The 56434-nt window shown below is 60.8% G+C and carries 53 protein-coding genes (1 of these 53 cut by a window edge); 25 read left to right on the top strand and 28 right to left on the bottom strand.

Annotated features, from left to right (window positions below; genetic code table 11):
* From AC1DX3_RS22435 to AC1DX3_RS22385, 11 genes are all read right to left on the bottom strand, one after another.
* Positions 1 to 375, bottom strand: partial view of a DUF4405 domain-containing protein gene (locus AC1DX3_RS22435; protein WP_476991581.1) — the 5' portion only. 135 nt of this gene lie to the left of the window's left edge; only the first 375 of its 510 coding nucleotides appear in the window; it begins with the start codon at positions 373 to 375; its stop codon lies off the left edge, out of view.
* A gap of 172 nt (positions 376 to 547) precedes the next feature.
* Complete coding sequence (locus AC1DX3_RS22430; protein ID WP_476991580.1) at positions 548 to 1021, bottom strand: hypothetical protein; 474 nt, start codon at positions 1019 to 1021, stop codon at positions 548 to 550.
* Positions 1022 to 1032: 11 nt separating this feature from the next.
* On the bottom strand, positions 1033 to 2250 hold the full coding sequence (locus AC1DX3_RS22425; protein ID WP_476991579.1) for an SEL1-like repeat protein: 1218 nt from the start codon (positions 2248 to 2250) through the stop codon (positions 1033 to 1035).
* A 66-nt stretch (positions 2251 to 2316) separates the two neighbouring features.
* Positions 2317 to 4323, bottom strand: coding sequence for an OPT family oligopeptide transporter (locus AC1DX3_RS22420; RefSeq protein ID WP_476991578.1), 2007 nt, complete (start codon positions 4321 to 4323; stop codon positions 2317 to 2319).
* A 174-nt stretch (positions 4324 to 4497) separates the two neighbouring features.
* Positions 4498 to 4824 (bottom strand): hypothetical protein, encoded by a 327-nt coding sequence (locus AC1DX3_RS22415; RefSeq protein ID WP_476991577.1) that lies wholly within the window; start codon positions 4822 to 4824, stop codon positions 4498 to 4500.
* Between the two features lie 122 nt (positions 4825 to 4946).
* On the bottom strand, positions 4947 to 5327 hold the full coding sequence (locus AC1DX3_RS22410; protein WP_476991576.1) for a hypothetical protein: 381 nt from the start codon (positions 5325 to 5327) through the stop codon (positions 4947 to 4949).
* Positions 5327 to 5713 (bottom strand): hypothetical protein, encoded by a 387-nt coding sequence (locus tag AC1DX3_RS22405; protein WP_476991575.1) that lies wholly within the window; start codon positions 5711 to 5713, stop codon positions 5327 to 5329. Before AC1DX3_RS22405 ends, AC1DX3_RS22410 begins: the two co-directional genes overlap by 1 nt.
* Positions 5714 to 5796: 83 nt before the next feature.
* The gene (gene gatA / locus AC1DX3_RS22400; protein ID WP_476991574.1) at positions 5797 to 7281 is read right to left on the bottom strand and encodes an Asp-tRNA(Asn)/Glu-tRNA(Gln) amidotransferase subunit GatA; all 1485 of its coding nucleotides are present in this window, start codon (positions 7279 to 7281) and stop codon (positions 5797 to 5799) included.
* Positions 7281 to 7568, bottom strand: coding sequence for an Asp-tRNA(Asn)/Glu-tRNA(Gln) amidotransferase subunit GatC (gene gatC / locus AC1DX3_RS22395; RefSeq protein ID WP_476991573.1), 288 nt, complete (start codon positions 7566 to 7568; stop codon positions 7281 to 7283). Before gatC ends, gatA begins: the two co-directional genes overlap by 1 nt.
* A gap of 315 nt (positions 7569 to 7883) precedes the next feature.
* Complete coding sequence (locus AC1DX3_RS22390) at positions 7884 to 8246, bottom strand: UrcA family protein (protein ID WP_476991572.1); 363 nt, start codon at positions 8244 to 8246, stop codon at positions 7884 to 7886.
* Positions 8247 to 8447: 201 nt separating this feature from the next.
* Complete coding sequence (locus AC1DX3_RS22385) at positions 8448 to 8813, bottom strand: UrcA family protein (RefSeq protein ID WP_476991571.1); 366 nt, start codon at positions 8811 to 8813, stop codon at positions 8448 to 8450.
* Between the two features lie 221 nt (positions 8814 to 9034).
* On the opposite strand from AC1DX3_RS22385, the gene ruvX reads away from it, so the two are divergent.
* Together ruvX and AC1DX3_RS22375 are read left to right on the top strand one after the other, a co-directional pair.
* Positions 9035 to 9502: a Holliday junction resolvase RuvX gene (gene ruvX / locus AC1DX3_RS22380; RefSeq protein WP_476991570.1), complete on the top strand. Its 468-nt coding sequence runs from the start codon at positions 9035 to 9037 to the stop codon at positions 9500 to 9502.
* A complete protein-coding gene (locus AC1DX3_RS22375) occupies positions 9499 to 10437 on the top strand; it encodes an AEC family transporter (RefSeq protein ID WP_476991569.1) in 939 nt (312 codons plus the stop codon). Before ruvX ends, AC1DX3_RS22375 begins: the two co-directional genes overlap by 4 nt.
* On the opposite strand, the gene AC1DX3_RS22370 is transcribed toward AC1DX3_RS22375, so the two are convergent.
* Positions 10425 to 11249, bottom strand: coding sequence for an isocitrate lyase/PEP mutase family protein (locus AC1DX3_RS22370; protein WP_476991568.1), 825 nt, complete (start codon positions 11247 to 11249; stop codon positions 10425 to 10427). The two genes, AC1DX3_RS22375 and AC1DX3_RS22370, sit on opposite strands and share 13 nt — an antisense overlap.
* Positions 11250 to 11406: 157 nt before the next feature.
* On the opposite strand from AC1DX3_RS22370, the gene AC1DX3_RS22365 reads away from it, so the two are divergent.
* The 5 genes from AC1DX3_RS22365 (at position 11407) to topA (ending at position 18252) form a co-directional block, all read left to right on the top strand.
* Positions 11407 to 12366, top strand: a complete 960-nt coding sequence (locus AC1DX3_RS22365; RefSeq protein WP_476991567.1) for an aspartate carbamoyltransferase catalytic subunit — start codon at positions 11407 to 11409, stop codon at positions 12364 to 12366.
* Entirely contained in the window at positions 12363 to 13664 is a 1302-nt protein-coding gene (pyrC, locus tag AC1DX3_RS22360; RefSeq protein ID WP_476991566.1) for a dihydroorotase, read from the top strand. Before AC1DX3_RS22365 ends, pyrC begins: the two co-directional genes overlap by 4 nt.
* A gap of 6 nt (positions 13665 to 13670) precedes the next feature.
* Positions 13671 to 14327 carry a glycerol-3-phosphate 1-O-acyltransferase PlsY gene (gene plsY / locus AC1DX3_RS22355; RefSeq protein WP_476991565.1) on the top strand — a complete coding sequence of 219 codons (657 nt, stop codon included), beginning with the start codon at positions 13671 to 13673 and terminating at the stop codon, positions 14325 to 14327.
* 14 nt (positions 14328 to 14341) lie between these two features.
* On the top strand, positions 14342 to 15460 hold the full coding sequence (gene dprA, locus AC1DX3_RS22350; protein ID WP_476991564.1) for a DNA-processing protein DprA: 1119 nt from the start codon (positions 14342 to 14344) through the stop codon (positions 15458 to 15460).
* A gap of 164 nt (positions 15461 to 15624) precedes the next feature.
* Positions 15625 to 18252 (top strand): type I DNA topoisomerase, encoded by a 2628-nt coding sequence (gene topA, locus AC1DX3_RS22345; RefSeq protein ID WP_476991563.1) that lies wholly within the window; start codon positions 15625 to 15627, stop codon positions 18250 to 18252.
* Between the two features lie 298 nt (positions 18253 to 18550).
* On the opposite strand, the gene AC1DX3_RS22340 is transcribed toward topA, so the two are convergent.
* A complete protein-coding gene (locus AC1DX3_RS22340; RefSeq protein WP_476991562.1) occupies positions 18551 to 18772 on the bottom strand; it encodes a hypothetical protein in 222 nt (73 codons plus the stop codon).
* Between the two features lie 127 nt (positions 18773 to 18899).
* Between AC1DX3_RS22340 and rnr the strand changes: the two genes are divergently transcribed.
* A complete protein-coding gene (gene rnr, locus AC1DX3_RS22335; RefSeq protein ID WP_476991561.1) occupies positions 18900 to 21272 on the top strand; it encodes a ribonuclease R in 2373 nt (790 codons plus the stop codon).
* Between the two features lie 7 nt (positions 21273 to 21279).
* Here the strand turns inward: rnr and AC1DX3_RS22330 are convergent, their stop codons facing one another.
* From AC1DX3_RS22330 to AC1DX3_RS22310, 5 genes are all read right to left on the bottom strand, one after another.
* Complete coding sequence (locus AC1DX3_RS22330; RefSeq protein ID WP_476991560.1) at positions 21280 to 22269, bottom strand: hypothetical protein; 990 nt, start codon at positions 22267 to 22269, stop codon at positions 21280 to 21282.
* Positions 22270 to 22278: 9 nt separating this feature from the next.
* Positions 22279 to 23298 carry a hypothetical protein gene (locus tag AC1DX3_RS22325; RefSeq protein ID WP_476991559.1) on the bottom strand — a complete coding sequence of 340 codons (1020 nt, stop codon included), beginning with the start codon at positions 23296 to 23298 and terminating at the stop codon, positions 22279 to 22281.
* 145 nt (positions 23299 to 23443) lie between these two features.
* The gene (locus tag AC1DX3_RS22320) at positions 23444 to 23947 is read right to left on the bottom strand and encodes a surface-adhesin E family protein (protein ID WP_476991558.1); all 504 of its coding nucleotides are present in this window, start codon (positions 23945 to 23947) and stop codon (positions 23444 to 23446) included.
* Positions 23948 to 24008: 61 nt separating this feature from the next.
* Complete coding sequence (locus AC1DX3_RS22315) at positions 24009 to 24572, bottom strand: DUF1579 domain-containing protein (RefSeq protein ID WP_476991557.1); 564 nt, start codon at positions 24570 to 24572, stop codon at positions 24009 to 24011.
* Between the two features lie 30 nt (positions 24573 to 24602).
* A complete protein-coding gene (locus tag AC1DX3_RS22310; RefSeq protein WP_476991556.1) occupies positions 24603 to 25430 on the bottom strand; it encodes a helix-turn-helix domain-containing protein in 828 nt (275 codons plus the stop codon).
* A 148-nt stretch (positions 25431 to 25578) separates the two neighbouring features.
* Between AC1DX3_RS22310 and rpmG the strand changes: the two genes are divergently transcribed.
* Entirely contained in the window at positions 25579 to 25746 is a 168-nt protein-coding gene (rpmG, locus tag AC1DX3_RS22305; protein ID WP_018079812.1) for a 50S ribosomal protein L33, read from the top strand.
* 215 nt (positions 25747 to 25961) lie between these two features.
* Positions 25962 to 26411, top strand: a complete 450-nt coding sequence (locus AC1DX3_RS22300; RefSeq protein WP_476991555.1) for a hypothetical protein — start codon at positions 25962 to 25964, stop codon at positions 26409 to 26411.
* Here AC1DX3_RS22300 and AC1DX3_RS22295 read toward each other — a convergent pair.
* Both AC1DX3_RS22295 and AC1DX3_RS22290 read right to left on the bottom strand, forming a co-directional pair.
* On the bottom strand, positions 26408 to 27775 hold the full coding sequence (locus tag AC1DX3_RS22295) for a PleD family two-component system response regulator (protein ID WP_476991554.1): 1368 nt from the start codon (positions 27773 to 27775) through the stop codon (positions 26408 to 26410). The genes AC1DX3_RS22300 and AC1DX3_RS22295 overlap by 4 nt on opposite strands.
* 5 nt (positions 27776 to 27780) lie before the next feature.
* Entirely contained in the window at positions 27781 to 28149 is a 369-nt protein-coding gene (locus AC1DX3_RS22290) for a response regulator (RefSeq protein WP_476991553.1), read from the bottom strand.
* A 493-nt stretch (positions 28150 to 28642) separates the two neighbouring features.
* On the opposite strand from AC1DX3_RS22290, the gene AC1DX3_RS22285 reads away from it, so the two are divergent.
* The 4 genes from AC1DX3_RS22285 (at position 28643) to AC1DX3_RS22270 (ending at position 34052) form a co-directional block, all read left to right on the top strand.
* Positions 28643 to 29116 carry a RidA family protein gene (locus tag AC1DX3_RS22285; RefSeq protein WP_476991552.1) on the top strand — a complete coding sequence of 158 codons (474 nt, stop codon included), beginning with the start codon at positions 28643 to 28645 and terminating at the stop codon, positions 29114 to 29116.
* A gap of 24 nt (positions 29117 to 29140) precedes the next feature.
* Positions 29141 to 30844, top strand: a complete 1704-nt coding sequence (locus AC1DX3_RS22280; RefSeq protein ID WP_476991551.1) for an Hsp70 family protein — start codon at positions 29141 to 29143, stop codon at positions 30842 to 30844.
* Positions 30835 to 32568, top strand: a complete 1734-nt coding sequence (locus AC1DX3_RS22275) for a hypothetical protein (RefSeq protein ID WP_476991550.1) — start codon at positions 30835 to 30837, stop codon at positions 32566 to 32568. The genes AC1DX3_RS22280 and AC1DX3_RS22275 overlap by 10 nt, the downstream gene beginning before the upstream one ends.
* Positions 32569 to 32663: 95 nt before the next feature.
* Positions 32664 to 34052, top strand: coding sequence for a peptide MFS transporter (locus tag AC1DX3_RS22270; RefSeq protein ID WP_476991549.1), 1389 nt, complete (start codon positions 32664 to 32666; stop codon positions 34050 to 34052).
* A gap of 5 nt (positions 34053 to 34057) precedes the next feature.
* Here AC1DX3_RS22270 and AC1DX3_RS22265 read toward each other — a convergent pair whose 3' ends face one another.
* Complete coding sequence (locus tag AC1DX3_RS22265; RefSeq protein WP_476991548.1) at positions 34058 to 35599, bottom strand: tetratricopeptide repeat protein; 1542 nt, start codon at positions 35597 to 35599, stop codon at positions 34058 to 34060.
* A gap of 130 nt (positions 35600 to 35729) precedes the next feature.
* On the opposite strand from AC1DX3_RS22265, the gene AC1DX3_RS22260 reads away from it, so the two are divergent.
* From AC1DX3_RS22260 to AC1DX3_RS22245, 4 genes are all read left to right on the top strand, one after another.
* The gene (locus AC1DX3_RS22260; protein WP_476991547.1) at positions 35730 to 37322 is read left to right on the top strand and encodes a CHAT domain-containing protein; all 1593 of its coding nucleotides are present in this window, start codon (positions 35730 to 35732) and stop codon (positions 37320 to 37322) included.
* 66 nt (positions 37323 to 37388) lie between these two features.
* Entirely contained in the window at positions 37389 to 38798 is a 1410-nt protein-coding gene (locus AC1DX3_RS22255; RefSeq protein ID WP_476991546.1) for a M20/M25/M40 family metallo-hydrolase, read from the top strand.
* A gap of 45 nt (positions 38799 to 38843) precedes the next feature.
* Positions 38844 to 39983, top strand: coding sequence for a GNAT family N-acetyltransferase (locus tag AC1DX3_RS22250; RefSeq protein ID WP_476991545.1), 1140 nt, complete (start codon positions 38844 to 38846; stop codon positions 39981 to 39983).
* Between the two features lie 30 nt (positions 39984 to 40013).
* Entirely contained in the window at positions 40014 to 40364 is a 351-nt protein-coding gene (locus AC1DX3_RS22245; protein ID WP_476991544.1) for an Mpo1-like protein, read from the top strand.
* On the opposite strand, the gene AC1DX3_RS22240 is transcribed toward AC1DX3_RS22245, so the two are convergent.
* From AC1DX3_RS22240 to crcB, 4 genes are read right to left on the bottom strand one after another with little or no spacing between them, the layout of a single operon-like run.
* The gene (locus AC1DX3_RS22240) at positions 40348 to 41094 is read right to left on the bottom strand and encodes an ATP12 family chaperone protein (protein WP_476991543.1); all 747 of its coding nucleotides are present in this window, start codon (positions 41092 to 41094) and stop codon (positions 40348 to 40350) included. The two genes, AC1DX3_RS22245 and AC1DX3_RS22240, sit on opposite strands and share 17 nt — an antisense overlap.
* Positions 41095 to 41100: 6 nt before the next feature.
* The gene (locus AC1DX3_RS22235; RefSeq protein ID WP_476991542.1) at positions 41101 to 41781 is read right to left on the bottom strand and encodes an HAD-IA family hydrolase; all 681 of its coding nucleotides are present in this window, start codon (positions 41779 to 41781) and stop codon (positions 41101 to 41103) included.
* A gap of 2 nt (positions 41782 to 41783) precedes the next feature.
* Positions 41784 to 42788 carry an RluA family pseudouridine synthase gene (locus AC1DX3_RS22230; protein ID WP_476991541.1) on the bottom strand — a complete coding sequence of 335 codons (1005 nt, stop codon included), beginning with the start codon at positions 42786 to 42788 and terminating at the stop codon, positions 41784 to 41786.
* Positions 42785 to 43177 carry a fluoride efflux transporter CrcB gene (gene crcB, locus AC1DX3_RS22225; protein ID WP_476991540.1) on the bottom strand — a complete coding sequence of 131 codons (393 nt, stop codon included), beginning with the start codon at positions 43175 to 43177 and terminating at the stop codon, positions 42785 to 42787. The genes AC1DX3_RS22230 and crcB overlap by 4 nt, the downstream gene beginning before the upstream one ends.
* An 87-nt stretch (positions 43178 to 43264) precedes the next feature.
* On the opposite strand from crcB, the gene AC1DX3_RS22220 reads away from it, so the two are divergent.
* Together AC1DX3_RS22220 and AC1DX3_RS22215 are read left to right on the top strand one after the other, a co-directional pair.
* Positions 43265 to 43696: an HIT family protein gene (locus tag AC1DX3_RS22220; RefSeq protein ID WP_476991539.1), complete on the top strand. Its 432-nt coding sequence runs from the start codon at positions 43265 to 43267 to the stop codon at positions 43694 to 43696.
* Positions 43693 to 44319, top strand: coding sequence for a histidine phosphatase family protein (locus AC1DX3_RS22215; protein WP_476991538.1), 627 nt, complete (start codon positions 43693 to 43695; stop codon positions 44317 to 44319). The genes AC1DX3_RS22220 and AC1DX3_RS22215 overlap by 4 nt, the downstream gene beginning before the upstream one ends.
* Here AC1DX3_RS22215 and AC1DX3_RS22210 read toward each other — a convergent pair.
* Positions 44316 to 45317 carry an LLM class flavin-dependent oxidoreductase gene (locus tag AC1DX3_RS22210; protein WP_476991537.1) on the bottom strand — a complete coding sequence of 334 codons (1002 nt, stop codon included), beginning with the start codon at positions 45315 to 45317 and terminating at the stop codon, positions 44316 to 44318. The two genes, AC1DX3_RS22215 and AC1DX3_RS22210, sit on opposite strands and share 4 nt — an antisense overlap.
* Positions 45318 to 45807: 490 nt before the next feature.
* On the opposite strand from AC1DX3_RS22210, the gene AC1DX3_RS22205 reads away from it, so the two are divergent.
* The 5 genes from AC1DX3_RS22205 to AC1DX3_RS22185 all read left to right on the top strand — a co-directional run bounded on the left by AC1DX3_RS22205 (position 45808) and on the right by AC1DX3_RS22185 (position 53503).
* Entirely contained in the window at positions 45808 to 46206 is a 399-nt protein-coding gene (locus AC1DX3_RS22205; RefSeq protein WP_476991536.1) for a hypothetical protein, read from the top strand.
* 17 nt (positions 46207 to 46223) lie between these two features.
* Entirely contained in the window at positions 46224 to 47042 is an 819-nt protein-coding gene (locus AC1DX3_RS22200; RefSeq protein WP_476991535.1) for a DUF6544 family protein, read from the top strand.
* A 703-nt stretch (positions 47043 to 47745) separates the two neighbouring features.
* Positions 47746 to 49398, top strand: coding sequence for a hypothetical protein (locus AC1DX3_RS22195; protein ID WP_476991534.1), 1653 nt, complete (start codon positions 47746 to 47748; stop codon positions 49396 to 49398).
* Positions 49399 to 49579: 181 nt separating this feature from the next.
* A complete protein-coding gene (locus tag AC1DX3_RS22190; protein WP_476991533.1) occupies positions 49580 to 51577 on the top strand; it encodes an alpha/beta hydrolase family protein in 1998 nt (665 codons plus the stop codon).
* Between the two features lie 282 nt (positions 51578 to 51859).
* The gene (locus tag AC1DX3_RS22185; RefSeq protein ID WP_476991532.1) at positions 51860 to 53503 is read left to right on the top strand and encodes a methyl-accepting chemotaxis protein; all 1644 of its coding nucleotides are present in this window, start codon (positions 51860 to 51862) and stop codon (positions 53501 to 53503) included.
* A 204-nt stretch (positions 53504 to 53707) separates the two neighbouring features.
* Here AC1DX3_RS22185 and clpA read toward each other — a convergent pair whose 3' ends face one another.
* Together clpA and clpS are read right to left on the bottom strand one after the other, a co-directional pair.
* Positions 53708 to 56026, bottom strand: coding sequence for an ATP-dependent Clp protease ATP-binding subunit ClpA (gene clpA, locus AC1DX3_RS22180; protein ID WP_476991531.1), 2319 nt, complete (start codon positions 56024 to 56026; stop codon positions 53708 to 53710).
* Between the two features lie 100 nt (positions 56027 to 56126).
* Positions 56127 to 56408 carry an ATP-dependent Clp protease adapter ClpS gene (clpS, locus tag AC1DX3_RS22175; protein ID WP_476991628.1) on the bottom strand — a complete coding sequence of 94 codons (282 nt, stop codon included), beginning with the start codon at positions 56406 to 56408 and terminating at the stop codon, positions 56127 to 56129.
* Positions 56409 to 56434: the final 26 nt, after the last annotated feature.

Raw genomic sequence — 56434 nt, 5'->3', positions numbered from 1 at the left:
GGCAACCAGTTCGTCAGGCGTGGCATGGACGATCGGCGCCAGTTCGCTGAGCGGCGTGCGGCCGAGACTGGCCATGACGGTCCGCGTCGGCGGCTCAGCCTTGGCGCCGCCCAGATTGACGAACGACCCGCCCAGAACCACGGCGAAAACCGCCATGACGCCCATGGCCAGAGGCGACTTGAAATAGCGCGAAAAGGCCAGCCAGTTGACGGCCACATGCACGGCGACCCCGGCCAAAAAGGCAAAGGACAGCCATTCATGCGCCAATTTGTTGAGCGGCGAGTTGAGGTGATAGAACATCAGGACGCCGGTCACCGACATCAACACAAACGACCCGATAGTCCAGGGCGTCGCCCATTTACGCAAAAACCGCATGAAACCTTCCAAACAACGAACGGACCCGTTCCTTGCCAAATTTCATACGGCGCGTAAAGTGATAATGCTTCTCAAATGCAAATAATTAGCGACCACCCGCCCATTCGGAGTGTCGGTTTTTGGCCATTTGGCCCCAGACCACTCCGAATGCTCGCCAGCAGCGCCGTCGCCATCAAAGAGGATTGTTTTCCGGCGTGTAAACCTCGACCGTGAAGAAGTCGTCGAAGACCCCGACTGACACACGCTTGGCATTGGCATCGACGAATTCGGTGTCGTCGGGATCGTAATCGTTGGCGCGGCGAGTCAGTTCCGGACGGCAGGCGGCGATATTGTCGGCATATTGGTCGGCCAGGTTCTTCATGGCGGCCTTGCCGGCATTACGGTCGACAGCGTCGAAATAGCAGGTGTAACGCACCTCCTTGTCGAGGAAGTCGTCGTCGAGCCCGCAGCGGCTGGCATAGGGCAGGATCGACGTCGCGTCCCAATTATGGCTTTCGCTCTTGTGACCGCGGACGGGTTTGAACTTGGCCGTCGAGGCGTCGATCACGGAACGCAGGATCGGGCATAGATTCTGGTCTTGCGCCTGAGCAGCAATGGGCGCCGACACAGCCGCGATAGCGAGGGCGGTCAAAATAATCTTGTTCATGTTGTTTCCTTTTAAAGTTGCTTCGCCGCTTCGGCGAGATCGTCTTCCTTCAGGGCGTCGATCGATTCTTGATTGCCCTGTGCGGCCGCGGCCTTGAACCAACGCGCCGATTGGACAAGGTCCTTGGCCGTGCCCTGGCCGAAATAGTAGAATTTGGCGAGGACGACTTCGCCCTGGACATCGCCGCCCTTAGCCGCCTGTTGGGCATAGGCAAAGGCCGCGGCATCGTCGCGGATACCGAAGGCATCGCCGCCCATCAGAAGCGCCAACACACCGGCGGCGTCAGCCTGGCCGCCGGCTGCCGCCGCCTTGAGCAGGCGTACACCTTCGATCTGGTCTTTGGTGACGCCGTTCTGCCCGGAGACATACATCATGCCCATCATGCCCATGCACATCGGGATGTTCTGGGCGGCGCATTGCCGGAGATAACCCACGGCGCGCGGAACGTCCTGCACCGCGCCATGGGTGCCGTAGAAATAAACGATGGAGCCCAGCGCCCCCTGGGCCACAGCCTGTCCCTGAGCGGCCGCTTTTTCGAGATAGGCGACGGCCTCAGGTTCCGGTTGGTCGCCCTTACCGGCGCGCGTGGCATCGGCGATAACGAAGAAACCGTATAGGGCTTCGCCATACGGGTCGCCCTTGGCGGCCGACTCTTTCAAATAGGCCATGGCCTGGGTCGTGTCTGCCGGCCCGCCCTGCCCGTTATACATCATGCCGGCGCATTGCGACTTGGCGATCGGGTGGTCCTGCTTGGCCGCTGCGCAGAACCATTTGCGCGCTTCCGCGATATCGAGCGGCACGCCGTACCCGGTATAATAGATGCGGCCGAGATTGAACTGCGACTGCGCATTACCGTCTTCGGCTTCGCCGCGGACGCGGGCAATGGTCTCCGCCTCGCTTTCCTGCTTGTAGATCGTGAATTCGTAGGTCGCGACGACGCTGTGCGGCCCTTCGGGGACATATTGATAAGGCGTGTAGGCGTAACCGCTGTCGGAGGATCCGCTATAACTGGAACCGGAATTGGTCGAGCTGGTATAACCGCTGGTGGCGCGTTGCTGGGATTCGAAATTCAGCCGGTCGTTGCGAGCATCGCTGGCCCGCATATCGTTCATCATGCGCTGACGATTGGCTTCGTCATTGGCCTGGTTCCAATCGGCATGCGCGGCCATGGGCGCAGCCATCAAAACCAACGCGAGCACGCAGGCGCTACGCCGTAATACCCTGTTCATTGCCGGTCTCCTGTAACTGGTCACAGGTTACAGGGCCCGCCCGGCGCGTCCTAATTACGAATCCTGTTAGGTCTCGCGGTCGATCTTTTTGCCCTGACCGGTGACCCAGATGTAGAGACCGAGGACGATGGCAAGTCCCCCGCCCAACGCCACGATCATGCCAAACGGCGCCGGCAGAGGCGTGATATATTTCGAAACGATGTTCGGGTCCTGGGTGATCGACACCGCCCCGGCATAGATGACGTTCAGCATGCTTTCGCCGACGATAAAGCCCGACGCGACGAGGACGCTAAGGCGCGAGGCGATCTCCTTGCCCTTCATGCGCGAAATGGCCTTTTCGAACAGCCAGCCGGCGACAGCTCCGACAACGACAGGCGCCGTCACGGCCGGCGGCAGGTAAACGGCCAGGCCGATACCCAAAGGCGGCAGAGCCATACGGCCCTTGGTCATGGCGCGCAGACCTTCGTCGATCGCGACCAGCACAGCGCCGATCGCGGCGCCGATAGCCAGGAAGCCGAGTGGCAGATGACCGCCGATGGCGCCCTTGGCCAGGGTCGAGATCAGACCGGCCTGCGGCGCCTCCAATTCGGCGCCGGGTTTGAGGGCAACGTGCCCGACTTCGCCGGCAAAGCCATAGACGTCGTGCAGCATGTTCAGGGTCCATGGGATAACGGCGGCGCCGGCGATCACGCCGATAATCAGCGCGACCTGTTGCTTCCACGGCGTGGCGTCAACCAGTTGCCCGGTCTTGAGGTCTTGCAGATTGTCGTTACCGATAACCGCGACGGCCAGAACCACGGTCGTGACCATGAGGCAGAAGGCGACCAGGGCCTGTTCGACATTGGGGCCGGTAAGCTTGTAGGCGATCATGCCGACGATGACGGCGACACCCAGGACGGCCAGGATGGCAACGCCGGAGACCGGCGAATTCGAGGCGCCGATCAGGCCGGCCATGTAACCGCAGACGGCGGCAGCCAAAAGGCCGGCGATAATAATGTACAGCGTGCCGGCAATGACCAGGGGCGTGCCGATCTCCGTCAGCGGACCGCCGGCGATGAAACCGTGCAGCAGCCAGCCAGCCGGCACTACCGACAACAGCACGACCAGGCCGACGATCCAGATCGGCATGTCCTGTTCGGAGCGCGGAATATCGATGGCGCCGTCGCTGCGGGCGCGTTGCGCGGCCAGGGCCGACATCAGGCCTTCCCAGACAGGAATGATCAGCTTGCCGATGGCCCAAAGCGCGGCGACACCGATAACGCCGGCGCCGATGAAGCGGATTTCGTTGCCGCGAATATAGCCCGTGCGTGCCGCTGCATCGGCAAAGACCTGCTCCGGATGCGGGTGGATCGTGGTCAGGATCGGCATCAACAGACCCCAGGCAATGAACAGGCCGGTAAACATGGCGATACCGACCGTAATCCCCATCAGATGGCCGGCGCCGACCAGGGCCAGCGAGCTGGAGCCCGCCATGCCGGTCGCGCCGGTCGTCTTGCCGAACTTGAAGAAGTAGGAGATTTCACCGGCCATCCAGGTCGAGACGGCGGCGGCGGCATAACCGGCCGAGGCCAGGCTGCCGATAATGACCGCCCAAAGGCCGGAAGCCCCCTCGGCAGCCCCTTCACGCGACGAGGTGCCGACCTTCAGCACGGCCGCGGCCGCCACGCCTTCGGGATAGGGCAGATCGGAATTGGTCACCAGGGCGCGGCGCAAGGGCATGGTGTACATGACGCCCAGGACACCGCCGATGGTGCAGGCGAAAAAGGTGGTCAGGAACGGCAGGTGCGCCCACCACCCCAGGATCAGCAGCCCCGGGAGGGTGAATACTACCGAGGACAGGGTACCGGCCGACGAGGCGATTGTCTGGACGATGTTGTTTTCCTGGATGGTCGCCGACTTGAAGAAGCGCAGCAGAGCCATAGAGATGACCGCCGCCGGAATCGAGGTCGCAAAGGTCAGGCCGACCTTCAGGCCCATATAGACCTGGGACGCCGTGAAGACGAGCGTGATCAGAATGCCGAGAATGATACCGCGGGCGGTAATCTCGACATGCTTCGGGAGGGGGGTGTTCATGCGTGGCTCCGGTTAAGGCGTCAGGCGCAAAAGCCGCGCTCCAAGCGCTGCCCCTGCCCCCTGCTAAAAGTTTCTTCTGCGACGAAGGGACTATAGAGCGCGATAACGCCGCCTGTCAGCAAAAAAGTGCATTCGCCTATCGTACGGATTTTACACGTAAAATCTTTGCGTAGCTTAGTGCTTGACGTAGTCCAGCGTCTCTTTCAACTGCTGCTGCAGGGCTTCCCCGCCCAATTGCCGCACCTTGCCATCGATAAATATCTTCGAGATGATACCGGCATATTCACGATAATTGCGCAGCTCATAGGCCGCCGCCATCTTGTCGGCCGTGGCGCCGTCGGACTTGGCCAATTGCTCCATGATGGTGTGGAAGCGCTTATAGCGCTCATAACGGTTATGTTCGGCCTGGATCATGACGAACCACACCGCCGACCACGCGATCACGACCAGGGGCAGAACCAGCAGCCCCCACGCCACCATGTCTTCGGGGGTCGACAACATTACATCACCATTGTTTCTAAGCTTGAATTGGCTTCAGCTTAAACCAGAAAAGCCCTTAGCGCCCAAGGCTTTCGTGTCTGTGGTGTGTAAATTGTTCGCGATCTCGCGCAGTAGCGGGAATATTAACCACGCCACCATAAGGCGTCGCTGAGAAACTCGTTGTCACACTCTTCGTAATAGGTGGCGAGCTGGCTGGCATCTTCCGTGACGATGGTATTGATGGCGTCTGCGGCCTTTTGTGTATCAGCCTTAATCTCGTCCTCGCTCTTGCCACCGATGTCGCGATAGACGCCTTGGGCAACCTTTTGCGCGTCGAGGACCGCAGCGATATGGCTCCAGGGCCCGTTATCACTGATATACTCATAGGTACCCATGCAAATCAGAGCATGGTGAACATAGGTGGCGTCGTCTTCGCCCTCACCGCGTTCCTGAGTAAGGCCCGGAGTGGCGGCCAGAAGGCCGGCAAGGCAAACAAAGAGACTTGCACGTTTAATTATGGTCATCACTGATCGCTCCCTTTGAACAACTGATCGCAGAAACTTGTCAGTTCGCTGATATCGCCATTGCCCGCAGCAATATTGTCGGCGACCATCTTGTCTTCGGCAGGATAAAGATCGGCAACCTCGTCGTCGGACTCAATGTCGGCATAGTCGCGGAAAGCCAGGTCCGCATAGGTTCGCACCTTGCTGAGCTCTGCCAAGCGTTTGGCGTCACCCGTATGAGCGAGCTGATAGTCGTAGACGCCGACGCATTGCAGCGCCTGGTTGGCCTGACTGCGGGTAAAGTCGTCGAGACCATCGGCCTGGGCGTCCTGCGCCATCGCCGCCATTGCGGAAAATGCAGAGACGCACGCCACGACCGCTGCGATCCTGATGTTGAAACAGGCCATGGCCAACTCCCTTTTTTCAAGGGATAGGCTCAGTCTTAGCCACCAACAAGTCCCGACAGCAACCTGTCAGGATTTGTAACGAACTACCACCAACGGCTGGGCTTGGAGGTAAATCCGGCGGCCTTTTCCAGAACCGAAGCGATGGTCAGGACCGTGCCTTCGTCCAACGCCTTGCCGATGACTTGAAGCCCCAACGGCAAGCCCTGACTGTCGAGACCGGCGGGGACCGACAGGCCCGGCAGACCAGCCAGGTTGGTGGTGACGGTGAAAACATCGTTGAGATACATCTGTACCGGATCGGCAGCCTTGGCCTGGTCGCCCAACTCGAACGCAGCCGACGGCGTCGCCGGTGTCAGGATGACGTCGCAACTGTTCCAGGCATTGGTAAAATCCTCGGCGATACGGCGGCGAACCTTAAGCGCCTTGACATAATAGGCGTCATAAAAGCCGGCCGACAGCACATAGGTGCCGATCATGATGCGGCGCTTGACCTCCTTGCCGAAGCCTTCCGAGCGCGACAGCTCGTAGGTGTCGGTCAGGCTGGTCACGCCATCGGCGCGGTGGCCGAAACGCATGCCGTCATAGCGCGCCAGGTTGGACGAGGCTTCGGCCGGCGCGATGATGTAATAGCACGGCAGGGCATATTTGGTGTGCGGCAAGGAGATGCGCACGATCTCGGCGCCTGCGTCTTTCAGCCAGGCAATGCCCTGCTCCCAAAGGGCGTCGATCTCGGCCGGAATACCGTCAAGGCGATACTCATCGGGAATGCCGATACGCAGGCCCTTGATCGACTTGCCCAAAAAGGACGAGAAATCCGGCACCGGCAGGTTCAGCGACGTCGAGTCCTTCACATCGTGCGAGCACATGGCCTGCAACATGATGGCGGAGTCTTCGACCGTCTTGGTGATCGGACCGGCCTGGTCGAGCGACGACGCAAAGGCCACCATGCCATAGCGCGAACAACGGCCATAGGTCGGCTTGATACCGACGGTGCCGGTAAAGGCGGCCGGTTGGCGGATGGAACCGCCGGTATCCGACGCCGTCGCTGCCAGGCACAGATCGGCCGCGACCGCCGAGGCCGAACCACCCGACGAACCGCCGGGCGTCAAAGGGGCGTTCGAGGCGCGCGACTTCCACGGATTGGTCACCGAACCCCAATGCGAAGTCTCGTTCGACGACCCCATGGCGAATTCGTCCATATTGAGCTTGCCCAGCATGACGGCGCCGCCGTCCCACAGGTTCTGCGTCACGGTCGATTCGTAGGTCGGAACGAAATTGTCGAGAATGCCCGAGCACGCCGTCGTGCGCACGCCGGCCGTACAATAGAGATCCTTGATGCCGAGCGGTGCACCTTCGAGTGCGCGCGCTTCACCCGCGGCGATACGCTTGTCGGAATCGGCGGCCTGGGCGCGCGCCTTGTCGAACGTCGTGACGACATAGGCGTTCAGCGCCGGATTGGCGGATTCGATGGCGCCGATAAAGGCATTGGTCAGTTCCAGCGACGAAAACTCTTTCGCCGCCATGCCATCCAGGGCGCCCTTCAGGGTCAGCTTGGTCAGTTCGCTCATTATTCAACCACCTTCGGGACGACAAAGAAGCCATCGATCGACTTGGGTGCATTGGCGACAACCTGGGCAACCTTGTCGCCGTCGGAGACGACGTCATCGCGCATCGGGGTCGGCATTTCGACGGCCGTGGTCATCGGCTCGACGCCGGTAACGTCGACTTCATTCAACTGCTCGATCCAGCCGAGGATGCCGTTGAGTTCGCCGGCCAGGGTCTCCAGCCGTTCGTCGCTCTCTCTCAGGCGCGACAGGCTCGCTACCTTTTTGACGGTCGCCACATCGATGGCCATGTCAGGACTCCTTAAATAAGCAGAGGATCGGTTAGCGATTGGCGCCGGCTTTGACAAGGGGAAAGCGCGTTTTCCGGGTCACAAACGCAAGTCGGGCCGCACCTGCTCTCGACAGATGCGGCCCTTGCAACGGGTCGGCTTGACAGCGCCGGGGGGTGAGGAAAAGCCCTCTCAGGCCAACCCGATGAGATAATTCCAAGCCCAGCTCGTAACGGCTTGGCAAGGGCGACCGCCCGTCGCCGCCTTTGCGGCGAGCCACGCGGCGTTTGAGCTAAAAAATGCTGATCGTACCGGTCATTTCAATGACTGGCACGATCAGCGCGCGTTTTCCTGCGCCGGCATGATACGCGCCATGCGGTCGGGATCGGCGTCCATCTGCATATTGAGCTTGGTCAGCTCCGGTTGATGAAGATCCTTGACGGCGTCGTTCATCGCCTGGCGCTCGCAAGCGCGGTCGTCGGCTTCACGCCATTTCGGACCGGCACCTTCGCTTTCACAGACATATTGTGCGACTTGGTAAAGCTTGCGGTAGACGGCTTGCGTCTGTTCCCGGGACTTGAAATCGCTGTTGGCGAAGGTGACCGCGACACGGTCGGGGGTAAGATCCTGTGCCATGACGCCGGTGGCGCCGAGGGCGGTACAGGCAACGAAAGTCAAACAAACAATTTGGCGGATCATGATAGTTATTCCAATTTTAGTCGTGTGTTGAGGCGCTAAAGTATAAGTACACGAACAATAATTTGAATAAAACAACATTTTTATTAAACATAGTTTACAATATAAACAGTAATTCATGACCTTTTTGTAAAGTCATTACAAATGCAAAACAGGCATGCGGCTGGCGACCACATGCCTGTTTTTAAAGGTAAGCACTTATCCTTAGCGGGCGGCGGTATCCCGGGTCACATTCATGGCCAAGGCCGGCGCGTCGCGGTTGTCCAGGCCGGCCACCTGGGTCAGCTGCGGGCGGTTGATTTCGCGCACGGCGTTAGCGACGGCCGTGGCCTTGCACGCACGATCGAGGCGCTTAACCCCAACAGCGCTAACCGGAGCACCGCTATCGCAGACTTCGCGGGCAGCGATCTTGATCTGGTCGTAGAAGCGGTCGACCTGGGCAGAATCGTTGAAATCGACATGGGCGTAGGACAGTTGCAGTTGCGGTGCCTCGCCGTCCTGGGCGTTGGCGGCGACGGCGCCGAAAGCGGCGGGGATAAGCACGGCGGCACACAGAAGAGAGCGGATCATTGGGGTTTCTCCAGGATAAGTATTCATTGAAAGGCGCCAGCAATAAATACATCCATTTTTTGCCACTTGGAACATTAATATTATTAAATCGACGTCACATATTACCAAGCGTTCATATATTAACTTGTCGTAATGTTTTGCTTATTCATTTTCAATTGTAACCGTCACTTTTGCATCCATCCACGTTGACTCTCGCGGCCGCAGGCGTCAAAGCACGCGCCATGGCTGTCATCGACATCACCGAACTAACGGATAACCTGCCGCCGCGCCGCGCCCTGCTGGGCCTGGACCTGGGTGAGAAAACCATTGGCGTCGCCGTCTCCGACATTTCTCTGACCATCGCCTCGCCGCTGGAGCTAATCCGCAAAAGCAAGTTTACGTTTGAGGCCGAACGCCTGTTCCATCTGATGGCGACGCGCGAAGCCGCAGGCCTTATCATCGGTTTGCCGGTCAATATGGACGGCACCGAAGGCCCGCGCTGCCAATCCGTGCGCGCCTTTGCCCGCAACCTGTTGCGTCTTAAAGATCTGCCGATCGCCTTTTGGGACGAACGCTGGTCGTCGTCGGTGATGAACCGCTTTCTCATCGAGGAAGCCGACCTGTCGCGCGCCAAACGCGCCGAGGTCATCGACCGCAACGCCGCTGCCTATATATTGCAAGGCGCGCTCGACCGGATGAAGGCGCTATGACGTGGGCGATTATCCTGAATGGAATCGTCCCGGTCTTCCTGCTGATCGCCTTGGGCTATGGCCTTAAAAAGTCCGGCTTCCTGCCCCTGCCCGTCTGGCCGCCGATCGAGAAGTTCGCCGTCTATGTCCTTTATCCCGGCTGGCTGATCCCGGCCATCTGGCATGCCGACCTGTCGGGCTTCTCATCCGGCCCGGTTAGCCTCGGTGTCCTGGGGGCTGTCTTTATCGCCGCCGGCGTCGGTTTTGCCCTCAAACCCTTCTTGAGACTGTCGGGCCCAACCTTCACCAGCGTCTTTCAGGGCCTGATGCGGTTCAATTCCTTCGTCTTTATCCCGGTCGCCGCCGCGATCTTCGGCCCGACGGCCAACAGCATCGCCGCTGTCGCCATCTCGGCCCTGATCCCGGCCAGTAATATGATCTGTATCCTTGTCCTGGCCCAGTGGGGCGAACCCGAGGGCGAGGTTCCGGCCCGCACCCCGGCCTGGATGGCCAAGACCTTGCTGACCAATCCGATCTTCGCCTCATGCCTGATCGGGCTGGCGCTCAACTTCCTGCATATGCCGTCGATCGTTTTCGCCGAAAAGGTCCTTACTATGTTGGGCCAAGCCGCCATCCCGACCGGACTGATCCTGGCCGGCGCCGGCCTGTCCTTTGGCTATGTCTGGCGCCGCCCGATCCTGGTCAGCTTGGTCTCCCTGTTCAAGATCCTGGTCATGCCGGTCCTGGCCTGGGGCATCTGCTATGCACTCGGCGGCGACAAATTGGCCCAGGGCGTGGCCCTGGCCTGCGGCGCCGCGCCCTGCGCCGCTGCGGCCTATGTCCAGGCGCGTCATATGGGCGGCGACGCTCCGCTGATGGCCGGCATCGTCGCCATGACAACGACGCTTAGTGCGTTTACGATGCCGCTGCTGCTATATCTATTTCATTTGGCCTGACCGGCCGCGAGCCAACCATCGAATTGGCCGCCACCCATCAGATTGGCGACAAAGCCGAAGGTCGATTTCGACTCTTCCGCCGCCTTCACGAAAGCCGTCATGGCCGCCGAATGCAGCAGGCTGCCGAGCGATATCCGCCGCACGCCCAAGGCCGCCAACTCTGCGACCGATAACGGATTGGCACCAAGCCCGCCCAGCACATTAACCGGCCTATCGACGGCGCGACACACTGTACCGATCTCCTCGGCCGTCGTCAGCCCCGGCGCATAGAGCACGTCCGCCCCCGCCTGCTGATAGGCTTGCAGCCGGGCAATCGTATCGCTCAGATCGTTGCGGCCATGGAGATGGTTCTCACTCCGCGCCACCAGCATGAACCGGAATGACACGGCCTTGGCGGCTTCCGCGGCCGCGCGGATACGGTCGGCGGCATGGGCGATGTCGTAAAACGGATTGGCGGGATCACCGGTGGCGTCTTCGATCGAGCCGCCGACCAATCCGGCCGCCGCCCCGAGACGAATCGTTTCGGCGCAGGCTTCCGGATCGTGGCCGAAACCATTTTCCAAATCGGCCGCCAGCGGCAAATCCGTGGCATCGTTGAGATCACGAACATGCGCCAGCACATGATCGCGTCCGGCATTATAGTCGCTCACGCCCAATGATCGCGCATAGCCGGCGCTGGTCGTTGTCAAAGCCTTGAAGTCCAGCGCTGCCAGCAACCGCGCCGAACCGCGGTCCCACGGATTGGGAATGACGAAACAGCCGCTGTCGTGCAGGGCGGCAAAATCGGCGGCTTTCTCGGCTTGGGTTTTCATGGTGTAACTCCTGTTTCAGCGCGCGCCCGGCTTAAGCTCGCGCGCACCAAGAACCTGTCAGCATGCCCATCTGTTCGCAAGCCTTTGAAAGCGGCTTTTCATCGGCGGCGCAACCGCCTATACCGCGACAACTCCCGCCCTAACGGATTCCCGCCGCATGGACACGATCTCGTCGCGCCTCTTTCCCTTCCCCAAGCGCCACTTCCTGGCCGCCCAGGATCTCGATCCGCCCGATATCGTCAATCTCCTCGACCTAGCCGACGTTTTCGTCGACCTCAACCGGCAATCGACCAAGAAGCTCGACCTGCTCAAGGGCCGGACCATGGTCAACATGTTTTTCGAGAATTCGACGCGCACCCAGTCCAGTTTCGAACTGGCCGCCAAGCGCCTCGGCGCCGACACCATCAACATGTCGGCCAAGACCTCGTCGGTCACCAAGGGCGAAACCCTGATCGACACGGCAGTGACGCTTAACGCCATGAAGCCCGACCTGCTGGTCGTGCGCCACTCGGCCTCGGGCGCAGCGGCACTACTGGCGCAAAAGGTCGGCTGCTGCGTCGTCAACGCCGGCGATGGCCAACACCAGCACCCGACCCAGGCCCTGCTCGACATGTTGTCGATCCGTCGCGCCTTCGGCCACGTCGACGGCTTGGTCATCGCCATCTGCGGCGATGTCCTGCACAGCCGCGTCGCCCGCTCCAATGTCATATTGCTCAACGCCATGGGCGCCCACGTCCGCCTGGTCGGACCGCCGACGCTTATTCCTGGTGACGCAGACCAATGGGGCGCCGAGGTCTATCACGATATGCGCGAAGGCATTGCCGGCGCCAATGTCGTCATGATGCTGCGCCTGCAGCTGGAACGCATGGACGGCGCCTTCATCCCGTCGACGCGCGAATATTTCCGCTTCTTTGGCCTCGATCGCGAAAAGCTGGCCGTCGCCGCCAAGGGCCACAAGGTCATGCACCCCGGCCCGATGAACCGCGGCGTCGAGATCGACTCCGAAGTCGCCGACGACCTGTCGATCAGCCTGATCCAGGATCAGGTCGAGATGGGCGTCGCCGCCCGCATGGCCGTGCTGGCCTCCCTCGCGGCCCGTTTGGAGAACGACCGATGACCCCGTCCTCAAGCAGCGCCATAGCCTTCGTCAATGCCCGCATCATCGATCCGGCGACCGACTATGACGGCCCGGGTTCGGTCATCGTAGCCGAAGGCGTCATCGCCGACGTCATCCTGGGCGACGCCCATCCGACCGGCCATCCCGGCATCCGTGTCATCGACTGCGATGAAAACGCCCTGATGCCCGGCCTGATCGACATGCGCGTCAAGACCGGCGAACCCGGCCACGAGCCGGCCGAGACTCTGAAATCGGCGTCGCTCGCAGCGGCCGCCGGCGGTGTCACCTCCTTCGTCGTCCAGCCCGACACCGACCCGACGATCGACGAACCGGCCATGGTCGACTTTATCCTCAGGCGCGCCCGCGACATCGAACTGGTCCACGTCTATCCCGCTGGCGCCGCCACCAAGGGCCGCCGCGGCGACAAGATGGCCGAGATCGGCCTGATGAGCCAAGCCGGCGCGCTCTATTTTACCGACGTCGAAAACCCGATCGTCAATTCGAAGATCCTGCGCCGTATCCTGAGCTATGCCAACGGCTTCAACGCTCTGATCGCTCACCGCCCCAAAGAGCCTTGGCTGTCGGACGGCGCCGTCGCCACCGAAGGCGAGATGGCGGCACGCATGGGCCTGTCCGGCGTCCCGGCGCTCAGCGAACGCATCATGATGGAGCGCGACCTCGGCCTCGTCGAGCTGACCGGCGCCCGCTTCCTCGTCGACCAGGTGTCGACGCGCGAAGGCCTGATCTCGCTGGAACGCGCCAAGGCCAAGGAACTCGACGTCTATGCCTCGGTCAGCATCAACCACCTGATGTTCAATGAACTCGACATCGGCGACTACCGCACCTTCTACCGCCTCGACCCGCCTTTACGCGCCGAACGCGACCGCCTGGCCCTGATCGATGCTCTGGCCCAGGGCGTCATCGACGTCGTCGTCTCCAACCACAGCCCCGCCCCGGCCGAAGACAAGCGCCTGCCCTTCTCGGAAAGCACGCCCGGTGCCATCGGTTTGCAAACCCTACTCCCGGCCCTGATCGGCCTGCATCTCGAAAACGACATCCCGCTGATCGACCTGCTGCGCGCCGTCACCATCAACCCGGCGCAACTGCTGGGTCTGGAAGCCGGCCGCATCGCCCGCGGTGCCCCGGCCGACCTGATCCTGGTCGATGTCGAAGCCCCGTTTGCGTTGCGCGAAAAAGACATACTGTCGAAATCGAAGAACTCACCCTTTGAAAACCGCACATTACAGGGCAAGGTCCTGAAAACACTCGTCGATGGACGAGTCGTCTACGAGATCTAGGACTTCATGCCGCCCACCACCGACCTGATCATCTACGCACTGGCCCTGGTCGGCGGCTATCTGCTGGGCTCGATCCCGTTCGGCTATATCGCCGCCAAGGCCGCCGGCATCGATATCCGCACGGTCGGCTCCGGCAATATCGGCGCCACCAATGTCCTGCGCACCGGCCGCAAGGACCTGGCTGCCATCACCTTTATCGGCGATACCGGCAAGGGCGCCGCCGCCGTCGGCCTGGCCTGCCTGCTTCTGCTGAGCCAGGACATCGAGACCCGCCAGACCGCCATGGCTTTGGCCGGCGCCGCCGCCTTCCTCGGCCACCTCTTCCCCGTCTGGCTGAAGTTCAAGGGCGGCAAGGGCGTCGCGACCTTCTTAGGGACCGTCACGGCCGCCTGTTGGCCCATGGGCCTGATCGCCGCCGGCCTGTGGCTGTTGACCGCCTTCACCTTCCGCATCTCGTCGCTCAGCGCCCTGGTCGCCGCCGCCCTAGTCGTGCCGGTCGCCCTCCTCATGCCCTATGTCGATCCGGCCTATCCTTTTCTCGGCATGGCTTTGTTCATGGCGGTGCTCATCTATATCCGCCATCGCGACAATATCCGCCGCCTGCTCAAGGGCGAGGAACCGAAGATCGGCAAGAAGAAGGAAGCCACGCCTGACAAGGCGTGAGCCGGGAGCGCACTGTGGGCTTTGATAAAATCCAGGCTGCAGACAACCAAGCCGAGCGCGTGGCGCGCCTGCGCCTAGCCCGCACCAATCGCGTCGGTCCGGTCAATTTCGCCCAACTGATGTCCCGCTTCGGCAGCGCCCTGCGCGCCCTCGAAGAACTGCCCAATATCGTCAAGCGCACCGGCGGCAACTTTGTCGCCGCCCGCCAGGACAAGGTCGACGAGGAGCTCGGCCGCGCCGACAAGATCAAGGCCCGCCTTGTCCTGCTCGGCGACGACGACTACCCCCATCTGCTCCGCCAGATCGACGCCGCCCCGCCGGTCCTATGGACTCTCGGCCCGCTCACCACCTTGCCCAAAAAAGCCGTCGCCATTGTCGGCGCCCGCAATGCCTCCGCCGCCGGTCAGAAGATCGCCCAGCAACTCAGCCATGATCTCGCCGCCGCCGGCTACCTGATCGTCTCAGGCCTGGCGCGGGGCATCGACACCCGTGCGCACGAGCTGGGCTTGAAGACCGGCACGGTCGCCGTTCTCGGTGGCGGCGTCGACGACATCTATCCGCCGGAAAACGCCGAACTCTACGCCAAAATCGCCGCCGAGGGCCTGCTCGTCTCCGAATCACCCGTCGGCTACACTGCCCAGGCCCGCGACTTCCCGCGCCGCAATCGCCTGATCTCGGGCCTCAGCCTCGGCACCGTCGTCGTCGAAGCCGAACTGCGCTCGGGCTCGCTTATCACCGCCCGCCTGGCAGCCGAACAAAACCGCGAGGTCTTCGCCGTTCCCGGCTCGCCGCTCGATCCGCGCTGCCGCGGCTGCAACGACCTGCTACGTCAAGGCGCAAATCTGTGCGAAACGGCCGACGACGTCCTGCGCGTGCTCGATTCGCAGATGGGTTTCGATGAACCGCCCGCTCCCGGCTACACCACCGGCGGCGGCCCCGATCCCCACGCCGAAGCCCATATCGCCAAGGTGACTCGGCAATTGTTGGGCCTGATTAGCCAGACGCCGGTGCACCGTGACGAACTGCTGCGCCTGACCGGTGCACCACCCTATATCGGCCTGGCCTCGTTAAGCGAACTTGAGATCGCCGGCATCATCGAAAGCCACGAAGGCGGCTTCTATTCACGTCTTTAAAATTCGACCCGGCACCTACCTGTTTTCGGCCATTTCACTTTATGGCGTTGACATAACCGGACGGGATTAGCATGTATGCGGCGCCGCAATGCGTTTCCGGCTTCAGAGTCCGCGTTACACCACCACCTTATTTTCGCGCTTGATTCGCCTGTTTAAGAGATTTCATGACCGTTGTTATCGTAGAGAGCCCGGCCAAGGCCAAGACCATCAACAAGTATCTCGGCAAGGGATTCACCGTGCTGGCCAGCTTCGGCCACATCCGTGACCTGCCGTCAAAGGATGGTTCGGTAAAGCCCGATGATGACTTCGCCATGACCTGGGAGATGGACCCCAAATCGGCCAAGCGCATGAACGACATCGCCGATGCCATCAAGACCAGCGACCGCGTTATTCTCGCGACCGACCCGGATCGCGAAGGTGAAGCCATTTCGTGGCACCTGCTCGAGGTCCTGAATAAAAAGAAGGGCCTGATGAAGGACAAGAAGGTCCAGCGCGTGACCTTCAACGCCATCACCCAGTCCTCGGTCCAAACCGCCATGGCGGCGCCGCGCGATATCGACATGGAGCTGGTCGACGCCTATCTAGCGCGCCGGGCCCTCGACTATCTCGTCGGCTTCACCCTGTCGCCGGTCCTGTGGCGCAAGCTGCCGGGCGCCCGCTCGGCCGGCCGCGTCCAGTCGGTCGCGCTCAAGATCGTCTGCGACCGCGAAATCGAAATCGAGAAATTCCGTACCGAGGAATACTGGACCGTCGACGCCGAGGTCTCGGCCAATTCGCCGCCGTTCAACGCCAAACTGTTCATGCTGAACGGCAAACGCCTGGCCAAGTTCGACCTGCCCAACGAAGCCGCCGCTCACGGCGCCCGCGACACCGTGCGCAATTCGACCTTCACCATTACCGAGGTCGAACAAAAACCCGGCAAGAAGAGCCCGCCGCCGCCCTTCACCACCTCGACCCTGCAGCAGGAAGCGGCGCGCAAGCTCGGCTTCAGCGCCACCCGCACCATGCAGACGGCGCAAAAACTTTATGAAGGCGTCGATATCGGCGGCGAAACCGTCGGTCTCATCACCTATATGCGGACCGACGGCGTCTATGTCGAACCCAGCGCCATCAGCGAAATGCGCTCACTGATCGGAGAACGCTTCGGCGCCGCCTACGTCCCCGAACAACCACGCTTCTATAAAGCCAAGGCCAAAAACGCCCAGGAAGCCCACGAAGCCATCCGCCCGACCTCCTTCTATCGCCGCCCGGAAACCCTGCGCCTCGAAGGCGATCAGGCCCGGCTCTACGAGCTGATCTGGAAGCGCACCATGGCGTCGCAGATGGAACAGGCGCGCGTCGAAAACACCTCGATCAACCTGATGAGCGGCGACCAGAAGACCGGCCTGCGCGCCACCGGCCAGGTCGTCACCTTCGATGGCTTCATGGCGGTCTACGAAGAAGGCCGCGACGACGAAACCGACGAGGAAGGCGGCCGCCTGCCCGCCGTGAAATCCGGCACGATCGCCAGCGTCCACAAGGCCGAAGCCGACCAGCACTTCACCGAACCGCCCCCGCGCTATTCCGAAGCCACCCTGGTCAAGAAGCTGGAAGAGCTCGGCATCGGCCGGCCGTCGACCTATGCCTCCATACTCGGCGTTCTACGCGACCGCGCCTATGTCCGCATGGACAAGAACCGCTTTATCCCGGAAGACAAGGGCCGCCTGGTCACCGCCTTCCTCGACCAATTCTTCCACCGTTACGTTCAATACGACTTCACGGCGGCGCTCGAAGAAAAGCTCGATCTCGTCTCGTCGGGCGATCTCGACTACAAGCAATTACTTCGCGATTTCTGGAAAGATTTCCACGCCGCCGCCGAAAGCATGACCGAACTGCGCGTCACCCAGGTGCTGGATGCCCTCAATGAGTCGCTCGGGCCACACATCTTCCCGGACAAGGGCGACGGCACCAATCCGCGCGCCTGCCCGTCGTGCTCGAACGGCATATTGAGCCTGAAAACCTCGCGTTTTGGGGCCTTTATCGGCTGCGCCAACTATCCGGAATGCAAATACACCCGCCCGGTCGGCTCTCCCGACGCCGAGGCCGAAGGCGCCGTCTCCGGCGACAAGGACCTGGGTACGGATCCCGAAACCGGCAAGGTCGTTTCGATGAAAATTGGTCGTTTCGGCCCCTATGTGCAACTGGGCGAAGCCGAGTCCAAGGACGACAAGCCCAAGCGCTCGTCCCTACCCAAGGCATGGCCGCCGGCGACGATCGATCTCGACCGCGCGCTCAAGCTCCTGAGCTTGCCGCGCACCATTGGCCTCAACCCCGAAGACGGCAAGCCGATCACCGCCGGCCTCGGCCGCTTTGGTCCGTTCATCGCCTCCGACGGCACCTACGCCAACCTTTCCGGTTTTGATGAAATATTCGAAGTCGGCCTCAACCGCGCCGTTACCCTGCTCGCCGAAAAGCGCGCCGGCGGCGGCAAGGGCGGCCGCGGCGCCGCGGCTGCGCCTTTGAAGGAACTCGGCACCTATGGCGAAGGCGGCGACAAGATCTCGGTCATGGCCGGCAAGTACGGGCCGTACATCAAGTGCGGCAAGGTCAATGCCACCCTGCCCAAGGACATGACGCCCGAAACCGTGACCTTGGAACAGGCCATGGAGCTGATCAAGGCCAAGGGCGGCGCTGCGGCCAAGAAGGCCCCAGCGAAAAAAGCCCCTGCCAAGAAACCCGCTGCCAAGGCCACGGCCGCGAAAAAGCCGGCGGCCAAAAAGGCAGCGCCGGTAAAGAAGGCCAAGACAGCTTAAGAAGGTTTTCCACAGATTACACAGATGGCGCTACGCGCCTGCGCAGATTATATGCGTAAAAGCCGGTGGATATCATCCACCGGCTTTTACGCATAATGACTTTAGTTTGGTCGCTCCCGTTCCCCTCGCCCATTTCAAGGGGAGAGGCCAGGCGGCCGCTGCCGTGGCCGAAGGCCGGCTGAGGGTTTCTTTCTTCTATCAGCAGATTAATCTGAAAGCATCGTGCTCTAATAATCTGTGTAGGCGCGTAGCGCCATCTGTGTAATCTGTGGAAAACCCTTCCGCCCTCGCCACAAGCTCAATCGGCGATATCGAAATGCGCCTTGATCTTCTTCGACTTTTTGTCGACATAGCACGCCGCATGGTCCTTGCCGGAAACCGGCTTGCCCAACGCATCCGTCTGGCATTCGATAAAATCCGGGTCGGCCAGCATATGGTCCGCCTTATACTTGGCGCGGAAATACATGTAGCCGAGGAAGGCGCCGATGGCCAACAGCGCAACACTTACGATCAGTCCCATAACCAGTCTCCATTCTGTGTGAAGCCCAACCGTTAACCAAGCCGGCATAAGTATCCAATGGGAGTCACACCGGCGATTTATTACCGCGGGGGTAGCCTCACCCCCGACTCTCCCTTACATATGGGGCATGAAACCACCCAAACCTCCCAAACCCTCCTTCCCCAAAGGCCTGCCCGACGACAAAACTCTGCTCGACGTGCTCAATTCACGCGGCGAGCAAGGCCTGTCCGACCTGGCGCGCACCTTCGGTTTGAAAGGCGCCGAGCGCAAGGAACTGCGCCACCGCCTGAAGGCCCTCGGCGAAAAAGGCGCGCTCGACATGCGCGGCCGCAAGACCTTTGGCGCCATGGGCTCCCTCCCCGACACCGGCGTCTGCGAAGTCGTCGAACGCGATGTCGATGGCGAGCTGTGGGTCCAGTGGGGGCGCCCGGCTGAGGGAAAGCCTGACGCCAAAACCAAAGCGCCTCTCGCTCGCCTCGCCCCGCTGAAAAAATCCGCCGTCCAGACCCCGCCGGCCATGGGCGATCGCATCTTTGCCCGTTTCGAAAAGACCTCCGACGGCTGGGTCGCCCATCTGATCAAGATCCTCGACGCCGGCGCGCCCAAGATCGTCGGCGTGGTGCGCAAGGGCCGCAAGGAAATCCGCCTCGAAAGCGTCAACCGCAAGACCAAGGAAAACTACACCCTGACCGGCCCCGGCCTCGATGYGCTCGAAGACGGCGATGTCGTGGTCGCCGCTCCCGTCGGCGGTATTACCCGTTTCGGCCCCAAGCCCGCCAAGGTCGTCGAGGTCATCGGCAAGGAGGACGAACCCCGCGTCGCCTCCATCATGGCCATCCACAGCCACGGCCTGCCGATCGGCTTCAACGCCGACACTGAACTCGAAGCCAAGTCCGCCACCGCGCCAGGCCTCGGCAAGCGCACCGACCTGCGCGACCTGCCCTTCGTCACCATCGACCCGGTCGACGCCAAGGACCATGATGACGCCGTCTATGCCCACAAGGACGAGGACGAAGCCAATCCCGGCGGCTGGATCGTCTGGGTCGCCATCGCTGACGTCGCTCATTATGTCACGCCCAACTCGTCGCTCGACCGTGAGGCCCGCGACAAGGGCAATTCGACCTATTTCCCCGACCGCGTCGAACCCATGCTGCCACACGTCCTCTCGAGCGGCCTGTGCAGCCTCCAGGAAGGCGAGAACCGTGCCACCCTGGCCGTTCGCATGACCTTCAGCGCCGACGGCAAGAAGGTCGCCCACAAGTTCGTCCGCGGTTTGATGCGCTCCGCCGCCAAGCTGTCCTACGAACAAGTCCAGGCCGCCATCGACGGCAATCCCGACGACAAGACGGGCGCGATCCTCGATCCCCTGCTCAAGCCGTTATGGGAGGCCCATGCCTGCCTGACGCGTGGCCGCAATATCCGCCAGCCCCTGCATATCAATTCTCCGGAACGCAAGATCACGCTCGACGCTGACGGCAAAGTGATCGCCATCGAACCTCGCAAATCGCTCGATGCCATGCAACTCATCGAAGAGATGATGATCCAAGCCAATGTCAGTGCCGCCGAAACGCTGGAAAAGCACAAGACGCCGCTGATCTTCCGCGTCCACGAAGCCCCTTCGCTGGAAAAGATCGGCAACCTTGCCGACTTCCTGCAAACCCTCGGCATCCCGTGGAACAAGGGCGAGGCCCCGAAGACCGACCGTTTCAACAAACTCCTCGACGGCCAAAAGGACGGCCCTCACGCCGAAATCATCAACGAAGTCGTCCTGCGCACCCAGATGCAGGCCCATTACTCGCCGGAAAACTTCGGCCACTTCGGCCTCAATCTCGACCACTATGCCCACTTTACCTCACCGATCCGCCGCTATGCCGACCTTGTCGTCCACCGCGGCCTGATCCGCGCCCTGAAACTGGGCGACGACGGCCTGACCGACTACGAGATCAAGACGCTGAAGGACACGGCCGAGCACATCACCGCCACCGAGCGCCGTTCGATGCAGGCCGAACGCGAGGCCATCGAGCGCTATATCGCCGCCTTCCTGCACGATAAGGTCGGCGCCACCTTCCAGGGCCGCATCGTCGGCGTCACGCGTTTCGGCCTGTTCGTCAAACTGACCGACACCGGCGCCGACGGCATCATCCCGATGACCTCGCTGAAGGACGACTATTTCGTCCATGACGACGTGCAACACGCCCTGATCGGTCAGAAGACCGGCCTGCGCTGGCGCCTGGGCTCCAATATCGAGGTCGAGCTGATGGAGGCCATGCCGATCACCGGCGGGCTGGTGTTCAAGGCGATCAGCGAACCCGAAGCCCCCGATCCCAATGCCCCGCATCCACGTCTGGGCGTCCGCAAGCGGGTCGGCGATTTCCAGCCCCGCGGCGGCAAGCCTGGTGGTAAGCCCGGCGGAGGACGGCCAAAAGGCTTCGTCCCGCCGGGCAGCCGCGCCGCCCCCAAACAGGGCGTCAAGAATATGAAGAAGAAAAAAAAGCGGTGAATGCGGCTTAAGGCAGGTAGACGTGGAAGGGCGAAAATGGTTCGCCAACATCGCCTTTACGCACCTTATCCCACATCAAATCTTCCCGTTGCTGGGCTTCGTTCAGGGCTGCCATCGGAATGACGGCCGTCAGGACCAACGTTCCGTCGCCGCCGTACATGTCCAGTTTAACCGCCGGGTCGGCCTTCACGGCCGCAATGAAGTCGGCGACACGCCGGCGCGCGATTGCGTCGGCATCTTCAGTGCCTTTTCCGTCCTTGCTGCATTGCTCGATATAGGGTTGCGCCGAAATATCGACCGGCACATCCCTTGCTGGCTGTGTCCTGAGATCATGGATATAGGCGATGCAGTTCGGAACGACGAGTTTTGCACTGGGGCTGGTAAGTACGATCGTACCGCCCCTAAGATATGTGCGCACAGCGTCGATATCATGATCGCTGAACTCATCCTTGGGTGCATGTAGAAACTTGGCTTGCCCGACCAGGACGGAAATTCCGATATCTAACTGCGAATAGGAAATGCCGTCATCGGATCGGTCAATTTCCAGGGACACGCGCGGCTTGCTGTCGTCACCGATCGTATGGTCCAAATTGCGCGCGTCTTCCGCGGTGACCAGACGAAACGGGGCATAGGCAACCATCTGTGTGGCATAGATGTCCATGTCGGAGCCGTTCTTCATGGCTCGAATGGATATGTTCTGCACCTTATCATGCAGGCCGCCCCATATCGCCTTTTCGTGCTTTTCCAGCCACCAATTGTAGTTGTAGGCATTAAAGGCCGCTGCAATGGTGACAAGCGCCAAGCCGGCAATGACAAATAAATTACGCCTTCCAACGGGCGGGCTTACGGCAACGGCCAGCGCGACGGCAAAGCCTGCCGCAGCAAAGATGAAGTGATTGGCCGATTGCGTAGACAAGATATAGGACGAAGCTACACCGGCAAATATCAGCATGATCGCGCTGAAAATCCAGGCAAGAACCTTTGCCGCTGCGGTCATATCTTCCCCTTATGGTGCGTAATTGTGGAACAGCGAAAAAGGCTCGCCCACCTCGCCCTTTCGCTCCTTGTCCAGCATCCGGTTCTCGCTTTGCAGAGCGTCATCGAGTGCCGCCGTCGGATAGATCGCGGTGGCCACCAACTGCCCGCCGGCCCCGTACATATCCATCCGAACAGGGTCGCTGGCGGTCACGGCCGCTAGGAAGTAGGAGATGCGTGATTTCACCGCAGCGCTCGGTTTGGTGTCATAGGGTCCCTTGGGGTCGGGACACGTATCCAGAAAGCCATTGCTGTAATATCCGAGCGGAACATCCCCTCCCGGATCTGACCTGAGGTTCGCAAGGTCGTCGCTACAAATCAACCAGGCAAGCTGCGCCCGCTTGGTGGTTAGAACCACCCTTCCCCCCACCAGATATTTGCGTGCGGCATCAAAATCATGATTGGCGAATTCGTCTTTGGGCGCGTGCAGTAAACTCGACTGTGCGACCAGAACAGTCAGTCTCACCGCTATATGTCGAGCTGACTTGTCATTGGCGCTCCGGCTGATATCAAGCGAAGCCCGCGGCTTATCGTAATTGTCCGACAGACCATTACTGGCCTTCAGCTCGGCAGGTGTAAGCACGCGGAAAGGCGGGTAAGCCGTCACCTGCGGTGCATCAATCCTAAGATAGCCATAATTTACCGCCTCACGCGGCGCGACATTTAGCCCGACATGAATATACATATTCTGGACCTGATCGCGCAGTCCGACGACCATCGCGACGCGGTGTCTCTCGCGCCAAAAGTCGTAGTTGAGGGCGGCAAAAACGCTCGCGACCGCAACCATGATCACGCCGACAATAACAAAGAGATTGCGCTTTCCCATCGGCGGATTAACGACAATGGCCAACACGACCGCCCACCCCGCAAGCAGCCAGACGCAGACACTAAGCTCCGCCTTGGGTACAATCATGCACCCTGCAAGCAGCCCCGCGACGATCAGCACCGCAACACTGAGAAGCCAGGTCAGGATTTTCGCCGCGATAGCCATGTTTCCCCCTGACACGCTATAGTGTGTGAAGCTTGGCCGGATTAGGCAACTGAATTCGCATTCCCGTCAATGCACTCGGATGATCTGTGCACGCGCGCGGCGCCATCTGTGGATGACTCTATTCCTTTCGTACAATGCCCTATTTTTAATGCCGGGAGGCATAAAAACCACTCAGTGTCGTCACCAAAGCCTGCACATTGTCGAAGGCCTTGGTGACTCCATTGGCGGACGCGCTGCCGCCCTCGCAAACGGCCGTCATTTGCGCCGCTATGACACTGCCGGGAGGAACGGTTTCGAAATCGCTGTCGGCATCCTGATAAGGTATGTTTCTGAGCAGTTTGCCGGAGGCATCATAGTTTTGCCGCAACTTGTCGTCGGCCGTATGATTTTTACAGTTAAAGCGCGCGACGGCCAGAGCATATTTGGTCGTGCCGTCATAACGTAGCCCGTTATAGATGACGACGATCAGGGCCGACTTTTTATTGTCGCCCAAGTCCTTGACCGAATCCATGTCGACGGCGCTGAACATGGTGTCGTCCGGCCCCAGCGCCATATAATAGGTGTTGGCCTGAGCGGGCACGACGGCCCCTGTCAGCGCAAGGGCGGCGAAGGCGGCGACACAGGTTTTGGCGTACGATATCTTTTTCATGTCACCGGTTTACGCGCCCCGTCGCGGCCGGGTCAAGCGTTACAGTCGACGGCACGCCAATCTAAGGCTGAACCGCGCCCGCTGCCGGCCAATCGCTATCGCTGACCCGCGTCAGGGTCATGTCGACAACCGTCTTCGGCTCCTGCCCAGTCACGACATAGGCCTGGACCTCGTGCCACTTGCCGTCGGTCAAGGTAATGGTGCTGACGATATTGGCATTCGGCCCGGCGGGAATCGACCAGATGGCGCCGGTGTCGGTCGGCGTCCAGTCATAGGTACCGGAAAACCCGCCATTATAGGCGCGGAACTCATACTTGCTGGTTTGAGCGTTGAACGACAGCACGCCGAACGCGTTGAAGGCTACGCTGCCGTCGTCCTTATAGCCGCGGCCCTCGATGACCAATACGTCACCGCCCAACATGGCGCCGATGCGTTCCGTCTGGGTCACCTTGAACGGCACGCCGCCGAAACCGACGCCGCTGGCCTCCCCTTTCCACACGCCTTTCATGGCAGCCATCTTGGCCATGGCTTCGGCATTAGCGGCGGGCTTGGTGGCTTCTTGGGCCACGGCGGCACCTGAGAAAACTAAAGTAACGGCGGCAGCGGTGATCATGGTTTTCGACATCGGTCGTCCCTCATATCTGAATGAGCAACGCTACCACGCCGGATGCGACTCCGCTTGAAGGAATCGGACATCGCCGGCGGTTTCCAGCAAGTTCCTGTGGCGTATCTGCGCCAGGTAGGCATGGACCAGTTGCGGCGACATGCCGAACACCGCCTTCATCTCGCGGGTAAAATGCGGCTGATCGGCAAAGCCGTGGTCCGCGGACACGGCCGCCACCTGGCCGCGTTGCAGATAGACCAGATCGACACAGGCCCGCCGCACCCGGCGCAGCCGCGAAAACGCCTTGGGCGTCAGACCGGTCTCCGCCACGAAGCGCCGGCGCAATTGCCGGGCGCCGACGCCGAAACCGTCCATCATATCCCGCAGAGCGACCGCGCCATCGCTGGCGATCAAGGCGTCGGCCAGGCCGCACACGGCCCCATCGAGCCGCTCAGTTTGAGTCGCCCAGGACATCGCCAGGATTTCGAACGCGCGGGCAAAGCCCGCGAGCCCGCCCGTCATATCCATAACCGCCACAGCACGCGCCAAGTCCGGCGCCACCTCGGCCAGCGATAGTCGTTTTTCGACAAGTCCCGCAATGTCGATGCCGAGACAGGCACGCACGCCCCCGGCCCGAAAGCGCAAGCCTTGATAGCGAGCGTCCTTTTCCACGATCAGGCGCCGCGCCGTAAGCGAAGGCCCTGCCAGGGTGACGGTGCGCCCGCCCTTGGCCGCCTGGGTCACCGACAAGGTCGTCGTCCCGTCCGGCACGATGACATGATCAAGGCTTGACGGGTCATGCGCTTCCAGCGAAAACGCCCAAAAGCGCTCAATAAAAGGTGCGAACGACGGTGACGGGGCGACTTCCTCATAGATCATCGCATGATCCTGGCGACAAATACGCCGTTGTAAAGCGCTCTAATGAAAAAACGCCCTTTCACCCTTGACTTGCCGCGATCTATGAGTATGTTCCGCCCCTCTCGTTTACGCGCGTCCCGTGACGCCCCGCACCTCAAGGACTTTAGCCATGGCTAAGCCAGCCTCCATCAAGATCCGCCTGAACTCGACGGCGGATACCGGCTTCTTCTACGTCACCAAGAAGAACGCTCGCACCAAGACCGAAAAGATGGTGCTGAAGAAGTACGATCCGGTCGTGCGCAAGCATGTCGAATTCAAGGAAGGCAAGATCAAGTAGATCTGCCTTTTCGCAAGATTGTCCTTGAGCACATCCCCCCCGCTCAAGGGCTGAACGAAGCCGCGCCTGAGTCCCCCCTTATCTCGGCGCGGCTTTTTTGCGTCTGTATGCCGGGAAATCCTACATAACGATCTTTGTAAGATGACAGGGCGGCAAGTTGGGATAAGGTTCAGTCGTCTTTTAAAACCCGCTGCCCCAAATGAAAGGGACACCCGATGAAACGCCTTCTTGCCCTCACTCCGCTTTTTCTGGCCTTGTCGCTCTGTCCCGCCGCGGGTCAGGCTCAGACGGCGTCCTCGTCTTCTTCGTCCTCGGACGACGGCCCCAATCTGGTCGAGGCCATGTCGAACCTGATGGTCGTCACCTATGCCTGTCAGGAGGTCAACGGCCTCGACAACTACACCCAGGCCAAGACCATGTCGCATACCCTGTTCGAAAAGATCATCGATACCGCGACCGCGGATCAGTTCGTCATCGTCGCCGAGGGCAATGCCAAGTCCGCCTGCCCCGACACCAAGACCTGCTGGCAGTCTTTCCTCGACGATGGCGTCGCGGCGACGCCTGCCAACGGCAAGACAGCCTGCGAAACCTATACCAACCTTGCCGCCGGCATGGCGTCGGACCTGCTTGACAAGGAAACCGGCGGTTCGTCGTCCAGCAGTTAAGCGGCCGCGCGGACCACGACCTTGTTGCGGCCGGACTGCTTGGCTTCGTAGACGCCCTCATCCGCCCGCTTGAGCAGGCTTTCCGGCGAATCACCCAGACCCTGCGCCGTCGCTACCCCGACGGAGACCGTCACCGTCAAGGAGCGGCCGTCCGACAGCTGGAACGGCGTGTCCGCCACCTGGCTGCGCACGCGTTCGGCAATATGAAGCGCGTCGGGCCCATCGGTTTCCGGCATCAGGACGACAAATTCCTCACCACCGAAACGGCAGGCCATGTCGATAGCGCGAACGTTCTGGCTGAGGCGGCGGGCGAATTCGCGGATGACCTCATCGCCGCCGTCGTGGCCGAACGTATCATTGACCCGCTTGAACAGGTCGATATCCAGCATCAGAACCGACAACGGCTGGGCATTCTTGATATGGCGCGCTAGCAAGACACTAAGCTGATGGTCGAGGAAGCGGCGGTTGTTCAATCCGGTCAAAGGATCCGTGACCGCCAGCTCCAGCGAACGGTCGAGCGTAGTGCGCAGGAAGTCGCCGTAGCGCTTGCGCTTGATCTGGGTGCGGGCGCGGATACGCAATTCCTGCATGTCCACCGGACGCGGAATGACGTCATTGACCCCCAGTTCGAGGGCCTTCAGCATCTGCTTGCGTTCGTCGGGATTGACGATGGCCAGGACCGCGCGTTGCCGGGTCACTTCGTTGGTGCGCAGATGCGCCACCCACCGCAAGGCATCGAACGATTTGGCGGTCAAATTGATAACGATCAGATCGACACGGCCGGTGGCGACCTTCATCGCCTGTTCGGGATCGGTCAAATAGGCGCAGCGATGATCTTCGCCCAATTGCACCATCATGCGCTCGGCCTGACGGACATTGTCGTCGAGGATCAACACATTGCCCGTGGCTGAAATCTGGCGCTGATATAAAGCATTGTCGACCAGGCCGACACGACGACTCGAGGCTTCGCGCGTACGCAGGTCGTCGACCATCTGTTTCAGCCGCACCAGGGCTTGCAGGCGCGCCATCAGGATAACGTCGTCGAACGGCTTGGTGAGGAAATCGTCGGCGCCGGCTTCCAGGCCCGACAAACGGTCGTCGCGGCCGTCAAGCGCCGTGATCAGGATAATCGGAATATGCCGTGTCTCGGGATTGTCCTTGAGCTGGCGGCAAACTTCGTAGCCGTCGATCTCCGGCATCATGACATCCAGCAGAATGATATCCGGCTGGTGCTCGACCGCCATCAGAATAGCTTGCTGGCCGTTGTGAGCCGACAGCACTTCATAATAATCAGCCTCGAGCTTGGCTTGAAGCAGCCTGACATTGGCGGGAATGTCGTCGACGATCAGAACGCGGGCGGTCATTGGGCTTACCCTAAATAACGGCGCACCGTGTCGAGGAAATGCGTGACCGAGATCGGCTTCGAGATATAGGCCTCGCAGCCACCCTCGCGGATACGTTCCTCGTCGCCCTTCATAGCGAAGGCCGTGACGGCCACCACCGGGATGTGCGACAACTCGTCGTCCTCTTTCAGCCACTTGGTGACTTCGAGACCGGAGATTTCAGGCAGTTGGATATCCATCAGGATCAGGTCGGGGCGATGCTTGCGGGCAAGGGTCAGCGCGGACAGGCCTTCGCCTGTCTGAAAGGTTTCATAGCCCTGCGCATCCAGCAGGTCGTGAAACAACTTCATGTTCAGTTCGTTGTCTTCGACAATGAGAACTTTTTTGTGCGTCATCCAGGCTACCCTTGACCCTATCTGTGGGCCGAAATCCATCTATTTTGTGGCGAATCGCTCTGGCGTGGCGATTCTGCGTTTGTCTGCGCTGAAACTACACGGACTCTCTTAAGCCGAGGTGAAGGGAAAGGTAACAAGAGGTAAAAGGAAAGGTAACAGAAGGTAAACAGTGTCAGCGCTCAAGCGCCAGCTAAGGCTCGCCGCAACGGCGGCGGTCGGCCGTCACTCTTGCCAAATCCGAACGGTTCGGAGTGAGCGCAACGCCAAAACTGGCTTTTAGAGGCCTTGATATGCGGTAATATAATAATACGACACTCCGAATCGATCTAAAAAGCCAACAAATTCAACGGCACTCCGAATAAAGCGGGGACTATATGGCTGAATCTACTCCGAATCTCCCACCGACCCCGGCGCCGACAGCGACAGCGCAGTTTTGCAGTGCCCTGCGGCTTGTGAATCGGCTATAGGTCGGCATCGCATCTGAGGACCTGCCATGTCGAACCCCGAACTGAATCTCCGCGCCCTCGGGCTCGACCTGCCGACGCCGTCGGCGCCCGTCGCCAACTATGTGACCTTCGTCCGGACCGGTAACCACGTCCATATCTCGGGACAGGTCTCGACCGCGGCCAATGGCGGCATCAAGGGTACGGTCGGCGCCGACCTGACGCTGGAAGACGGTGTCGAGGCCGCCAAGCTATGCGCCATCAACCTGCTGGCTCAGATGAAGGCGGCCGCCGGCGGCGACCTCGAAAACGTCGTCCGCGTCATCAAGCTCAATGCCTTCGTCCAGGCCGGTCCCGACTTTTATGATATACCGAAGGTCGTCAATGGCTGCTCGGACCTGATGGTCGCCGTCCTGGGCGACGCCGGCCGCCACGCCCGTTCGGCCGTTGGCATGTACAAGATTCCGCTGGGCTTCGCTGTCGAAATCGACGCCCTGATCGAGGTCAAGGATTTCCGACGCTAAGTATTTGTATGGGGGGAGTATAGAGTGATTATTGGTATCGATTTAGGTACAACCAACTCTGCTGTCGCTGTGTTTCGCGACGGCAAGGCGGAATTGATTCCCAACAGCCTCGGCCATAATCTGACGCCCTCGGCGGTCGGGCTGGACGATAATGGCGACCTGCTGGTCGGCCTGCCGGCGCGTGAACGGCAATCGACCCATCCCAATCTGACGGCGACAACCTTCAAGCGCTATATGGGCTCGCGCCGCAGCACGCGCCTGGGCAAGAAGGACTATTCCCCCGAAGAATTGTCAGCCCTGGTCCTGCGCAGCCTGAAGGCCGATGCCGAGGCGTTCCTGGGCGAACCGGTCACCGAGGCCGTTATTACCGTTCCCGCCTATTTCAACGACAAACAGCGCAAGGCGACACGCCGCGCCGGCGAACTGGCCGGGCTCAAGGTCGAACGCCTGCTCAACGAACCGACGGCGGCGGCCCTTGCCTACGGTATCCACCAATTGGACGACGAAGCCCGCTTCCTGGTCTTCGATCTGGGCGGCGGCACCTTCGATGTCTCGGTGCTGGAAATCTTCGAAGGCGTCATCGAGGTACGCGCCTCGACCGGCGACGCCCGTCTGGGGGGCGAGGATTTCAACGACCTGCTGGTCAAGGCGATGAAGGCGAAGCACGCCAAGGCGTGGGCGGTGAAATCCGGCGAAGAAGACGCCATGACGCAGACCCTGCGCGCCGCCGCCGAACGCGCCCGCCGCGCTCTGACCAGCCAGAACGCAGTAACGATGGGCGTAGTGTGGAAAGACAAGGCCTATAGCCTTGAGTTGACTGGCGACGACTTCGACACCATGGCCGCTCCCCTGATCGAACGCCTGCGCGAGCCAGTCCTGCGCTCCTTGCGCGACAGCGATATCCCCGTTGCCTCCTTGAACGAGATCGTCCTAGTCGGCGGCGCCACGCGCATGCCCGTGGTGCGCAAGGCGGTGACGCGCATGTTCGGCCGCTTTCCGGCCCAGACCGTCCACCCTGATGAAGCCGTCGCCCTGGGCGCGGCCGTGCAGGCTGGTCTCAAGGCGCGCGATGTCGCCCTGAAAGAGGTCGCCGTCACCGATGTCTGCCCGTTCAGCCTGGGCGTCGACATCGCCGAACGCGACGCGGCCGGCAATCTGCGTCGTGGCATCTTTTCGCCTATCCTGGAACGCAACATCACCGTGCCCGCCAGCCGCGTTAATACCTACCACACACTGGCGCCCGGCCAGGCCGTTGTTGAATTCAACATCTACCAGGGTGAGTCGCGCCAGGTCAGTGACAATGTTGCCTTGGGCAAGATCAGCATCCCCGTGCCGCCTAAACCCGCGGGCGAAGTCATGGTCGAATGCCGCTTTACCTACGACATCAACGGCCTGATCGAGATCGACGTCCACGTACCCATGACCGGCGAAAAACGACAACTGGTCATCGTCGATGACGACGGACCGTCGGGCGACACCCTGGAAAAACAGCGCCAGGCGTTGGCGGCGCTCAAGGTCCATCCCCGCGATAGTGACGCCAATCGCGCAGCGCTCGCCCGCGCCGCCCGCTGTTACGAGGACTTTCTCGGCGACAAACGCAGCGCCGTCAGCCAGTGGATTGGCCAGTTCGAGAGCGTCCTCGATGCTCAGGAGCCGCGCGCCATCGAAAAGGCGCGCGCCGAACTTTTGGCCGCCCTTGATCACCTCGAAGGCGATTCATGGCTCTGAGCGGCATCTGGAAGACGCTCGGCATAGCGCGCACCGCCGACCGTGGGGACATCCGCCGCGCCTATGCCCGGCAACTCAAACTGACCAACCCGGAAGACGATCCCTCAGGCTTCCAAGCGCTCCGCGCTGCCTACGAGCGCGCCCTGGCGCAAGTCGGCAGGCCCGCCGCCGTCGACTTTTCCGACAATCTGGTGGCGGAGATCGAAACCTTTCACCTCGCTCCCGCCGGCGTCCCGGCCGTTGCGGAAGCTTCTGAAAAAGTCCGCGACGGCGTGCCGGATGCCTTGCCTGAAGCCCCGGCAGAGCCGTCGCCTGCCGCGCCACCAGCGCCCTCGCCTCACGACATCTTCCGCGCCGACCTGAACCGTCTCGAAGCCATAGCACGCAAAAAGGACAGCGCCCCCGAAGACCTGACCGACCTGTTCGCCAAGTTGGTCGCATCCCCGGCCATGGACGACATCGGCCTCCGGGTCGCCACCGAACAAAGACTGGCCAATCTCATCCTCCATCAAGCGCCGCGCGCCGACGCCCTAATACGTCCGGCCATGGAATTTTTCGGTTGGGAAAAAGCCGCGCGTCGGATCACTACGCCATGGTTCGTCGCGCCTATCCTGGGCCGCAACCGCGATCAAGGCGCCCTGAAGACGCTGAAGACGCCGGACAACGATCATGCTCGCGCGTGGCGCGAACTGACGGCGCCGCCGCGCCCCTTCGGCTGGCGACGGCGGCTGTTTGCCCCGGTTGCGGGCGATGTCCGCAATCTGCTGACCTATATTCGCCAGCACCACCCGACAATCGAAGGCGATCTCGACAAGGGCACGGTCGCCGCCTGGGACCGCTATTTCAACCGGCCGCACCTCGACGCCTGGACTTTATGGAACCTTATTCTCGCCCTGCCCTGCCTCATGCTGTGCAGCTGGCTGGTTTGGGGCGCTTCACCCGAACTTCTCCCGCTGGCGCTGTTTCCGGCCGCCGTGCCGGTCCTTGCGGCCGGGCTTCTTGTCCGGCATTTCGGCTATACCTGGCCGCGTCACCTGTGGCGGCAGAGGGCCCGCTTCACCGCCCCGCCCATCCTGCGTTACGGCTGGGCYGGCACTGGCCTGGCCGCCCTCATCCTCGCCGCGGCGCCACCGTCGTGGTTTGTGACTGCGGGCGCAGGCCTGCTTGCCTTGGCCACTCTGCTGTGGGCGGGGACGATCACTGAAAGCGACGGTCGCGAAGCCTGGGACATCCGCATGGTCCTCAACCAATTGCTCCTGATCCTGTGGTGGGGCGTTGGTCTGTGGCGCTTCGCACCGGAAACCGGGATCGCTATGTCGCTGGCCCTCGCCGCCTGTATCCTGGCCACCGGCGTCACCAAGATCACCCTGTTCCGCCTGTGGACCAACGTGCCGAAGGCACTTGGGCTTGCTATTATCGCTCTGCTGTTTCTGTCATGCATCGGCGGGATGGGCATCATGGTCGCCACTTTGCAGGATCCGGATCTGGCCATCTGGGCCTTCACAGCTGTCGCTGCCGTGATCCTGATCTATCGCGCCCCGCTGTTGCCTACCGTGCCAGCAGGCTGGGGTTTCCTGTGGCGCTTCGGTTGGCTCGGCGTGATCGCCTTCTCCCATGGCGCAGACGCTCTGAACATCCCCTGGTTCTTCCTCGGCGGCGTGGCCATGGTGGGGTGGACCTTTCTTAACCTGATCGGCCGATTCATCGCGGCAATTAAAGCGTGATCGGCCGGGACCGGCAGACCGTCACACGCCTGCGCACCTGTTGACAAGCTCTTGACTTGGTTGCAGTTTCAACCAAAGTACCACGGGAGTCCGTCATGGCCATAGCCACCGCAGAAGAGCGCACCAAGTATGACAAGGCGTTCCTGGGCCATCCCATCGGGCTGATTTACCTGGTCTTCGCCGAGGCCTTCGAGCGCTTCTCTTATTACGGCATGCGCGCCCTGCTGACCCTCTATCTGGCGCAACTTCTATTGCTGCCCGGCCATGTCGAGCATGTCATCGGCTTCGGCTGGTTCCATGACATGCTGGAACACGTCTATGGGCCGCTCAAGGTCGCCGGCATGACCTCGGTCATCGTCGGACTGTACGGCTTCACCTATCTGACTCCCTTGCTGGGCGGCTTCGTAGCCGACCAATGGCTTGGGCGACGCGCTACCATTACCATCGGCGCCATCATCATGGCGTTCGGCCATTTCCTGATGGCATTCGAGCAATCCTTCCTCATCGCCCTGGCCTGCATTCTGATCGGTGTCGGCTGTTTCAAGGGCAATATTTCCAGCCAGGTCGGCGCGCTGTATGGCAAGGACGATGTCCGCCGCGGCACGGCCTTCCAGATATTCTACCTGGTGTTCAGCATCGCCGTCATCGTCGCCCCGATCGTTTGCGGCACGCTCGGGCAAAAGATCGCCTGGCACTGGGGCTTCGGCGCCGCCGGCATCAGCATGGTGCTGGGCCTGCTGGTCTATCTCAGCGGCCGCAAATGGCTGCCCGAAGAACCGCCACGCACTACGGCCGCCCGCGATGCCGTGCCGGCCTTTGTCGAGGGCGATGGCCTCAAGGTCGCACTACTGCTGGTCCTCCTGCCGTTCATGGCGGTGGCGCTGGTCATGAACGAGCAGATTTTCAACAATTACCTGACCTGGGCCAATGACAATCTCAATTTTCACTTCTTCGGCCAGGACCTGCCGTCAAGCTGGCTGGTCTCGCTCGATGCCGGCATGTCGATGGTGTTCCTGACGGCTTCGATCGCCTTCTGGAAATGGTGGTCGACCAAGTGGAAAGAACCGGATGAAATGGCCAAGATCGCCTTTGCCGGCTTCTTCGCCGCGGCGGCGCCCCTGGCCCTGGCCGCGGCGGCCATGACGGTGACGCCGGGTCATAAGGCGTCCTTGTGGTGGGCGATCATCTTCGAAGCCCTGAACGACATCGGCTTTGCCAACCTGGTGCCGGTCGGCTTAGCCCTGTTCGCCCGCGTCGCCCCGCAAAGGGTCAACGGCACGCTCATCGGCGTTTATATGCTGACATTCTTCGGCGCCGACATGCTGGCAGGCGCCCTGGGGCAATATCTCGAACCACTCGGCGCCTTCAAGTTTTGGCTGCTGCATGCCGGTCTGGTCGGTGCCGCCGCAGTCGGCCTCTTTATCTTCTGGCGGCTGTTCCATCGTCAGATGGCGCCCTCCCCGGCCCTGGACGCCGCAGCCTAACCGTTTCAGTGCGTGCTGACCCAGGCGGCATCTAGCAAGGTGTCGAAAATCTCGCGGCGGTCGGCCGGCGTTTGCAGCCCGCCTGTGGCCCCTTGCAGGCGCGCCATGGTGGTCAGGACATGGGCTTGGGCCTGAACCGCCTTGTCGGCCAGGGCATAGGCCGACGGATCGCTGGTCATGTCGCCTTGGGCCAGAAGCGTGGCCGCCAGCAGGCTGTCGACACGTATGGCCGCGCTGGAATAGGGACTGAGCGGCTTAAGGATGGTCCGCGCCTGTTCGAGATCGGCGCGGGCGCCTGCGTAATCGCCTTTGTCATGCAACATGGTGGCGCGCAGCAGCAAGGCGTCGGCCGTTCGCGATGACGTCGGCGACGCCGTCAAACGCGTGGCCAGGACTTCGTCGACCAAGGCCTTGCCGCCGTCATAGTCGCCACTCTTGAACTTCAGATTGGCGATCCACGCTATGTAGGTCAGCGAGCGGTCGAAGGTGCGGTCCTTCTGTTTCAGAATGGTATCGAGTGCATTATTGGCCGCTTCCAGCGCCAACCGCGTCTCGCCCTGAGACGCATAGCTGTTGGACAGATCGTAATAGGCCCCGGACAACAACATCTGGCCCTTATCGCCCAGCGGCGCGAACATGGCCACGGCCTTAGCCTGCAGGGTTTGCGCCTCGGCATAGCGGCCCGTGTTCATATAGATCTGACCGAGGTTCTGGTAACCACGGCCGAGAATGACCGGCACCTGGGGTTGGGTGGCCTCGGAAATCTTCAGGGCACGCTGGAAATAGGTTTCGGCCTCGTCATAGCGCCCCATGCGGCGCAGGGCATCGCCGGCAACCCCCAGGGTGTCGGCCACATCCGGATGATCCGGCGCCTGCAATTTCGCCCGCACCTCCAGGGCTTGCGACGCCAGGTCGAAGGCCTTGTCGAAGTCGCCCAGCGTAATATCCATGTCGGCATAGTCGGTCAGAGACGACGCCAGGGCGACATTGGGCGCAACGTCCGGCCGGCGCATGATGACAATGCTTTTTTCGAAAGGTGCGCGGGCGTCGAGGAACTTGCCCTGGTATTTCAGCGCCAGAGCCAACATGCCATAGGCGGTCGCCGTTTGCGCCCAATCGTCGGGTGTCCTGGCCAATCGCTCCATATTGCCGGCCGCGTCCTGGGTCATGGCGACGGCCTTTGGAGCATCGGAGTCGAGATAGAGATTGGCCAATTCGGCTTCGGAAATATAGGTTTTGAAATCGTCCTTGCCGAGCGTCTTCAGGCGCTGATCATAGGCTTGCTGGCAATAGACATCGGCGCCCGGATCGTACATGCCGGTGCCCTGCTCACAAACGCTGGCCAGGGCATCGCCCAAGGCAACAGGATCGTGTCCGGCCTGGGCCAGGACGAGCGCCTTTTTCGTCAGGTCATATGCGCCCTGCAGATCACCACTGAGATCGAGCTTGTCGGCCTGGGCGATCAGGCCGGCCACGGTATCCGCGGCGTGCACCGAAGGTGCTGCCGCAGTCAGTACCAGAATCAGTCCCGTCATGGCGATGCGCATCGTGATCCCTCCCCCGGCCGTGACGAAATTAGACGCTGAGCCAACAGGCTTGTCAACTCTAACACGGCTATCGCGCTCTTGACTTTCGCGCACCGAAGGTCAAGCTGGCGCCAAATTTCCGGGGGTTGGGATGATCAAAGCTCTATGGCTGAGCCTTTTGCTGGCGGGTTTGTCCGTGCCGGCCATGGCGCAAACGCAAACCTCGCCTATGGAGGCGGCTTATCAGGCAGCGCAGTGGGCCGACCTGTCGGTAACCGCCCAGGCCCTGGCGCGCGGCGCCGCCCGCAAGTCGGCGCAGTCGCCGGAATTGCGCGACCTGATCGATCAGTTGATTACGGCCCGGCAACAATATGACGTGCTGGAATCGGCGGCCAACACGGCGCGCGGCGCCAGCGGCGACACCGCCGCCTACAAGGCGCGCTCCCTGACCGAGGCCGCAGACAAGGCCGACGCCGAGGTCCAACGCCTGGCTTTGCAATTGTCGCAGGACTATCCGGCGTACAACGCCCTAGTCGCCCCGTTCCCAATCAGCATCGCCGAGACCCAGGCCCTACTCGCACCCGACGAAGCCCTTGTGTTGATCCACCCGACAAGTAGCGGCACTTATATTTTCTGCCTGCGCCATGACAACGCCCAGTGGTATCGCACGGACGCCACCGCCGACGACCTGGCGACCGAAGTCGACAGCCTGCGGTTTGCGCTCGATCCGGGCCGCGACGCCTTACGCGGCAAGCCATCGGACAGTACCCTGCCGGCGGAATTCGTGTTTTCGCGCCAAACTGCGTACAACCTCTATCAGCAGGTCCTGGCGCCGGCCCAGCCGCTGCTAGCTGGCGCCAAGGTCGTCTATATTTCAGCCAGCGGCGGCTTGTCGTATCTGCCATTATCGGTCCTGGTCACCAAACCGCCGATCGGCGACGACCGTGATCCGAAGGCCATGCGTAAGACCGACTGGCTGGTCCGGTCCTACGCCCTGGCCACTCTTCCATCGGTCAACAGCCTGAAATTCCTCCGCCAGCACACGGGCGCCACCACCACCGGTACCGCCTTTATCGGCTTCGGCTCGCCCGACCTCAATGCGGCCGAGCGTGCCGACGATCTGCAGCCCCTGCCCGGCGCCAGGAGCGAATTGCTGGCCATGGCCGGCGTGTTCGCGCCCAATAAGGACAAGAGCGCTTCACCGCTTTATCTTGGCGCCATGGCTACGGAAAAGGCGCTTCGCGACAAGGACCTATCGCAAGTCCGCGTCCTGGCCTTCGCCACCCATGCCCTGCGCGCCGGCGATCTAGACGGATTGGAAGAACCAGCCTTGGTCCTGTCAGACGATGCCGCAGCCAAGGACGACAGTGACGATGACGGCCTGCTGACAGCTTCGGAAGCTGCCACCCTGCATCTCAATGCCGACTGGGTCATTCTGTCGGCGTGCAATACGGCGGCGGGGCGCAAAAAGGCCGGCGCTCAGGGCGACGAAGTCCTGTCCGGCCTGGCGCGCGGCTTCTTCGCCTCCGGCGCCCGCAGTCTGATCGTCTCGCACTGGAGGATCCAGGACGCCCAGGCGGCGCGCCTGACGGCGGCGGCGGTGCGCTACTATGTCGTCGACCACAAAGGCCGAGCCGAAGCCTTGCGGACGGCCATGCTGGATATGCTGAATGACCGTCACGATCCGCAATCGGCGCAACCGTCAAACTGGGGCGCCATGGTCGTCGTCGGCGAAGGACGCTAACCGATTGTGCAGCGCCGCAAGCGGTGTTAGCGTCCATCGACTCTCCCTCGCCGCCAGGACTCGACCATGCGCCTGAAATCCACACTGTTCGCCCTGCTGTCCTCGACCTGCCTCGCTGCGCCTGCGATAGCCGCCGACCATTCCGGTGATGGCGAACCGGCCTTCCGCGACCTCTATAAGGAACTTGTCGAAACCAATACCTCACTATCGGTCGGCAGTTGCACCGAAGCGGCGACCAAGATGGCGACACGCCTCAAGGCCGCCGGCTATAGCGACGACGACATCCACCTGTTTTCGACACCGGAACATCCGAAGGATGGCGGCCTGGTTGCCGTGCTGCATGGCACCGGTTCCAAGCAAAAAGCCATCCTGCTTCTGGCGCACCTCGATGTCGTCGAGGCCAAGCGCGAGGACTGGACGCGTGATCCCTTCACCCTGGTCGAGGAAGGTGGCTATTTCTACGGCCGCGGCACATCGGACGACAAGGCCCAGGCGGCCATCTTCACTGACCTTTTGATCCGCTACAAGCAGGAGGGTTACAAGCCCAAGCGCGATATCAAGCTGGCCCTGACCTGCGGCGAGGAAACCACCGGCTCTTTTAACGGCGCCGAATGGCTGGGGCAAAACCACAAGGATTGGATCGACGCGGCCTTCGCCATTAATGAAGGTGCCGATGGCGACCTCGACGAAAACGGCAAGCGGGTATCGATGAGCGTCGAGGCCGGCCAGAAGGTCTATCAGGACTTCACCGTGACCACGACCAATCCCGGCGGCCATTCCTCCCAGCCGGTACCCGACAACGCCATTTATGAGATGGCCGACGCCCTGAAGAAGGTCCAGGCCTACGAATTCCCCGTCATGCTGAACGACGCCACCCGCGCCTATTTCACGCGTATGGCGGCGATCAAGGGCGGGGATATCGGTGCGGCCATGACGGCCATCGTCAAGGATCCGACCGATGCCGCGGCCAATGCCGTGCTGTCCAAGGACAAGTACTATCATTCGATCCTGCGAACGACCTGTGTCGCCACCCTGATCAATGGCGGCCATGCGCCCAATGCCCTGCCGCAGACCGTCAAGACCAATATCAATTGCCGCATCTTCCCGGGCACGCCGATCGAGGATGTGCGCATGGCGCTGAGCAATGCCATCGGCGACCCCAAGGTGAGCGTGGAAACCTATGGCGACCTCAGCCCGGCCACGCCGTCGCCGGCGCTTGGACCCGACATTTTAAGCCCGATCGAGCAGGTCTCCGCCAAACTCTATCCCGGCACACCGGTCCTTCCGGTCATGGTTACCGGGGCGTCCGACGCCATCTACACCACGGCTGCCGGCATTCCGACCTATGGCTTTTCTGGCATTTTCGTCGATCCCGATGAAGGCAATATCCACGGCTTGAACGAACGTGTACGCGTCCAGTCCCTGATGGACGGGCGCAAATTCACCTATCAACTGATCAAGCTCTACGCCGACTAGAAATAATCTTGTGGCTTTCCGGCCGACCTACCATATGCAAGCGACATGACCTCCCCTGCCCTGACGCTGAAACTGCATAATTCGATCCAGGACATCGGCCAGGCCGTGTGGGACGACCTATGCCCGGACGATAACCCCTTCACTTCCTATGCCTATCTCGAGGCTCTGGAAGCCACGGCGTGCGTCGATCGCGCCAGTGGCTGGCAGCCGACCCATCTAACCCTGAGCGACGGCGATACAGTCGTCGGAGCCATGCCGCTCTATGTCAAATACCATTCGATGGGCGAATATGTCTTCGATCAGTCGTGGGCGCGCGCCTACGAACAGGCCGGCGGCGACTATTATCCCAAGCTCCAGGCGGCCGTGCCGTTTACGCCGGTGACCGGCCCACGGCTATTGTCACCCGATCCAGATGTCCGCCGCGCCCTGGTCGAAGCCGCCGTCAAACTCTGCGAAAGCAACAAGCTGTCTTCCCTGCATGTCACTTTCCCGCTCGAAGACGAGTGGCTGACCATGGGCGAGATGGGACTGTTGCTGCGCCAGGACCAGCAGTTTTGGTGGGACAATGCCGATTACGCCACGTTTGACGACTTCCTGGCACAGCTGTCGTCCAACCGCCGCAAGGTCATTCGCCGCGAACGCCGCGACGTCCAGGCGGCACTGGATCTGCGCGCCATTACCGGCGCCGACATCACAGAGGAACATCTCGACCAGATCTACGCCTTTATCGAGTCGACCTATGACCGCAAATGGGGCGCCCCCTATCTGACGCGCGCCTTCTTTTCACGCGTTGCCCAGACCATGCGCGACCGTATCGTGCTGATCTTTGCCTATGACGGAGACCAGGCGGTCGCCGGCGCCATCAATTTCGTCGGCAACGAAACGCTCTATGGCCGGCAATGGGGCACTCTGATCGACGTGCCGTTCCTTCATTTCGAGGTCTGTTATTATCAGGCCATCGACTATGCCATTGCCCACGGTCTAAAGCGCGTCGAGGCCGGCACCCAGGGTGAGCACAAATTGTCGCGTGGCTATCTGCCCAACCCGGTCTACAGCGCCCACTATATCCGCGATCGCAGGCTGCGGGCACCGGTCGAATCCTTCCTGGAACGCGAGCGCGAGGCCGTGATCGAGCATATGCAGGCTCTGGAGGAAGAAGCCTCTCCCTTCAAGAAGGGTACGTGACGTGGTAGGATGGGTTAAAGGAAACGCGCCATGGCCGAACGTTATAAAACCTATTCCGCCTTTTTCGATTTTTACCTGAGCGAACACAGCTTGCCGGCGACACGCGCTATCCACTATCTCGGCAGCACGTTCGGCATCGCGGCGTTGGTCATCACCGTGATGACGCTCAATCCGTTATGGATCCTGGCTGGGCTGGTCGCCGGCTATGGCTGTGCCTGGATCGGCCATTTCTTTGTCGAACATAATCGGCCGGCGACCTTCAAATATCCGCTGTGGTCGTTCGCCGGCGATTATCACATGTTCTTCCTGTGGCTGACCGGCCAACTGGCGAAACGGCGTGCCCTGGCGGCCGAACAGTTGGCGATCAAGCCAGCGCCCTGAACCACTGGTCAAGGCTGACCGCAAGGATTCGGTGACTGCCGGCGCGCTTGGCCGCCTCTTCGTCACGGCCCCAGGTCTCCGCCTGAAAGTCCTCGCCGATGCGTGACGCATCGTAGGCCTCGTCACCGGACAATCGGCCGTTCAGCAAGGCCAGGGCCAGCACCACCGAGCCGAACAAGGGAATGGCGGCCATCAATCCCGCTTGTTGATATTGGCTCATGGCCGGCACCAGGTCACGCAGACGCGCAACTGTCTCCGGCGGTTGCGGCGCGTGGATTAGGGTACGATTTTGCACAAAGCGCAAGCCCAGCGCCGTTTCAGCCCAAGCCAGCAAAGGCAGCCATGCATGGTTCTCGCGTGCAATCAGGGCCTCAGGGTATTCGGAAGGATAGCATACGAGATCGGTTTCGGCATAACGCAGGACCTCGGCAAGGGTCGCGTCCAGCACCTCGCCCATGCGATCAACACTGGCAAAACCGAAGCGCGTCAGCGGCATGTGTTCGTAATCGACATGGTCGCCCACCGCGGCCCATTCGGCTTCCACGAGGCCGGCCAGGACGGCATTGGGCAGGATTAGTTCAGCGCCACTGGGTGTCTTGACGGTGCGTCCGTCCAGCGCGACGGCAAAGCCGCCGGCGCTTGGTACAACAGCGGCGGCCTTCCAGAAACGCTTAGGGCGGAAACCCAACTGATCGGATTTTTTGGTCGGCGCTTCGGCTTTATAGGTCATGAGATATCAAGCGTTTAAGGTTTGTGGCCAGGCAGCAAACTTGTCGAGCTGCGCGCGTAATTCGGTGAAATCGTTGACGATAATCTCGGCACCGGCCGCCTGCAATTCCTCGACCATGTGGAAGCCCCAGGACACGCCGATGGCATGGACCTTGGCCTCCTTGGCCATACGCATATCGTGGCTGGTATCGCCGATCATCACCGCTTGATGTTTGGCTACGCTTAAGCCCTCGAGATTGAGATGCAGCATGTGCGGATGCGGCTTGGACGGGCCGTCGTCGGCGCAGAAGGTAACGTCGAACAGGTCGCTCCAGCCATAGACGTCCAGGCAGCGATTGACGCCGCGGCGCGATTGCCCCGTCGCCATGCCGAGCAACCAGCCGTCGGCTTTGAGGGCGCGAAGGCATTCGGTGGCACCGAGATATAAGGATTCACGAAAATCGGGATCTTCATGGAAACGCAAGAAAGCCGCCTTGAATTCGTGGGTATAGGCGGCGATGGTTTCATTATCGAGGTCGGGCCGCATCATGGCCAGGGCGTCGAACAGCGATACGCCGACAATGGCGCGGACCTGATCATAGGTCGGTGGTGAGACGCCTATGGCATTAGCCGACTCAACGGCGGCTCTAAAAATGCTGGCACGGCTGTCGACCAAGGTGCCGTCGACGTCCCAAACTGCGAGTTTCAAGGTCAACGCTTTTTCTTCTTCATATTGGCAAACGGATCGGCCTCGGCCTCGTGCTCATCGAAGCCGAAACGTTCAAAACCGGCCTTGATCACCGGATCCAAAGGCGCCTCGACGATCAGCGTGCCCTGAGTGGGATGCGGCAGTTCGATACGGCGGTGATGCAATTGCAAACCAAGGCCCGACGACAGCGATGCGCTGGCTTCATCACCGTATTTCGGGTCACCTAAGATGGCATGACCGATGGCCTGCATGTGGGCGCGCAGTTGGTGCGTACGGCCGGTGTGCGGCCGTAGCGCCATCCACGACACCCGCGGACCGGCGCGCGAAATGGTGACATACTCTGTCTCGGCGGCCTCGGCGCCCGGTTCGTTAGGCTCGGCCGGCTGGACGATTTCGCGGTCGTGGAAGCCCTTCTTGATCAAGGGCGTATCGATATAGCCCTCTTCCGGCTTGGGATTGCCGGCCACCAGGGCCCAATAGGTCTTCTGCGCACGGCGCTTGGCAAAGGCGCCCGAAAGGCGCGCGGCGGCCGAAGGGCTCTTGCCCAGCAACAACACGCCCGACGTATCGCGGTCGAGACGGTGGACCAGGCGCGGGCGTTCCAGGCCCTCACCCCACGCTGACAGCAGACGATCGACGTGGTTCTTGGTCTTGGTGCCGCCCTGGACGGCCAGGCCGGACGGCTTGTTGAGGGCGATGACGTCCTCGTCCTCATACAGCACCATCGACTTGGCGAAGCGGATTTCCTGCGGGCTCAGCATGGCGCGTTCGCGCTTTTGCTGGTCGACATCGGGCGCGTCGGGCAAGGGCGGGACGCGGATGGTCGAGCCGGCGACCAAGCGGGTATCGGCCTTGACGCGGCCGCCATCGACGCGAACCTGGCCGGAACGCAGCAGCTTGTTCAGTTGCACGTGGTTGAGGTGCGGCCAGCGGCGTTTGAAGAAGCGATCGACCCGGATACCGTCCTCGCCTTCGGTGATATAGAGGGTTTTGACTTCGTGGCTCATACCGCAATCTTTCGGATCAGAAACAGGCCGAGCGCGACGCCGCCGACCGCCAGAATAACCGACAAGACGGCATAGCCCAGGGCCATGGCGTAGTGACGGCGTTCCAGCATAAAAACCGTTTCGAGCGAAAAGCTGGAAAAGGTGGTGAAACCGCCAAGGACACCGACACCCAGCAGCAGACGCGCCTTTTCGGTATCAAACGTGCCCTTGAGCGGCCCAAGCAATAGTCCCATCAATATGCCCATCAGAACACCGCCGGCAACATTGGCGATAAAGGTGCCGATCGGCCATTCCGAGGCCGGCCACAGGGCACGCGCCCCATTGCCCAGACCGTAGCGCGCCACGGATCCCACGGCGCCGCCCAGCATGACGAGAAGAATATTGATCATGGCGCCGGTCTTACCCCTCTTGGCCTCGCTGTCATAGTCCTTTAAGGTCGCAAAACCTGCAAAAACGACCGGAAAAAGCGCGATTCCATGAGCCTGACCGTCCCATACGACCCCGCCAACATCTTCGCCAAAATCCTGGCCGGCGCCATTCCCGCGGCAAAGATCTATGAAGACGACCGTGTATTGAGCTTTATGGACGCCTTTCCGCAGTCCCCCGGACATACCCTGGTCATCCCCAAGGTCAATGCCTGTAACCTCTATGACATCGCAGCGGACGATCTCAGCAACTTGATCCTTCAAACCCAGCGCATTGCCCGGGCGGTGCGCGACGCGCTGGAACCCGACGGCCTACGGCTGATGCAGTTCAACGGCGAAGCCGCCGGCCAAACCGTGTTCCATATCCATTTCCATATCCTGCCGGTGTGGGACGATATCGCGCCGACGCGTCACTCCGCCGGCAAGATGGCCGACATGACTGAGCTTTTGGCGACCGCGGACAAGATCAAGGCGAAGTTGTGAGTGTTTTCTACGTCCTGCGTCACGGCCAGACCGACTGGAACCTGCAGATGCGTTTGCAAGGCTCGACCGATATCCCGCTCAACGACACCGGCCGCGAACAAGCGCGGCATGCGGCGGGTCTGTTGACCGGTCACGGCCTGACGAAAATCATCACCAGTCCGTTGTCGCGCGCCATGGAAACAGCCGGGATTGTCGGCGAGGTTATGGGCCTGGAACCGGTCATCGACGACCGTCTCATCGAGCGCAATTTCGGCCTGTTCGAAGGCATGACGATCGATGAGGTTCACAAGCACCGCAAGGAAATGCGCGGGTTTATGAACCCTAAGGCCGATCTCGACGGCAAGCACTATCCCGACAATGCCGAGCCCCTGGGCGAGGTCATCGAGCGTGTCTATACCTGCGTCAATGCGCACCGGTCGACAGACACGTGTTTGTTCGTTTTTCACGGCATTCCGTTCCGCGCCGTGTCACGCAAATTCCTCGACGACATGTATTCCAGCCCCAATGCGGCGCCGGTGCGTTTCGAGGAGGACGGGACGAAATGGCGCATGGTTGCGCTTGATCCCGACAACGCGCCGATCCAGCAAATCTATAACGCCCAGACGACCATGGGACGGATCTAAGCCGCCTTTTTCATGTGATCGCGGACGCCGGCGAACAGGTCGACGCTATGCAGCCGCGCCGCGATATCGTGGATCGGCATGGAGATGATCAGTTCGTCGGCCCCGGTCTGTTCGAGGAAAAAGCCCAGTTTGCGGGCGATGGTGTCGGGGCCGCCGACCACGGCATAGGTCAGCATATGATTGAGCTGGGCCAATTCTTCCGGCAGGAAAGATGCCACCTTGTCCGGATCGGGCTTGGGGAACGGCGTGCGGACATTGCGGCGCAGGTTGGCGAAGGCCTGTTGCATCGAGGTATAGAGGTAGGCGGCTTCGGCATCGGTATCGGCCGCTACGCCCATGACGCCCACCATGACATGGGGTTTGGCATAGGCTTCCGAGGGTTGGAAACGGGCGCGATATAGGGCGATGGCATCCATCAGCAGGTCCGGCGCGAAATGCGAGGCGAAGGCATAGGGCAGTCCCAGTTGCGCCGCCAGTTGCGCGCTGTACATGCTGGAACCCAGTAGCCAGATGGGGACATGGCTGTTCATACCTGGCACGGCCAGGATGCGCTGGCCTTCCCCGGGCGTGTCCATCAGGGCCTGTAATTCAAGGATATCATTGGGGAAACTGTCGACGCCGGCATCCATATTGCGGCGCAGGGCCCGGGCCGTCATCATGTCGGTGCCGGGCGCGCGGCCAAGGCCGAGATCGATGCGGCCGGGATAGAGGGCTTCCAAGGTGCCGAACTGTTCGGCGACGACCAGGGGTGAATGGTTGGGCAACATGATGCCGCCCGAGCCGATGCGGATGGTCCTGGTGCCAGCGCCGACATGGGCGATGACGACGGCGGTCGCGGCCGAGGCTATGCCCGGCATGCCATGGTGTTCGGCCAGCCAGAAGCGGTGGTAACCAGCGTTCTCGGCGCGTTGGGCCAAGCTCAGCGTATTGGCCAGGGCGTCCGAGACGGTAAAACCTTCGGATATCTGCGACAGGTCGAGGATGGAAAAGGGGATCATGGGGAACCTCACTCTCGCTTATGTAAGAGCTGAGGTTACGATTAACAGGGTCCGCCGGCGGGATTTAAGGGTGCGTTGCAACGAATGAGTAGACCAGGCTACGCATTCGTGAGGACTTTCATTGAAAAAGTTCAGCTTTTTGGCTCGCGAATGCGTGTTCAAAAAAGTATTATATTACCACTTTTATGGCCACGGCCGGCAGATGAACGACGACGATTTGCGAGTGGTCGGTGGCCCCCCGAATTTCCGACTGAATTTCAAGGCTAACAACGCTCAATGATACGGCCAGATAATATCTTTCCGACAGACGCCTCCTGCCGACGATTCACATATCTCCCTTATGCCCATGTGTCATAGGTATTGGGAGCATACGAGACGACTTTTCCGTTTGTCCGCGATTTCCAGAAAGCCAATTCATGCCAGCCCGACGCCAGGTCATCGTCCTGGGTGCCGCGAGCGCCCTATCGGCTTGTGACATTGTCGCATCCGCGTGATCCGGTCCTTCACCAAAAGCGTCGAAGAGGCATTGGCCGGCAAGCGAGGCCACTTTTCATCGGCCCTGCTGGTTACGATCAAGGCTATTCACACCCTTATTTGGGTCGTCTTCGTGGCTTGTATATTCGGCATATGGGCTTTTGCCTGGCGCGGAGACACCCATCATGCCCTGATCTTGATCGGCGTGGTTTGCTTTGAAGTGATCGTCCTTGGTCTGAATGGCGGACAGTGCCCGATTGTCGCCCTGGTGCGCCGGTTAACGTCCGATCCACGCAGCAATTTCGACATCTACCTGCCGGCATGGCTGGCGGGGCATACAAAGCTGATTTTCGGCAGCCTGTTTTTAGGCGGCGTTCTTTATACGGCTTTCAAGTGGGGCTTTGCCCCGCGATAGAAGCGCAAGGATTTTTGATGATGAAGGCCCTGTTGACCATCGCCGGATTCGGCGCGGCTTTGCTTTTCGGTTGGGGCCTGTCTGCGCGTAGCCGCTTCCTTGCCTCGATCGACGCCATGGAACGGGAGCTTGAGGCGCTAAGGACACAACCGCTCCCCCGCGACGGCCTGCCACCCGAAGTCCTGGCCCTGGCCGCCCGGTTGGGTGCGCGCGCAGACAGCAAATCCAATTTCGTCACCATCCGGCAAGCCGGCGAAATGTGGAGCGCGCCGGGCAAAAAGCCAATGGTCTTCACCGCGCGGCAGAGCCTATCGCTCAGCGCGCCTGACTTCATATGGCGCGCCACGTTTGAGCCTTTTGAGTGCATGACGGTCGTTGACTATCATGTCGGGGAAAAGGCCGGGCTTGAGGTGCGCGTTGGAGGCGTCATTCAAGTCGTGCGCAGCGCCGGCTCCAAGGCCGTGACGCGGGGCGAACTGATGCGCTACCTGGCCGAACTCGCCTGGGCGCCCGACGCGATCTTGATGAATCGAGAGATCGATTGGCGTGTGGTGGATGAAAAAACCTTTGTCATTGGGAATGGCACGGGGCCTGACCGTGCCGAGATCACTCTCCATTTGGGCGCGGACGGTTTGGTCGAGAGCATGGATACCGCCGCCCGCCCGGCTCAGGAAGGCAAGGTCATTGTCGATCGGCCCTGGGGCGGGCGTTTTTGGGACTATCAGGTGCGCGATGGCCGAACCATCCCCATGCAGGGCGAGGTCTACTGGGTCAGAGATGGCAAGCGGTTCATCTATTGGCGGGGCCGGGTTACGGATTGGTCGACAGGCGGATAGACAGGTTTCCCGGCGGGCGTCAAAAGGGCTCCATGCTCCCCTTCCCTTTCCCTGGAACCTGTTATGAGGGCTATCGCAGCGGCGCGATGGCTGTGGGAACGGCGCCGGGGAGCGTTTTGCAGGTCTTAGCGTAGGGTTTTGGGCGATGAAAATGGCCCGGAATGCGGCAAATCGACTCTGTTGACCCGGACGTGCGCGAAGTTTGACCACCTTTATTGTGGCCTTGTTCCGGTATTTCCACCCATTTCCACCCATTTAGACGACCAGGGTTATGCCTTGTTCCGGCATTTCCACCCATTTCCACCCATTTAGACGACCAAGCTTATGACTTGTTGTGGGCTATATCGCTCGATGAGGACCTTTTAGGGCGCTGCCACAGAGCTTACGGTCGAGCAATATTTATGCAATTCTCTGCCGTCTAGGCCGTAAACTGCACGTAGATACGTTGTTGGCCAAGATTTATCTCATAGAGATTTTATACAAAAATATCTGCACAAACCTCAAAGCGAAACAAGAGATTACAAAATTAGACGATTTTATAGATAGCTGATACCGCGTACGTCCGTCGATTTACCCCCGCTTGGCTAACGGTAGTGACGTTATCGTCTATTAAGACAGCCGACAGCCTATTGGAACGTAAAGCGACAAATAACCAGCTGCACAATGTACCCTCACCTGTTATGCTCGTCCAACGGGGGAAGCGATGAAACTGGCGACACGACTGCTGAGCTTGTTGGCCGTTCTGACCGTGGCCGTGGCCGCCTTTCGCTTAAACGCGTTATACGCCCTGACGCCGGTACCCGACAGCGTCTTGGCCCTCACCTATTTCTACGATCACAATCGCTACGCTCTTTGGCTGTTGGCCGGCTGTGCCATGGCCGTGCTTGGGCTGCTGGAAATGCAGTACCACAGGTCATTGGCGATCCTGACAGAGTGGCTGGCCGTCCTGACGGGCGTGGCCGCCTTTGCATTGATTGCCTTTTACGGCTGGGAAATGGTCCTGCTGGGGTTGCGTATCGATCGCATGGCGATCGGCTTTGCATCACTGGTGATCATGTTGGCGACGCTCGACATCCTGTTTGTCAAAGGACGGAATAACACGCGAGCGATGGCGGTATTGGCGGTCTTGGCGATTGCAGGTGTGGCGACATGGTGGTTTCCGGCGGTTAATCCGGTTCAGTTATCCGTCGCGCAGCAGGTTTGGCGGCTGCGGAGCGGACATACGACGCTTCGGGCTTTCGACTGGGGATATTTGAAACTACGTTCTGGCCATTACGGCATGGACGCGCTGAAAGCCCTGGAACGGCCAGGTGCGCGGGACGACATCAGGGTCGCGGCCGCGAGTGTGCGGAGGTATTATTTCGGCGCCGGACAGACTTGGGGACCGGGCATTGACCAGACAATCGAGCAGGAGACAGTGTTTTCGAGCATGCCCGAACCCGATGGCAAGTCCATGCCTGTTGAACTGTTGCCTGGGCAAGCCGTTCCGCCTGACCTGATGGACGATATCCGTTTCGACATCGGTCCCTGCCACCACCGTGAAGCCCAGTGCAAGATCAAGCTGCGCGACGCCAATGGCGACGGTCAGTCGGAAGCCTTGTTCATACAATGGGTGCGCGTGCACGTCTTTGCTCGCGGGGGCGATGGCTGGACGCCAGTCGCCGACGGTTCGGCCTGCCTGGAAGATGAACAGGACCTGATCGCTGGAAAATTCGACCTGCGGCCCCAGCACTTTGACGACATCATGATCGGCGGTCATCGCCTCGTGCTGGAAACGGGCCGGTGCGGTTTGTTACCGTGGGGCAACGCAATGGCGGCAGATTTTGCCTTGCAAAAACCGGAGCCCGGGAAGGTCGCACAGGCCCGCGTACTCTTTCCCGTTGGAGGTCGGGTACCCGCCAATTTTATCAAAGCCATAGAGTCCGGGAACTTCGCGCCGGATCGGCTATCCGGGAGCCATTTTACCTGGACGAAGGCAGAATCAGCCCCCTACCCACCACCCAATGTTGCACCGTATCAGGCCAACATGCCGCACTGCCCGACCTCCCCACCGGAAGGCCCCTGCCGGGTCGTCCTGATGGATTTGGATCACGATGGGCAGCCGGAAATCCTGGCTGTCCCCCCGGCCTTTTCCTCAAATATCAATGCGGCCCGCTATCACGACCTGACTCTGTTCAAATTTGACGGTCAGCGCTGGCACGCCACCGCCAAGGGGGAAATTTGCGAAGAGTGGGGAAATCTCGACAAACTGACCTTTGCCGCGGTGAAACCTAAGTGGTTTGCCTTGCATATCAATGATCACGATCTGCCGCTCGGCAAGAGCAATTGCCAAGGGCACGGTATCGCTCTGCCGTGAAAAAGATAGTATGAAAACTCTGGGACGGCTTTTGGCGCTTTGTGTGGTGGTCGGGGTAATCAAGGTCGCGGATGATCCCGGCGGCCACATGCAGCGACCGGCAGATGCATTGCGCGGAGGCCGGACATCCGGTAGCGATATACGCCCCTCCCCTTTACGCGATCATTAAAAGGTTTGCAACATGAGCGAGACCAACCGGCGCACCTTGCTGGCGACAGCTTCTGCGGCCCTCCTGGCCGGTGTGCCGAGCGCCGGTCATGCCCGTCGTTTCGCGCAGGAAACGGACGGGGCAGGAACGGAACCGCCGGCTGTGGATGTGTTTGCCGGCGCGCCCGTCGTCGGAGACATCGCCCTGGCACCGTCGGGAGAACAAGTCGCCTTTCTGACCGACACAGGCGATGTCAAGTCCTTGATATTTTTCGATGTTCGCGACAACGTCCTGCACAGAATCGCGATCGGAAAAGGAAAAACGCGCGGCCTGATGTGGGCTGACGAAGACCATCTTGTCCTGTCCTATTCGCAGACCACCTCTTTAAAGGGAGGTCTTAAAGGCAATCATGAGGTTTACCTGGCCAGCGTGATCAATATCCACAACGGCAAGGTCACCAATCTTTTCAGCAATATGACAGGCTTTTATAGCATCATCGCCGATGATGTCCGGCGGATAAGGGTCGACGGCCATGACTACATCGCGGCGGCCAGCTACCGAATAGATCAAGACCACGCCTACCCTCTTTGCCTGTACCGCTTCAGCCCGGACAAGACCGCCGGCCAATCCTTGTGCGAAATGCCGGAACAGACGGAGGACTTCGTCCTGACGCCGGAAGGCCGTGTGGTGGCCTATTCCACCTTCGATGAGGCCCATAAGCTTTGGTCGTTGTTTTACAATGTCGGCAAGCCGGGCGGCAGCAATGTCTTCAAGCCTGTTTTCGAGAGCCGGGAAGCCATCGACACGCCGTCCTTGCGAGGTCTCGGCCGCGACGGTCTGTCCGTCGTCGTTCAGTTGGGCGGGGGCACGCAGGCCGGTGAATATCACGAGATTTCCGCGGACGGCGCGGTGAGCGGCCCATTGGACGCCAGCGGCTCCGTGTCGAGTTCTCCGCTTTTTCATCCCACAACCGGGCGACTGGCCGGCTTCCTGCACCACGACGACTGGTTCACATATGCCTATGACGATGCGCTGCTTAAGAGCCTTTCAGGCGCTGTCACGACCGCCATAGGTGAGGATGCCAGGTGTTCCATTGCCGGTTTCGCGGACGATCCCAGGAAGATGATCATCTATGGAGAAGGCGAAGGGAACGCCGGTACCTATTATTACGCCGATTTTTCGGCCGGAAATGTGCATCAGATCGCCACCCGCTATGTCGGTCTCCCGGGCGAGTGGGTGAGTGAGAAGCAGGCGATCGACTATACCGCGGGCGACGGCCTGGCGATCCACGCTTATCTCACCCTGCCCCCCAACCGGCCGGAGGCAAAAAACCTGCCCCTGATCGTGCTGCCGCACGGCGGGCCTCAGGCGCGCGACTATATCGACTTCGACTGGCAGGCCCAGTGCCTGGCTTCGCGCGGATATGCCGTGCTGCAACCGAACTTTCGCGGATCAACCGGGTACGGCAAGGCTTTTGTCGATGCGGCGCACGGCGAATTCGGGCGGAAGATGCAAACCGATCTCAGCGACGGAGTGCGCTATCTCGCCGCCCGAGGCATTATCGATCCGAAGCGCACGGCCATTATGGGCGCCTCCTACGGGGGATATGCCGCGTTGGCCGGAGCGACCCTGGATACGGGCGTCTATGCCTGCGCCGTTGCCATCGCCGGTATATCCGATCCAGAGAGCTTCATCGACTATGTCGTCGGGCGTCAGACGGAAAGCCTGGATAGTTCGGCCGAGTTGTATTGGCGTCGGCTGATGGGCGATTCGGGATCATATTCGGATATATCGCCTTTTCGTCAGGCAGCCCGCACCTACTGCCCCATTCTGCTGCTTCACGGCATGGACGATACGGTCGTTCCGATCGAGCAAAGCCAGCACATGGAAAAGGCTTTGAAGAGGACCGGCAAGGACGTCGAATTCGTTACCTATAAGGGCCAGGACCATTGGGAGACGATCGGTTCGACACGCGTCGAGATGATGAAGGCCGCACTTGCCTTCATACAAAAGCATGTTCCGCCCGTTTAAGGCGCGTAGGACGGAAACCGCGGATTGAGGGAAGATGCAAGGGACGCGTCTCCCGGGGGCGCCTAGTCGGGGGCGCCTAGCCTGCACCCCAAAACTGGGAGAATAAGAAACATTCAGCAGATCACGGCCTTTTTTCTTTGCAATGTCACCGTGTGTACATTTTGTTTACCAAAACGCGGGATTGTGTTTCCGAAAACCTCGGTATCCGCGTGCACAATTCCATGATCCGGCTTTCATCGCTTCCGGCCTCGCGCGCGGCAACTCAACAATAGGTCGGCCGCCATGAAATTGAAAACGAAATTCATCTGCCTTGGCCTTGCCCTCATCGGCACGGCGCTCATCACCGAATGGCTGAATTTCCAGTCCGGCCACGTCAGCCACCAGCAGAAAACGGCCGTCGAGCTAGTCCAGCGTCACATGGACGCCGACATGAAACACGATGGCATTCGTGGCAATGTCTATAGCGCGCTCGTGGCCACGCAGACGAATGACCAGGCGCTTCTCGATGCATCGCGTGAAGATGTTCGCCGGATGTCGGGGGAGTTCACCAAGGACACCGAAGACAATATCAAGGCCGAAATTCCGGCGGACATCCGCCAGCAGTTCCTGCGCATCCAGCAGTCGGTCGCCGCCTATACCGCCTTCAGCGAGAAAATCAGCCAGGCGCCCGACTTCGCCACAGCCGATGCCATGCTGCCGGAATTCAATCACGTTTTCGACGTCCTCGAGGACGACCAGAGCAAGGCCACGGACATGATTATGGCCTGGTCGGCGCAAGTCAAGGCGGAGGCGGGCCGGCTCAGCCTGATGCTCAACCTGGCGATCGCCGTTCTGCTGATCCTGGCCGTGGCCTTGCCTGCATTCGCTGTCATGCAGCTTTTCCGGCCGCTGTCGGCCATGGTGGCGGCCATGCGAAAACTATCGGCGGGCGATACGTCGGTCACCATCCCCTTCGACGGCCGCAAGGACGAAATGGGTGAGATCGCCGGCGCGGTCACCGTGTTCAAGGACAACTTGCTGAGAATCGATACGTTGCACGCCGACGGCCAGGCCGAAAAGGCGCGTGCCGAACTCGAAAAGCGCGCCGCCTTGCACAGCCTTGCCGATGCTTTCGAGCGATCCATGCGCACAGCGGTGACCCGTGTCGCGGATTCGGCCGCATCGATGCGATCGAGCGCCGACAGTGTCAACCGCATCGCCGAAGATACGCAGCACCGGTCCGAGCGCATCGTCATCGTGTCCAACGAAGCCTCGGAGACATCGACGCACATGGCCGGCGCGACCGAGGAGCTGACCTCCTCCATTCGCGAGATCGGCGACCAGACCCTGCGCTCGACCCAAATTGCCAACGAGGCGGCGGCCAAGGCCGACTTTGCCCGCGGCGTTATCGGCACCTTGTCGGACGCCTCCGAGCGCGTCGGGCAGATCATCGGCGTCATCACCAGTATCGCCAGCCAGATCAATCTTCTGGCCCTCAACGCCACAATCGAGTCGGCGCGCGCCGGCGAAGCCGGCCGCGGCTTTGCCGTGGTCGCCTCCGAGGTCAAGAACCTCGCCAACCAGGTCGCGCGGGCCACTGGTGAGATTACCGGCCAAATCGGCGAGATGCAGGGCGCGACCCAGGCCTCGGTCAAAGCGGTCCAGGATATTCTGACGATCATTCATCAGGTAACCGAAAGTACGTCGGCCGTGGCGGCGGCGGTCGAGGAGCAGGCATCGGTGACCAACGAAATCGCGCGCAGTGTCCGCCTGACCTCGACCGGCACGCAAGAGATCTCGCGCAATGTGGTTTCAGTGCAGAGTGGCGCCGAACAAACAGGCAGTTCCGCGCGTCAGGTGCTGGATGCCGCCGTAGACCTGAGCAGCCAGTCCGACCGCCTGACGGAAACCGTCGACGAATTCCTCAACCGGATCCGCGCCGGCTAAACTGGAGTCAGTGGGATGCGGCTGTGGATTAAGGGAAGACGCAGGGGACAGGTCCCCTGCACCCCGTTAGCTCACAGGGGTAAAGAACAGCCAGCAATACTAATAAACCTCCGGCCCAAAAGGCCGAAGGTTTTTTAGTATTATAGGTCGTTTTTATGCGCTGAAAACTAATGGGGTCCAGGGGGCACGCCCCCTGGCCTTCCCTTAATCCACAGCCTCAGCCTTGGCGCCTGACTTGTCCGCGCCCTTTTGCGAAGGCGTGATGTCGAAGGCGATCTTGCCGTCCTCGAGCTTGACCAGGATATGGCCGCCGCGGACCAGCTTGCCGAAGAGGATTTCGTCGGCCAGAGGCTTCTTGATGTTTTCCTGGATGACCCGCGCCAAAGGACGCGCGCCATACAGTTCGTCGTAGCCGTTTTCCGCCAACCAGGCCGTCGCTTCGTCGGTCAGCTCGATCGAGATGTGACGATCGGCCAGTTGCATTTCCAATTGCAGGATGAACTTGGTCACGACCTGCGAAATGACTTCCGGCTTCAGTTGCTTGAAACCGACAATGGCGTCGAGACGGTTGCGGAATTCCGGTGTGAACAGACGCTTGATCGCCGCTTCGTCTTCGCCCGAGACCTTTTCGCGGCCGAAACCGATCGAGTTCTTCTGGTTGTCCGAAGCGCCGGCATTGGTGGTCATGATCAGGATGACATTGCGGAAGTCGACCTTCTTGCCGACCGCGTCCGTCAACTGACCATGGTCCATGACCTGCAACAGAATGTTGTAGATGTCCTGGTGCGCCTTTTCGATTTCGTCGAGCAGGACGACCGCGTGCGGTTGCTGATCGACGGCGTCGGTCAACAGGCCGCCCTGGTCGTGACCGACATAGCCCGGAGGGGCGCCGATCAGACGCGACACGGTGTGGCGTTCCATATATTCCGACATGTCGAAACGCAGCAGATCGATGCCGAGCGTAGCGGCCAATTGCTTGGCGACTTCGGTTTTACCCACGCCGGTCGGGCCGGAGAACAGATAGCAGCCGATTGGCTTTTGCGGGTCGCGCAGGCCGGCGCGCGACAGCTTGATCGCGGTGGAGAGCTGCTCGATCGCCTCGTCCTGGCCGAAAACGACACGGTTGAGGTCGACCTTCAGGTCACGCAGCGATTGGGTATCGTCGCGCGACACGGTGCGGGACGGGACACGGGCAATCTTGGAAATCACATATTCGATTTCCTTCGGACCTATGACCTTGCGGCGCTTGTGCTCGGGCAATACCATTTGCAGGGCGCCGGCCTCGTCGATGACGTCGATCGCCTTGTCCGGCAGCTTGCGGTCGGTGATGTAGCGCGCCGACAGCTCGACCGCGGCCTTGATAGCGGCGTCGGTATATTTCAGATGGTGGAAGGTCTCATAGTAGGGCTTGAGGCCTTTCAGTATCTTGATGGTATCGTCGAGCGTCGGCTCGTTGACGTCGATCTTCTGGAAGCGGCGGACGAGAGCGCGGTCCTTTTCGAAGTGCTGACGATATTCCTTATAGGTCGTCGAGCCCATGCAGCGTAGGGAACCGGCAGCCAGGGCCGGCTTCAGCAGGTTGGACGCATCCATGGCGCCGCCGGATGTGGCGCCGGCACCGATGACGGTGTGGATTTCATCGATGAACAGGACGGCGTTGGGGTGCGCTTCCAGTTCCTTGACGACCTGTTTGACGCGTTCTTCGAAATCGCCGCGATAACGGGTGCCGGCCAGCAGCGTGCCCATGTCGAGCGAATAGATGGTCGCGCCGGCCAGGACTTCGGGGACGTCGCCGTCGACGATCTTCTTGGCCAGGCCTTCGGCGATGGCGGTTTTACCGACGCCGGGGTCGCCGACGAGCAGCGGGTTGTTCTTAGTGCGGCGGCACAGGATCTGGATGCAGCGCTCGACCTCGGCGGAACGGCCGATCAGGGGATCGACCTTGCCGTGACGCGACTTTTCGTTCAGGTCGACACAGTAGGCCGCCAGGGCGTCGGTTGAGCCGGCCTTGGCCTTGTCGTCGCTGGAGGACGAGGCATTGTCTTCGGTCGCGCCGCGAACGACGCGGGCTTCGGAGGCGCCGGGCTTCTTGGCGATGCCGTGGGCGATATAGTTGACCGCGTCGTAGCGCGTCATTTCCTGCTCCTGCAGGAAGAAGGCGGCGTGTGATTCGCGTTCGGAGAAGATGGCGACCAGGACATTGGCGCCGGTGACCTCGTCGCGGCCGGAGCTTTGGACGTGGATGACGGCACGCTGGATGACGCGTTGGAAGCCGGCAGTGGGCTTGGCTTCTTCGGACTGCGGCTCGACCAGGGACTTCAGATCGGTCTCGATATAGGCGTCCAGGGCCGTGCGCAGCTTCGAAAGATCGACATTGCACGCGCTCATGACGGCGGCGGCATCGACATCATCGATGAGGGCCAGCAGGAGGTGTTCAAGTGTCGCATATTCGTGGTGATGCGCATTGGCATGACCGACGGCCCGGTGAAGGGTTTCTTCTAAAGCGCTTGAAAAAGACGGCATGACGGCCTCCTAAACCCTCAAAACTCGAACTCAACATAACCACTCAAAACCTAAAAGGTTTAGGATGATTTACCATAGCCAAACTGAACCCCGTGTGAACTCAGTCTTTCTCCATCGTACACTGTAGCGGATGCTGGTGACGGCGGGCCATGTCGACGACCTGGGCTACCTTTGTCTCCGCCACTTCGTAGGTATATACGCCGCAGACCCCTACCCCGGTTTGGTGCACATGCAGCATGATCAGGGTCGCGTCTTCACGCGATTTGTTAAAAAAACGCTCGAGGACATAGACGACGAATTCCATCGGCGTGTAATCGTCGTTGAGAATCAGCACGCGGTACAGGGACGGCTTTTGCGGCTTGGGCTTGGTCTCGATCAGGATGCCCGGCGACTGACCCGGGCGCGTCC

This window comes from Asticcacaulis sp. P2_B1 (genome assembly GCF_056404915.1).
Note: the sequence above shows the minus strand (reverse complement) of the source record. Positions and strands in the feature narration are given on the sequence as shown.

Excerpts from the sequence above, each read along its gene's own strand:
- AC1DX3_RS22430 (WP_476991580.1), bottom strand. The coding sequence starts at position 1,021 with ATGAACAAGATTATTTTGACCGCCCTCGCTATCGCGGCTGTGTCGGCG.
- AC1DX3_RS22425 (WP_476991579.1), bottom strand. The coding sequence starts at position 2,250 with ATGAACAGGGTATTACGGCGTAGCGCCTGCGTGCTCGCGTTGGTTTTG.
- AC1DX3_RS22420 (WP_476991578.1), bottom strand. The coding sequence starts at position 4,323 with ATGAACACCCCCCTCCCGAAGCATGTCGAGATTACCGCCCGCGGTATC.
- AC1DX3_RS22415 (WP_476991577.1), bottom strand. The coding sequence starts at position 4,824 with ATGTTGTCGACCCCCGAAGACATGGTGGCGTGGGGGCTGCTGGTTCTG.
- AC1DX3_RS22410 (WP_476991576.1), bottom strand. The coding sequence starts at position 5,327 with ATGACCATAATTAAACGTGCAAGTCTCTTTGTTTGCCTTGCCGGCCTT.
- AC1DX3_RS22405 (WP_476991575.1), bottom strand. The coding sequence starts at position 5,713 with ATGGCCTGTTTCAACATCAGGATCGCAGCGGTCGTGGCGTGCGTCTCT.
- gatA (WP_476991574.1), bottom strand. The coding sequence starts at position 7,281 with ATGAGCGAACTGACCAAGCTGACCCTGAAGGGCGCCCTGGATGGCATG.
- gatC (WP_476991573.1), bottom strand. The coding sequence starts at position 7,568 with ATGGCCATCGATGTGGCGACCGTCAAAAAGGTAGCGAGCCTGTCGCGC.
- AC1DX3_RS22390 (WP_476991572.1), bottom strand. The coding sequence starts at position 8,246 with ATGATCCGCCAAATTGTTTGTTTGACTTTCGTTGCCTGTACCGCCCTC.
- AC1DX3_RS22385 (WP_476991571.1), bottom strand. The coding sequence starts at position 8,813 with ATGATCCGCTCTCTTCTGTGTGCCGCCGTGCTTATCCCCGCCGCTTTC.
- ruvX (WP_476991570.1), top strand. The coding sequence starts at position 9,035 with ATGGCTGTCATCGACATCACCGAACTAACGGATAACCTGCCGCCGCGC.
- AC1DX3_RS22375 (WP_476991569.1), top strand. The coding sequence starts at position 9,499 with ATGACGTGGGCGATTATCCTGAATGGAATCGTCCCGGTCTTCCTGCTG.
- AC1DX3_RS22370 (WP_476991568.1), bottom strand. The coding sequence starts at position 11,249 with ATGAAAACCCAAGCCGAGAAAGCCGCCGATTTTGCCGCCCTGCACGAC.
- AC1DX3_RS22365 (WP_476991567.1), top strand. The coding sequence starts at position 11,407 with ATGGACACGATCTCGTCGCGCCTCTTTCCCTTCCCCAAGCGCCACTTC.
- pyrC (WP_476991566.1), top strand. The coding sequence starts at position 12,363 with ATGACCCCGTCCTCAAGCAGCGCCATAGCCTTCGTCAATGCCCGCATC.
- plsY (WP_476991565.1), top strand. The coding sequence starts at position 13,671 with ATGCCGCCCACCACCGACCTGATCATCTACGCACTGGCCCTGGTCGGC.
- topA (WP_476991563.1), top strand. The coding sequence starts at position 15,625 with ATGACCGTTGTTATCGTAGAGAGCCCGGCCAAGGCCAAGACCATCAAC.
- AC1DX3_RS22340 (WP_476991562.1), bottom strand. The coding sequence starts at position 18,772 with ATGGGACTGATCGTAAGTGTTGCGCTGTTGGCCATCGGCGCCTTCCTC.
- AC1DX3_RS22330 (WP_476991560.1), bottom strand. The coding sequence starts at position 22,269 with ATGACCGCAGCGGCAAAGGTTCTTGCCTGGATTTTCAGCGCGATCATG.
- AC1DX3_RS22325 (WP_476991559.1), bottom strand. The coding sequence starts at position 23,298 with ATGGCTATCGCGGCGAAAATCCTGACCTGGCTTCTCAGTGTTGCGGTG.
- AC1DX3_RS22320 (WP_476991558.1), bottom strand. The coding sequence starts at position 23,947 with ATGAAAAAGATATCGTACGCCAAAACCTGTGTCGCCGCCTTCGCCGCC.
- AC1DX3_RS22315 (WP_476991557.1), bottom strand. The coding sequence starts at position 24,572 with ATGTCGAAAACCATGATCACCGCTGCCGCCGTTACTTTAGTTTTCTCA.
- AC1DX3_RS22310 (WP_476991556.1), bottom strand. The coding sequence starts at position 25,430 with ATGATCTATGAGGAAGTCGCCCCGTCACCGTCGTTCGCACCTTTTATT.
- rpmG (WP_018079812.1), top strand. The coding sequence starts at position 25,579 with ATGGCTAAGCCAGCCTCCATCAAGATCCGCCTGAACTCGACGGCGGAT.
- AC1DX3_RS22300 (WP_476991555.1), top strand. The coding sequence starts at position 25,962 with ATGAAACGCCTTCTTGCCCTCACTCCGCTTTTTCTGGCCTTGTCGCTC.
- AC1DX3_RS22295 (WP_476991554.1), bottom strand. The coding sequence starts at position 27,775 with ATGACCGCCCGCGTTCTGATCGTCGACGACATTCCCGCCAATGTCAGG.
- AC1DX3_RS22290 (WP_476991553.1), bottom strand. The coding sequence starts at position 28,149 with ATGACGCACAAAAAAGTTCTCATTGTCGAAGACAACGAACTGAACATG.
- AC1DX3_RS22285 (WP_476991552.1), top strand. The coding sequence starts at position 28,643 with ATGTCGAACCCCGAACTGAATCTCCGCGCCCTCGGGCTCGACCTGCCG.
- AC1DX3_RS22270 (WP_476991549.1), top strand. The coding sequence starts at position 32,664 with ATGGCCATAGCCACCGCAGAAGAGCGCACCAAGTATGACAAGGCGTTC.
- AC1DX3_RS22265 (WP_476991548.1), bottom strand. The coding sequence starts at position 35,599 with ATGCGCATCGCCATGACGGGACTGATTCTGGTACTGACTGCGGCAGCA.
- AC1DX3_RS22260 (WP_476991547.1), top strand. The coding sequence starts at position 35,730 with ATGATCAAAGCTCTATGGCTGAGCCTTTTGCTGGCGGGTTTGTCCGTG.
- AC1DX3_RS22255 (WP_476991546.1), top strand. The coding sequence starts at position 37,389 with ATGCGCCTGAAATCCACACTGTTCGCCCTGCTGTCCTCGACCTGCCTC.
- AC1DX3_RS22250 (WP_476991545.1), top strand. The coding sequence starts at position 38,844 with ATGACCTCCCCTGCCCTGACGCTGAAACTGCATAATTCGATCCAGGAC.
- AC1DX3_RS22245 (WP_476991544.1), top strand. The coding sequence starts at position 40,014 with ATGGCCGAACGTTATAAAACCTATTCCGCCTTTTTCGATTTTTACCTG.
- AC1DX3_RS22240 (WP_476991543.1), bottom strand. The coding sequence starts at position 41,094 with ATGACCTATAAAGCCGAAGCGCCGACCAAAAAATCCGATCAGTTGGGT.
- AC1DX3_RS22230 (WP_476991541.1), bottom strand. The coding sequence starts at position 42,788 with ATGAGCCACGAAGTCAAAACCCTCTATATCACCGAAGGCGAGGACGGT.
- crcB (WP_476991540.1), bottom strand. The coding sequence starts at position 43,177 with ATGATCAATATTCTTCTCGTCATGCTGGGCGGCGCCGTGGGATCCGTG.
- AC1DX3_RS22220 (WP_476991539.1), top strand. The coding sequence starts at position 43,265 with ATGAGCCTGACCGTCCCATACGACCCCGCCAACATCTTCGCCAAAATC.
- AC1DX3_RS22210 (WP_476991537.1), bottom strand. The coding sequence starts at position 45,317 with ATGATCCCCTTTTCCATCCTCGACCTGTCGCAGATATCCGAAGGTTTT.
- AC1DX3_RS22200 (WP_476991535.1), top strand. The coding sequence starts at position 46,224 with ATGATGAAGGCCCTGTTGACCATCGCCGGATTCGGCGCGGCTTTGCTT.
- AC1DX3_RS22195 (WP_476991534.1), top strand. The coding sequence starts at position 47,746 with ATGAAACTGGCGACACGACTGCTGAGCTTGTTGGCCGTTCTGACCGTG.
- AC1DX3_RS22190 (WP_476991533.1), top strand. The coding sequence starts at position 49,580 with ATGAGCGAGACCAACCGGCGCACCTTGCTGGCGACAGCTTCTGCGGCC.
- AC1DX3_RS22185 (WP_476991532.1), top strand. The coding sequence starts at position 51,860 with ATGAAATTGAAAACGAAATTCATCTGCCTTGGCCTTGCCCTCATCGGC.
- clpA (WP_476991531.1), bottom strand. The coding sequence starts at position 56,026 with ATGCCGTCTTTTTCAAGCGCTTTAGAAGAAACCCTTCACCGGGCCGTC.